This is a genomic window from Mesorhizobium sp. B2-5-4 (assembly GCF_006441095.1).
Taxonomy (GTDB): Bacteria; Pseudomonadota; Alphaproteobacteria; order Rhizobiales; family Rhizobiaceae; genus Mesorhizobium; species Mesorhizobium salmacidum.
Genome location: NZ_VFUR01000007.1, coordinates 224509 through 281137 on the forward strand (window position 1 = coordinate 224509; position 56629 = coordinate 281137).

Annotated in this window: 51 protein-coding genes and 1 pseudogene (1 of these 52 cut by a window edge); 27 read left to right on the forward strand and 25 right to left on the reverse strand. The window is 63.1% G+C overall.

Features of this window, described 5'->3' with window-relative positions; all coding sequences use genetic code 11:
• From FJ492_RS11650 to FJ492_RS11660, 3 genes are all read left to right on the forward strand, one after another.
• Positions 1–1371 carry the 3' portion of a PAS domain-containing sensor histidine kinase gene (locus FJ492_RS11650; protein WP_140746780.1) on the forward strand. It extends 381 nt beyond the left edge of the window, so 1371 of the gene's 1752 nt are visible here — the last part of the coding sequence; the start codon falls outside the window, past its left edge; its stop codon occupies positions 1369–1371.
• The gene (locus FJ492_RS11655) at positions 1346–2128 is read left to right on the forward strand and encodes a peptidoglycan-binding protein (protein WP_140506093.1); all 783 of its coding nucleotides are present in this window, start codon (positions 1346–1348) and stop codon (positions 2126–2128) included. The genes FJ492_RS11650 and FJ492_RS11655 overlap by 26 nt, the downstream gene beginning before the upstream one ends.
• Before the next feature lie 70 nt (positions 2129–2198).
• Positions 2199–2546, forward strand: coding sequence for a DUF1491 family protein (locus FJ492_RS11660; protein ID WP_140746777.1), 348 nt, complete (start codon positions 2199–2201; stop codon positions 2544–2546).
• Here FJ492_RS11660 and FJ492_RS11665 read toward each other — a convergent pair.
• The 6 genes from FJ492_RS11665 to FJ492_RS11695 all read right to left on the reverse strand — a co-directional run bounded on the left by FJ492_RS11665 (position 2524) and on the right by FJ492_RS11695 (position 10150).
• Positions 2524–3549: a hypothetical protein gene (locus FJ492_RS11665; RefSeq protein ID WP_140769931.1), complete on the reverse strand. Its 1026-nt coding sequence runs from the start codon at positions 3547–3549 to the stop codon at positions 2524–2526. The two genes, FJ492_RS11660 and FJ492_RS11665, sit on opposite strands and share 23 nt — an antisense overlap.
• Before the next feature lie 410 nt (positions 3550–3959).
• Positions 3960–4529, reverse strand: a complete 570-nt coding sequence (locus FJ492_RS11675; protein WP_027143955.1) for a DUF1254 domain-containing protein — start codon at positions 4527–4529, stop codon at positions 3960–3962.
• Entirely contained in the window at positions 4522–5106 is a 585-nt protein-coding gene (locus FJ492_RS11680) for a DUF1214 domain-containing protein (protein WP_140746772.1), read from the reverse strand. The genes FJ492_RS11675 and FJ492_RS11680 overlap by 8 nt, the downstream gene beginning before the upstream one ends.
• A gap of 111 nt (positions 5107–5217) precedes the next feature.
• Entirely contained in the window at positions 5218–7371 is a 2154-nt protein-coding gene (locus FJ492_RS11685) for a penicillin-binding protein 1A (protein ID WP_140506084.1), read from the reverse strand.
• A 221-nt stretch (positions 7372–7592) separates the two neighbouring features.
• Positions 7593–8525 carry a dimethylarginine dimethylaminohydrolase family protein gene (locus FJ492_RS11690; RefSeq protein ID WP_140506082.1) on the reverse strand — a complete coding sequence of 311 codons (933 nt, stop codon included), beginning with the start codon at positions 8523–8525 and terminating at the stop codon, positions 7593–7595.
• 23 nt (positions 8526–8548) lie between these two features.
• Positions 8549–10150 (reverse strand): amidohydrolase, encoded by a 1602-nt coding sequence (locus FJ492_RS11695; RefSeq protein WP_181166638.1) that lies wholly within the window; start codon positions 10148–10150, stop codon positions 8549–8551.
• 76 nt (positions 10151–10226) lie between these two features.
• On the opposite strand from FJ492_RS11695, the gene FJ492_RS11700 reads away from it, so the two are divergent.
• The 5 genes from FJ492_RS11700 to FJ492_RS11720 all read left to right on the forward strand — a co-directional run bounded on the left by FJ492_RS11700 (position 10227) and on the right by FJ492_RS11720 (position 15191).
• Positions 10227–11123: a LysR substrate-binding domain-containing protein gene (locus FJ492_RS11700; protein ID WP_140717055.1), complete on the forward strand. Its 897-nt coding sequence runs from the start codon at positions 10227–10229 to the stop codon at positions 11121–11123.
• A 122-nt stretch (positions 11124–11245) separates the two neighbouring features.
• Positions 11246–12340: an ABC transporter ATP-binding protein gene (locus FJ492_RS11705; RefSeq protein WP_140717057.1), complete on the forward strand. Its 1095-nt coding sequence runs from the start codon at positions 11246–11248 to the stop codon at positions 12338–12340.
• A 76-nt stretch (positions 12341–12416) separates the two neighbouring features.
• Positions 12417–13529 carry an ABC transporter substrate-binding protein gene (locus FJ492_RS11710; protein ID WP_140717178.1) on the forward strand — a complete coding sequence of 371 codons (1113 nt, stop codon included), beginning with the start codon at positions 12417–12419 and terminating at the stop codon, positions 13527–13529.
• Positions 13530–13551: 22 nt separating this feature from the next.
• Positions 13552–14385: an ABC transporter permease gene (locus FJ492_RS11715; protein WP_140769933.1), complete on the forward strand. Its 834-nt coding sequence runs from the start codon at positions 13552–13554 to the stop codon at positions 14383–14385.
• Positions 14385–15191: an ABC transporter permease gene (locus FJ492_RS11720; protein WP_140506075.1), complete on the forward strand. Its 807-nt coding sequence runs from the start codon at positions 14385–14387 to the stop codon at positions 15189–15191. The genes FJ492_RS11715 and FJ492_RS11720 overlap by 1 nt, the downstream gene beginning before the upstream one ends.
• On the opposite strand, the pseudogene FJ492_RS11725 reads toward FJ492_RS11720, so the two are convergent.
• Positions 15188–15975: pseudogene (locus FJ492_RS11725) on the reverse strand (fumarylacetoacetate hydrolase family protein). The gene FJ492_RS11720 and the pseudogene FJ492_RS11725 overlap by 4 nt on opposite strands.
• A gap of 308 nt (positions 15976–16283) precedes the next feature.
• Here FJ492_RS11725 and FJ492_RS11730 point away from each other — a divergent pair.
• The 10 genes from FJ492_RS11730 to FJ492_RS11775 all read left to right on the forward strand — a co-directional run bounded on the left by FJ492_RS11730 (position 16284) and on the right by FJ492_RS11775 (position 25838).
• Positions 16284–16691: a DUF3168 domain-containing protein gene (locus FJ492_RS11730; protein ID WP_027143935.1), complete on the forward strand. Its 408-nt coding sequence runs from the start codon at positions 16284–16286 to the stop codon at positions 16689–16691.
• A 170-nt stretch (positions 16692–16861) separates the two neighbouring features.
• On the forward strand, positions 16862–17161 hold the full coding sequence (locus FJ492_RS11735; RefSeq protein WP_027143934.1) for a hypothetical protein: 300 nt from the start codon (positions 16862–16864) through the stop codon (positions 17159–17161).
• An 86-nt stretch (positions 17162–17247) separates the two neighbouring features.
• Entirely contained in the window at positions 17248–17913 is a 666-nt protein-coding gene (locus tag FJ492_RS11740; RefSeq protein WP_140506070.1) for a response regulator transcription factor, read from the forward strand.
• Positions 17897–19330 (forward strand): ATP-binding protein, encoded by a 1434-nt coding sequence (locus tag FJ492_RS11745; protein WP_140769935.1) that lies wholly within the window; start codon positions 17897–17899, stop codon positions 19328–19330. The genes FJ492_RS11740 and FJ492_RS11745 overlap by 17 nt, the downstream gene beginning before the upstream one ends.
• A 184-nt stretch (positions 19331–19514) precedes the next feature.
• Positions 19515–19955: a hypothetical protein gene (locus FJ492_RS11750; protein WP_140506068.1), complete on the forward strand. Its 441-nt coding sequence runs from the start codon at positions 19515–19517 to the stop codon at positions 19953–19955.
• A gap of 124 nt (positions 19956–20079) precedes the next feature.
• A complete protein-coding gene (gene ccmI / locus FJ492_RS11755; protein ID WP_140769951.1) occupies positions 20080–21216 on the forward strand; it encodes a c-type cytochrome biogenesis protein CcmI in 1137 nt (378 codons plus the stop codon).
• An 8-nt stretch (positions 21217–21224) separates the two neighbouring features.
• The gene (gene ccmE / locus FJ492_RS11760) at positions 21225–21668 is read left to right on the forward strand and encodes a cytochrome c maturation protein CcmE (protein ID WP_140506064.1); all 444 of its coding nucleotides are present in this window, start codon (positions 21225–21227) and stop codon (positions 21666–21668) included.
• A gap of 32 nt (positions 21669–21700) precedes the next feature.
• Positions 21701–23686, forward strand: a complete 1986-nt coding sequence (locus FJ492_RS11765; RefSeq protein ID WP_140769953.1) for a heme lyase CcmF/NrfE family subunit — start codon at positions 21701–21703, stop codon at positions 23684–23686.
• Positions 23683–24150, forward strand: a complete 468-nt coding sequence (locus FJ492_RS11770; RefSeq protein WP_140506060.1) for a cytochrome c-type biogenesis protein — start codon at positions 23683–23685, stop codon at positions 24148–24150. The genes FJ492_RS11765 and FJ492_RS11770 overlap by 4 nt, the downstream gene beginning before the upstream one ends.
• Positions 24151–24281: 131 nt before the next feature.
• On the forward strand, positions 24282–25838 hold the full coding sequence (locus FJ492_RS11775) for a Do family serine endopeptidase (protein ID WP_140506059.1): 1557 nt from the start codon (positions 24282–24284) through the stop codon (positions 25836–25838).
• Between the two features lie 70 nt (positions 25839–25908).
• On the opposite strand, the gene FJ492_RS29470 is transcribed toward FJ492_RS11775, so the two are convergent.
• Positions 25909–26037, reverse strand: a complete 129-nt coding sequence (locus FJ492_RS29470; protein WP_281408163.1) for a hypothetical protein — start codon at positions 26035–26037, stop codon at positions 25909–25911.
• Positions 26038–26191: 154 nt separating this feature from the next.
• Between FJ492_RS29470 and FJ492_RS11780 the strand changes: the two genes are divergently transcribed.
• Genes FJ492_RS11780 through FJ492_RS11795 form a run of 4 tightly spaced genes read left to right on the forward strand, consistent with a single transcriptional unit; the run spans position 26192 to position 31835 of the window.
• A complete protein-coding gene (locus FJ492_RS11780) occupies positions 26192–26866 on the forward strand; it encodes a response regulator transcription factor (RefSeq protein WP_023771592.1) in 675 nt (224 codons plus the stop codon).
• An 8-nt stretch (positions 26867–26874) separates the two neighbouring features.
• Positions 26875–28356, forward strand: coding sequence for an ATP-binding protein (locus FJ492_RS11785; protein WP_140769955.1), 1482 nt, complete (start codon positions 26875–26877; stop codon positions 28354–28356).
• The gene (locus FJ492_RS11790) at positions 28356–31313 is read left to right on the forward strand and encodes a bifunctional [glutamine synthetase] adenylyltransferase/[glutamine synthetase]-adenylyl-L-tyrosine phosphorylase (RefSeq protein WP_140769957.1); all 2958 of its coding nucleotides are present in this window, start codon (positions 28356–28358) and stop codon (positions 31311–31313) included. Before FJ492_RS11785 ends, FJ492_RS11790 begins: the two co-directional genes overlap by 1 nt.
• 48 nt (positions 31314–31361) lie before the next feature.
• A complete protein-coding gene (locus tag FJ492_RS11795; protein WP_140746751.1) occupies positions 31362–31835 on the forward strand; it encodes a hypothetical protein in 474 nt (157 codons plus the stop codon).
• Positions 31836–31879: 44 nt separating this feature from the next.
• Here the strand turns inward: FJ492_RS11795 and FJ492_RS11800 are convergent, their stop codons facing one another.
• Both FJ492_RS11800 and pepN read right to left on the reverse strand, forming a co-directional pair.
• Positions 31880–34201 (reverse strand): PAS domain-containing sensor histidine kinase, encoded by a 2322-nt coding sequence (locus tag FJ492_RS11800; RefSeq protein WP_140769959.1) that lies wholly within the window; start codon positions 34199–34201, stop codon positions 31880–31882.
• A gap of 206 nt (positions 34202–34407) precedes the next feature.
• Positions 34408–37053, reverse strand: coding sequence for an aminopeptidase N (gene pepN / locus FJ492_RS11805; protein WP_140769961.1), 2646 nt, complete (start codon positions 37051–37053; stop codon positions 34408–34410).
• A 272-nt stretch (positions 37054–37325) separates the two neighbouring features.
• Here pepN and FJ492_RS11810 point away from each other — a divergent pair, with 272 nt between their 5' ends.
• Positions 37326–38291 carry a DMT family transporter gene (locus FJ492_RS11810; protein ID WP_140769962.1) on the forward strand — a complete coding sequence of 322 codons (966 nt, stop codon included), beginning with the start codon at positions 37326–37328 and terminating at the stop codon, positions 38289–38291.
• On the opposite strand, the gene FJ492_RS11815 is transcribed toward FJ492_RS11810, so the two are convergent.
• The 3 genes from FJ492_RS11815 to FJ492_RS11825 form a co-directional block, all read right to left on the reverse strand.
• Positions 38292–39104: a helix-turn-helix transcriptional regulator gene (locus tag FJ492_RS11815; RefSeq protein ID WP_140769964.1), complete on the reverse strand. Its 813-nt coding sequence runs from the start codon at positions 39102–39104 to the stop codon at positions 38292–38294. It abuts the gene before it with no gap.
• Positions 39105–39158: 54 nt separating this feature from the next.
• A complete protein-coding gene (locus tag FJ492_RS11820; RefSeq protein ID WP_140769966.1) occupies positions 39159–40031 on the reverse strand; it encodes a uracil-DNA glycosylase in 873 nt (290 codons plus the stop codon).
• Between the two features lie 88 nt (positions 40032–40119).
• Positions 40120–40764 carry a hypothetical protein gene (locus tag FJ492_RS11825; RefSeq protein WP_140717094.1) on the reverse strand — a complete coding sequence of 215 codons (645 nt, stop codon included), beginning with the start codon at positions 40762–40764 and terminating at the stop codon, positions 40120–40122.
• Between the two features lie 220 nt (positions 40765–40984).
• On the opposite strand from FJ492_RS11825, the gene FJ492_RS11830 reads away from it, so the two are divergent.
• Together FJ492_RS11830 and FJ492_RS11835 are read left to right on the forward strand one after the other, a co-directional pair.
• Positions 40985–42664 (forward strand): electron transfer flavoprotein-ubiquinone oxidoreductase, encoded by a 1680-nt coding sequence (locus tag FJ492_RS11830; RefSeq protein WP_140717096.1) that lies wholly within the window; start codon positions 40985–40987, stop codon positions 42662–42664.
• Between the two features lie 125 nt (positions 42665–42789).
• The gene (locus FJ492_RS11835; protein ID WP_348641909.1) at positions 42790–43365 is read left to right on the forward strand and encodes a DUF922 domain-containing protein; all 576 of its coding nucleotides are present in this window, start codon (positions 42790–42792) and stop codon (positions 43363–43365) included.
• 180 nt (positions 43366–43545) lie between these two features.
• On the opposite strand, the gene FJ492_RS11840 is transcribed toward FJ492_RS11835, so the two are convergent.
• The 5 genes from FJ492_RS11840 to FJ492_RS11855 all read right to left on the reverse strand — a co-directional run bounded on the left by FJ492_RS11840 (position 43546) and on the right by FJ492_RS11855 (position 47229).
• Positions 43546–44556 carry an endonuclease/exonuclease/phosphatase family protein gene (locus tag FJ492_RS11840; RefSeq protein WP_181166639.1) on the reverse strand — a complete coding sequence of 337 codons (1011 nt, stop codon included), beginning with the start codon at positions 44554–44556 and terminating at the stop codon, positions 43546–43548.
• 147 nt (positions 44557–44703) lie between these two features.
• Positions 44704–46164, reverse strand: a complete 1461-nt coding sequence (locus FJ492_RS11845; RefSeq protein ID WP_246672913.1) for an AMP nucleosidase — start codon at positions 46162–46164, stop codon at positions 44704–44706.
• A 118-nt stretch (positions 46165–46282) separates the two neighbouring features.
• On the reverse strand, positions 46283–46477 hold the full coding sequence (locus FJ492_RS11850) for a hypothetical protein (RefSeq protein WP_140717102.1): 195 nt from the start codon (positions 46475–46477) through the stop codon (positions 46283–46285).
• A 41-nt stretch (positions 46478–46518) separates the two neighbouring features.
• Positions 46519–46674 carry a hypothetical protein gene (locus tag FJ492_RS28740; protein WP_181165876.1) on the reverse strand — a complete coding sequence of 52 codons (156 nt, stop codon included), beginning with the start codon at positions 46672–46674 and terminating at the stop codon, positions 46519–46521.
• A 213-nt stretch (positions 46675–46887) separates the two neighbouring features.
• Entirely contained in the window at positions 46888–47229 is a 342-nt protein-coding gene (locus FJ492_RS11855) for a DUF2147 domain-containing protein (RefSeq protein WP_027143911.1), read from the reverse strand.
• A 438-nt stretch (positions 47230–47667) separates the two neighbouring features.
• Between FJ492_RS11855 and FJ492_RS11860 the strand changes: the two genes are divergently transcribed.
• Both FJ492_RS11860 and FJ492_RS11865 read left to right on the forward strand, forming a co-directional pair.
• On the forward strand, positions 47668–47934 hold the full coding sequence (locus tag FJ492_RS11860) for a sel1 repeat family protein (protein ID WP_006199745.1): 267 nt from the start codon (positions 47668–47670) through the stop codon (positions 47932–47934).
• Positions 47935–48367: 433 nt separating this feature from the next.
• Positions 48368–49489: a branched-chain amino acid ABC transporter substrate-binding protein gene (locus tag FJ492_RS11865; RefSeq protein WP_027143910.1), complete on the forward strand. Its 1122-nt coding sequence runs from the start codon at positions 48368–48370 to the stop codon at positions 49487–49489.
• 75 nt (positions 49490–49564) lie between these two features.
• Here FJ492_RS11865 and FJ492_RS11870 read toward each other — a convergent pair whose 3' ends face one another.
• The 7 genes from FJ492_RS11870 to FJ492_RS11900 all read right to left on the reverse strand — a co-directional run bounded on the left by FJ492_RS11870 (position 49565) and on the right by FJ492_RS11900 (position 56470).
• Positions 49565–51547 carry an acetyl/propionyl/methylcrotonyl-CoA carboxylase subunit alpha gene (locus tag FJ492_RS11870; protein WP_140769968.1) on the reverse strand — a complete coding sequence of 661 codons (1983 nt, stop codon included), beginning with the start codon at positions 51545–51547 and terminating at the stop codon, positions 49565–49567.
• Between the two features lie 49 nt (positions 51548–51596).
• Positions 51597–51893, reverse strand: coding sequence for a hypothetical protein (locus FJ492_RS11875; RefSeq protein ID WP_140506245.1), 297 nt, complete (start codon positions 51891–51893; stop codon positions 51597–51599).
• 198 nt (positions 51894–52091) lie between these two features.
• Entirely contained in the window at positions 52092–52622 is a 531-nt protein-coding gene (locus FJ492_RS11880) for an O-acetyl-ADP-ribose deacetylase (protein ID WP_140717110.1), read from the reverse strand.
• Between the two features lie 2 nt (positions 52623–52624).
• A complete protein-coding gene (locus FJ492_RS11885; protein WP_140717112.1) occupies positions 52625–54232 on the reverse strand; it encodes a carboxyl transferase domain-containing protein in 1608 nt (535 codons plus the stop codon).
• 1 nt (position 54233) lies between these two features.
• Positions 54234–55397: an isovaleryl-CoA dehydrogenase gene (locus tag FJ492_RS11890; RefSeq protein WP_140769970.1), complete on the reverse strand. Its 1164-nt coding sequence runs from the start codon at positions 55395–55397 to the stop codon at positions 54234–54236.
• 75 nt (positions 55398–55472) lie between these two features.
• Positions 55473–56120, reverse strand: a complete 648-nt coding sequence (locus tag FJ492_RS11895; RefSeq protein ID WP_140746729.1) for a TetR/AcrR family transcriptional regulator — start codon at positions 56118–56120, stop codon at positions 55473–55475.
• A 65-nt stretch (positions 56121–56185) separates the two neighbouring features.
• A complete protein-coding gene (locus FJ492_RS11900) occupies positions 56186–56470 on the reverse strand; it encodes an acylphosphatase (RefSeq protein WP_140769972.1) in 285 nt (94 codons plus the stop codon).
• Positions 56471–56629: the final 159 nt, after the last annotated feature.

The window sequence follows — 56629 nt, forward strand, 5'->3', positions numbered from 1 at the left end:
GTCATCGCCATCGCCCTTCAGTCCCTGTCGGCCACCTTCCTTCCATTCGCGGACGCGCACATCGCCGCCTGGCACTGGCTGGTGCCATTGGCGTGGGCGCTGACCCTCCTCCCGCGCATTTCGGCTTTTCGCGGCACCGCCGGCGCGGCCGCTACGCGCGATGCAGGTGACGGATTGGAAGACATCATCGACGCGGTGGTCTTTCGGGTCACCCGCCACGGCGAAGTCGTGGAGGCGTCCGCCAAGGCGCGTACGCTTCTGAAATTGCCACCTGAATTGTTGTCCGGAACGGGCCTCTTCGACCGCGTCCACCTGTCGGACCGTGTCTCCTATCTCAGCGCCCTGGCCGACATGCGTGACGGCGCACTGTCGCGCCGCCTCGAATTGCGCATCAGGCTGCCTCAGAGTGGCAACGGCGCCCACAACGGAAATGGTTTGGTGGCCGACAACTACCAGCCATTCGCGCTCGAACTGGTGCGCGGCGAGGAACAAAGCGACGTTTTCACGCTTGTCCTGCGCAAGAACGACGAGACCGCGCGGTTGCGCGAAGAACTGGCGCAAGCCAATGAGACGGCGGGGGCCGCCGAAGTGGCCAAGGGCCGCTTCCTCGCAGTGGTGAGCCATGAACTGCGTACACCCTTGAATGCCATCATCGGCTTCTCCGACATGCTGCTGCACGAGATGTTCGGCGCCTTCAAGGATCCGCGCCAGAAGGAATATGTCGGCCTCGTGCGGGATTCGGGCCAGCATCTGCTGGCAGTCGTGACATCCATACTCGACGTCTCGAGGATCGAATCGGGTGTCTACGCCACCGAGCCGGAGCCGTTCCGGTTCATGGAAGCCGTGGACATGTGCCAGTCGATGATGCGGCTGCAGGCGCAGGCCAAGAACATCGACCTGCAGACGCAGATCGCCCCTGACGCGGGCGATATCAATGCCGATCGCCGCGCGGTACAGCAGATGCTCATCAACCTCGTTTCCAACGCGATCAAGTTCACGCCCGACGGCGGCGATGTCGTCGTCGGTGCCAAGCGGATCGGCTCACGTCTGCATTTCTGGGTCAGGGACACCGGCATCGGCATCGCCGAGGAGGATTTCGCCAATCTCGGCAAACCCTTCATGCAGATCCAGAACGACTATACCCGCCGTTTCGAGGGTACGGGTCTTGGCCTTTCCCTGGTGAAGGGGCTGGTGGCCTTGCATGAAGGCACCATGTCGATCGAAAGCATGCCGGGCGAGGGCACCACGGTGACCATCAGCCTGCCGGTCAGCGGGCCGAAGGGACGCCCCGCCAACTCGACCGGAGTGCTGACGATGCCGGTGACGAGGGCGAAAGGGGACGGAAATGGCTCGCTCCGCAAAACAGGCTAAGGCGGTCAAACGCCGCAGCAACGCCTTGCAGGACGGCGCCATCGCCGTTGGCGGCATGATTTCGCGCAATCCCGTCCTGGTGGGAGGATCGACCGCATTCCTGGTGACGCTGTTCTACGTCTCGGCCAACGCGCTGTGGTATCAGCCTTTCCCGCACGCCGGGGCGTTTTTCGCCACGCGTCATTTCCAGGGCTTTCCGCACGCCGCCGCCGACGAGCCGGAGACGACAATCAACATTGTGCGGTCCAATGCCGCGCCCGCCCCGATTAAGGGCGATCCGGTGGTCGAGCAGGTGCAAGGCATATTGAAGGACCTCGATTTCTATTCCGGCACCGTCGACGGCATTTCCGGCCCCAACACGCGCAAGGCCATACAGGCCTATCAGCAGAAGGTCGGGCTGAACGCCTCGGGCGAGATCGATGCGCTGCTGCTGGATCAACTGGGTGCAACGCCGAAGACGGCCGCCGTGCCCAAGCCGCAGCCTCGTCCCGACATTGCACCGGCCGCTGTTCCCGTGTCCTTGCAGACGAATGAGGCACAGACGAATGCCGCTTTGCAGGGGCCTGATCCCCGCATCGTCAAGATCCAGGCTGGGCTCAAGGCCTTCGGCAATGACGACATGCAACTGGATGGCGTCGTCGGTGCACGCACGAAGGCGGCGATCAAGGAGTTCCAGACGCTGTTCGGGTTGCCGCAGACCGGCGAACCCGACGAGATCGTCTACGTCAAGATGCGCGAGATCGGCCTGACCAACTGACAGCCGAAACGACGGCTCGCCCTGCATCGGAAATTTCGATAGAGAGCCCGCATGTTGTCGGGAGTCTTCGATGCGCGTAACCGCTGATCTGTGGGTGTCGGCCCTGTTGCGCCGGGTTTTCGGCGCTGGCGGATTTGCCGCCGTGGTCAATCGCGGCGCGACAGAGGCCGGGGCTGTGTTCATCCTGGCGCGGGGCAGGATGGGTGAAACGGCTCTCTACGGGCCGGCGCCGCAGACAAGCTACGATTCGGCCAAGCCCGAAGACCGTTTTTTCAGCCTTCTGGCCGCCGGCGATGATGCGTCCGTGCTGGATGCGAGACTTGAGCGCGAGAAAAAATTCGATCCCGACATTTGGGTGGTCGAGATCGAGGCCGGGAATGTTCCCGTCGAGGAGCTTATTTCCGTGAAGAGACCCTGAGGCCGGGGGCGTCGGCTTCGTCGCTGTTGGAGGCCTTGCGGCTGTCGCCGTTTGTCGGCGAAGCATCGCGAGCTGCCCTGGACGGGGTTTTGGCTTTCCATCCCCGCACTTTGTCCAGGGCCGTATCGCGGTGCAGCAGGCGGTAACGGTCGAGATAGGTGCGGATGGCCTGCGGATGCGGGAACAGGCCGGGATAGACGGCAACCGTGATCAGGAATGCCCGGTCCTCGCTGAAATCGAGCGAACGCAGCGCCGCAAGCAGCGGCGCATAATTCTGGTTGGCGGTCAGCGATTGCGCGATCGAAAAATCAATGTCGAGGGCATCGGCAAGCGCGGTCTGGAAGAACGCGGCGTTTCCCGTCAATGCCGTCTCGCGCAGTCTGATATAGGTATCCGCACCTGGGAACGCATCGACCTTCGCCGCCAAGGCTTCGTCGCCGGTGTGCATCATGGAGCGCAGCCTGCGCCGCGCGTTCTCGGCGGCAACGCCGGGCGTCTGCTGAGTTTCCGCGCTGTCCGCCGTCGCTTGCGTCTTCACGGCAGGGCTTTGCGCCGGGGCTGCTTCCGGAACCCGCGTCCGCACCAGGGTCGGTCTTTCCAGCGCCCTGATCAGATCGGCGATGGTCGGGTTCAGGTCCTTGCGCCGCGCGATGGCGCGCGCATGCGGCAGCCCGTGCCGCCCAATCAGCGCGATCAGGTCGATATCGCTGACCGCGCGTGAGCGGATGAGCAGCGGAGCGGCAATGTCGACCGGTTCCTCGCAAAGGCGCCGCACCAGGGCCGCGGGTGCATATTCGCATTCGGAAAGGGCGGCAGCCACGTAGCGCCGCGATTCGACGGATACGCTGTCGAACAGCGGCAGCGTCAGATCTTCGAGCTGGCCGATCTCGCGGCGTGACGGTCGGGTCAGCGAGCAGAACGCCGACACGGCGGCGCGGAACAGCCTCTCAGCTTTTCCCGATTCCGTCCTTATCGCGATTTGCCTGAAGTCCGAAGATGACACGAAGGATACGCCTGACAACAGATACACACACTCGACATCGCGCCACCGGAACCATGTCGGTTTCGCGTTTGCCTCGGTCAGAACTCTCTGACCTGGGAACAAAGATCAAGTTAGCGGCGATCCGTTAGCGCTCCGTTAACCCTCTGCCGGCCTTAATGATATTTGGAGGCGTTGCGTTGTGCTCCGGGGAAACCGAGAGGAATGCGCGAACCATGGGCATGGTACTGTCTTTCGTGCCGCGTGCGGCACCGACCAATCGAGCAAAGCAAACCACCGAAATACCGGCGGCCGTAATCATATTTCCCGGCATCCGCTATGAGCGGTCCAGCACCGGCGAAGCGCGGCCCGCGGGGCCAGACAAGCCGGGATCGCCACGGCCGCCCGTGCCGCACCACTGAGCTGCTGAAGCCCTAGAAATCCTGCAGCTCGCAGGAACTCTGATCGAGAAAGCGCGACACGATCGGCTTCCAGCTCTCGTCCGGCACGAAGCTGCGGATGACGAAGATGCCTTCGTCGATGGGCGCTTCGACGAAAATCGCTCCCTGGAGGTCTTCAGGCAGGTCCTTGCGCACGTCGATCATCTGCGCCGGCGTCAGCACGACCGCATCCAGCTTGCCACCGGTCGCCGTGTGGTCGTTGAAGGAATAGATGTTGTGACCGCTGCGGTCATAGACCGACACCGACCAGAAGGGGACGTCGCCCGGCGCCTTGATCCGGACCATTCCTTCCTCGAGGTCGAAGCGGCAGGCCGTGGCATAGAACAGCGGGTCGACCGATTTCACCACCGGCGCGCCGCCGGCTTCGGCATCGAGCCGGTTCATCCTGTAGAGATCGGATGCCATGGAAAGACGCGACCAGGCGTCACGTTCGGAAAAATCCGGCACCAGAAGCAGGACGATAATGTGGACAATGCCGGCGCCGACGAGGCCGAGCAGGACAGCGTGCAGAAGCCTGCGCAGGGCGGCATGCAAACTACGCATCGCAGCCCGCCCTCACGATCCTGGGCAGCGAAACGTCGGACAGGCCGGTGCTGCTGGCGATCGGCGTGTCGTAGAAGGTCAGGACGAAATACATCTTCCCGGAACCGTCGGTCAGAAGCCAGTTGCCCGGCATCGGGTGATGGCCGACGGAGATGATCACGGAATTGTCCGGTTGGCGCAGCACCCCGTAGGACTGAAGTGCCGCAAGCCGGGATTTGCCTGTCTCGACGACGCCGAGCGATCGATCGGCGGCATAAAGCGTCCAGAATCGGGCTGTCGGAAATCCACCCTCGACCCTGTAGGCGCATTCCCGCTTGAGCTGGTCGCCGGCGGCGTCGTTTTCCGCCACGAAGGACAGGCCTTCGGCGCGGCCGAGCGCCAGCACCCCCTCGCGCGCCACGCGCGCCTTGGAATAGGGGTCCGCGGCCGGTGTGCCGATGTCGGGGAAGGCGGTCCACTGGCCGATCCTGATTGCGCCGACCCCGTCCTGGATCTTCAGCGCATACCAGACGCTGGCGCCGCCCCCGCCAATGGCTATGGCAAGCGAAATCAGCATCAGGAAGGCATTCTTGAGCATGAGAGGCCGGGTGCGCGAAGGATTGCAGTTCGGGAATATCGCGGCGCGGGGTCTTGTGGCAAGCCGGCGTGATGGATTTGCCTGCCGACCCGGCTCGCGCCGGGGCGGATGTCACAGGGCCGAAAGCGTTTCGGGTGGAGTGGGGGCGTCGAGTTTGGGCGCCGTCTGGAACAGCTGGCTCATGTCCCTCAGCGTCTGCGTGGTTCGGCTGGACAGCACCGGCGGCCGCTCGGCGGCGGTATCGGCCGCTGCCTGCTCCTCGGTCTTCTTCTGCGCCTCGGCGGCCTTGGCCGCGATCTCCTCGTCGACGAAGGGTTTGTCGATGCCGGGGATCGGCTTCAGGTCGATGTTCTGGTGCGCGTAGACCATCATCCGCTGCCACACCATCGCCGGCAGCGAGCCGCCGGTCATGTTCTTGGTCGGTGTGAAATCGTCATTGCCCAGCCACACTGCCGCCGTGTAGTTGCCGGTGAAGCCGACGAACCAGGCATCGCGGTAGGACTGCGTCGTGCCGGTCTTGCCGGCGACGACGATGTTGGGAATTTGCGCCCGCCGCGCCGTGCCCATCACCGGCACGGCCGTCAGCATGGTGTTCATGGATTTCAGGGCCTGCTCGGACAGCACGCGATGCGGCGGCGGCGCGTCCTTGGTCCAGTCGTAAACCACGTCGCCGGTACGCGTGACGAGCTGGGTGATGCCGTGCCGGGAGCCGACGAAGCCGTTCTGGGCGAACACGCTGTAGCCCGTCGCCTGGTCCATCACGGTCATGCCCGAGGTGCCGAGCACCATCGTCTTGTGCCCTTCGAGCGGCGATTCCACGCCAAACGATTCCGCCAATGCCTTGATCGGCGCGATGCCGAGATGGTCTTTGGCCAGCCGCACCGGCACGGTGTTGATCGACTTGGCCATCGCCATGATCAGGGTGATGTTGCCTGCCGATTCGCCGCTGTAATTATGCGGTGACCAGTTGCCCCAGCTGATCGGCCCGCCAGAAATGATCGAGTTCGGCGTGAAACCGTGTTCCATCGCCGTGGCGTAGACATAGGGCTTGAACGACGAGCCGGTCTGGCGCAGCGCTTTGGTGGCGCGGTTGAACTGGCTGGCGCCGTAGTCACGGCCGCCGACGATCGCTCGCACCGCACCATTGGTCTCTATGACCACCACGGCACCTTCGGTGACGTTGTATTCCTTGCCGAACTGGCGCAGGTGGAACTCGACGGATTCCTCCGCCGCTTTCTGGATGTTGGCGTCGAAGGTGGTGTGAGCGACCAGCGAGTGCTGGCCGGGCTTGGCGATCTTCTTGACCTCGTCGAAGGCCCAGTCGAGGAAATAGTCGGGACTTTTCTGTTCGCCGCGATCGACGACATCGGCCGGATGCAGTCTTGCCTGCAGCACCTGGCCTTCGGTCATGAAACCGGAATCGACAAGGTTGGACAGCACCACATTGGCGCGAGCGCGCGCCGCCGGCAGGTTGATGTGCGGCGCGTATTTGGTCGGCGCCTTGAACAGGCCGGCGAGCATCGCCGCCTCGGCAAGGTTCAGGTCCTTGACGCTCTTGCCGAAATAGAAATCCGCCGCCGCCTCGATGCCGAACGTGCCGCCGCCCATATAGGCGCGGTCGAGATAGAGCTGCAGGATTTCTTTCTTCGACAGATTGGCCTCCAGCCACAGCGACAGGAAGGCTTCCTTGATCTTGCGCTCGAACGTGCGCTCGTTGGTCAGGAACAGGTTCTTGGCCAGCTGCTGGGTGATGCTGGAGCCGCCCTGGACGACCGAGTTTGCCCGCACATTCTCGAAGATCGCGCGCGACAGGCCGAGCACGTCAATACCGTAATGATCGAAAAACCTGCGATCCTCGGTGGCGAGCACCGCCTTGATGACGTGGTCCGGCATCTCGTCGACCGGCACGGAATCGCGCTGGATGATGCCGCGCTGGCCGATCTCGTTGCCGTACCGGTCAAGGAAGGTGACGGCGAAGTCGCCCTGGGCACGCCAGTCACCGGTGGTGTCCTGGAAAGCGGGTATCGCCAGCGCCAGCATCACCACCATGCCGCCGGCGCCGAGTGTAAAACCTTCGCTCAAAAGTTCGATGAAGCCACGGCGCCAGCCCTTGAGACGGAAGCGCCGCGAGAAGATCGTCGCGGCCTCCCAGAACTGGCGCGCCTTGAACCCGATCTCATAGAGAGAGGAATCGAGCCACGCGTCCAGCGCCAGAAGGCGGGAGGCGATCGGACCTCTTCTCTTGCGTGGTTCAGGGTTGACCATTCAAAAACCCGGCTCGGCTCTGGCCCGACCTGAAAACCGCAAGCGGGCAATTTCAGGGCGGCGACCTGTTGGACTATTCATCCATTTTACCGACACCCACAAGGGCGGCGAGGACACAGCCGCAAGGTTTGTCGATGGAAGGCCAGGTAGCCGGCGGGCCGGTTCCTCGCCCGCCAGATTCTGCGACCGGCGAGCGAGGGGAGATTTGCTTCCCCGAGCTATCAGGCCGCTTCGCGCTTCAGCGCCTGCGCCATGCAATGGATTCCGCCGCCGGTCTTGGAGATTTCGCTCATGTCGACGGCCGCCACCTCAAAGCCGCGCGCCTTGAGTTTTTCGATCAGTGTCTTGCTGGATGTCGGCGCGATCACCCGGTCCTTGCCCAGCGACATGAAGTTGCAGCCTAGCGCCATCGTGTCCTGGAAGGGGACGTCGATGATCTCGTGACCCTTGCCCTTCAGCCAGTCGACGATGCCGGGCTCGGTGCAGGCGAGGCAGACGGCAGTGAGCTTTTCGGCGATCGGCACCACCATCAGGTCGATGTGGACGTAATATTCGTCGATGAATGCGATGCGCGTCTCCCAGCCTTCCTTCTCGAACCAGGCCTGCACCTGGCGGGCGCCTTCCTCCTGCGTGCGCGCGCCGCCGCAGCCGATCAGCACCACGCCGTCCTCGATGACGTTGAAGTCGCCGCCCTCGAAGGTGCCTGCGGTCACCATGTCGTAGATCGGGATGCCGAGCTTTTCATAGGTGCGGATGGCCGCGTAGTTTTCGCCGCGCCGCCACCAATTGGCCATGGCGGTGATGATCGCGCCATAAGGCGTCATGACGCTGGAATCACGGGAATAGACCTGCATCGGCAGTTCCGGCATCGGCTCGTGCCAATGGATGTTGACGCCGAAATGCTCGTAAGCCGCGACCAGATCCTTATGCTGCGCCTGCGCGATCTGGACGTTGCAGGGCGCCTCGCGCAGATGTTTTCGCGAGAGCGAGCTGGTCGACAGGTGACGCAGGAAATTCGGCGAGCCGAGCAGCACGTCGGTCAACACGTCGGTCTCGTTGGCGAAACCCCAAACGGTCAGCGGCTTGGTGCCGCCGGAGGGATTGCGGCGCTGCAGCGAAAACGGCTCGGCGATGATGCGGTCATGAACGGTCATGCGGTTCTCCTCGTTGCTTGTTCTCAAGAATTGGTCGGTCGCGCATTGTTTGGTATCCACCAGTCGCGCCCGCGCGGCGTGGTGACATATTCCGGCCAGCGGAAATTGATCGGCGGCTCGTAGTCGCAGAGCGGGGCGATCCAGTTGGAGCCGCCAACGCCGCCGCCGGTACGGGTGGTGAACTCGCTCATCGCCTCCTCGCGGGCGATTTTGTCCTCGAGCAGGCGCAGCGCCGCCAGCGCGACCGTCTTGGCAGCGCAGATGACCATCGGATCGATCGTCGCGGGAATGCCGCCCAGCGCATTCATCACCCATGCCGGAAAAGCGTGGCCGTTTGCCGAGCGGAGCGCTGGGCGAGCGACATAGAAGCGCGCGGTCGGCGCGTGCCAGCTCATGTCGGTGTAGTCGTCGGAAGTCGAATTCACCTGCGACGGCGGCAAGTCGCGGCGCAAGATCGCCTCGGCCTCTTGCGGCGAAATCAGCCGTTCCAGTTCGTCGATAAAGGGGTTTTCGGTCGTGGTGCCGCCGGCATTGACCTGGATTTCCCGCGCGATCGTCTTGGCGGCTTCGTCCCAGCGAGGTGGTCCGACAATTGACAGGGCTTCGTAGGCAATCCCGGCCATGGCGTGGTTGGCGAGCCCCGGCCGCGACTTCGACACCCAGTGCCGTTCGTAGCGGCAGCCGCTGATCGCGGCCGCGGCCGCGGCGTTGCGGTCGAGCACCGCCGTCACCTGCTCGGCCATACGAAGCGTCGGCACGCGGATCATGTACTGGATCTCGGCAAGGCCTGCCGGCAGATTGTCGGCCGTGGCCTGGCCAGCCGTCAGGATCGCCTCGCTGATCGACCAGCCGCCCTGGTGCGGGAGCATGGAATCGCGCAACGCCTTGGAGGTCATGAACATGGTCATCAGCGCATCGTTGGCGCCCGGTGCCCTGACCGCCGAATGCGCCTGCGGGATCGGTGCGCCGTCGCCTGCGCGAACCCAATTTTCGGGTTCGTCGCAGACGAAGCGATAGATCATCGCGTAGGCCGCACCGCAATGCGTGTCCCAGCGCGCGGTGTTGCAGAGCGGCAGCATATAGAAGGGATGGAAGGAGATCATGCCGGCAAGGCCGTCATAATAGCCTTTGGCGGCATGGATCGGCTTCGAGCCGCGTACCTTTTCGGCCGGTTCGCCGGTGAAGCGCAGCGTGCCTTGAATACCGTCGCGCTGCATGGCGGCCTTGGTCGCGAGCAGCCCGCCGAGACTTGCTATGCCAAGCCCCGAATGCGGATCGGTATGGCCGCCGGCCTCGTCGCCAAGGCCAGGCCGCGGCTGCCTCACCGTCACGGCGTCCTGGCAGTTGCCGGGCACTGCGTCATATTCGGCATACATGCCGACGGTCGGTCCGGCGCCGTTTGTCCAGTGGGCGCAGAAGGCGGTCGGCATGCCGCCCGAGCCTTCCTCGACCGAAAATCCCTCGCGCTTGAGCCGATCGACATACCAGGCGGCCGATTGGTACTCGCGCCACGCGGTCTCGCCGAAATCGAAGATGGTGCGTGTCCAGGCCGACAGCAGGGGCTGGATGCCGTCGAGGCAGGCAAGCGCGGTCTCTTGCGCCGATGTCGTCACCGGTTTGTCCATGCTCTAAAAGAAAGCAGTGAAGCGGCTCGCCAAAAAGTGATATGTTTTCCCGGTTCGTGCAAATTCGGTTCACCTCTTGAGAATTCCATCCACACAGGCGCTGCGCGCCCTCGACAGTTTCGCCAGGCATGGCAGCGTCTGGCGCGCAGCCGACGAACTGCACCTGACCCGCAGCGCGGTAAGCCATCAGCTGCGGCTGCTAGAACGCGACCTTGGCTTCGATCTGCTGGAACGCATCGGCAAGGGCGTGGCGCTCACCCCGCGTGGCCAGCGCTATGCCAGCGACGTGCGCAAGGCGCTGACAGTGCTGGGCGATGCGGTCACGCGCGATGCCGGCACTGGCGTCGGCGGCTCGTTCGCCGTCTCTTGTACGCCAGGCTTCGCCTCGCTGTTCTTGTGCACCCATATCGGCGAGTTCCGGCAGATGTATCCCGATGTGGCGCTGCGCATCCTGACGCCCAGGCGGCTCGACGACGTCAGCAATGCCGATGCCGACGCCTTCATCGCGTTTGGCGTCGGCAACTGGCCGAACCGCATGGCCGAACTGTTGTGCGAAATCTCGTTCACGCCGCTTTGCAGCCCGACGCTGCTCAACAAGGTCGGCGGCTTTTCCCGGCCGGCGGACGTGCTGCGCGCCAATCTGCTCCATCTCGACGACACCGAGGACTGGGCACGCTGGCTGGCGCTGTCCAAGGTCGAAAACCCGGACACCGAAGGCGGTATCTTCTTTTCCGACATGAACCTCGTCTTCTCCGCGGCGATCGCCGGCCAGGGGATTGCCATGGGTGACGAACTGACCAGCCGCCGCGCGCTGAGCGAAGGCCGTCTGGTCAGGCCGTTCGACATCGCGATCAAGTCGCCGCGCTCCTATTTCCTGGTCTCCGAGCACGCCAAGGCCTCGCACCCGGTCCTGGAAGCGTTCGCGGGATGGCTGAGGTCGACGCTCTCCGAGAACCGCATTCAGCCTCATTGAGGGGCAGGGTGGCGTCGGCCCGCCATAGATGAATGAAATTTGCCGATCAGGCGAAAACTATTCGGTTGCGGTGAGCTTCGGCCCTGCCTACGATTTGGCTTAACGGTAAGGATAGAGGCAGGATGCAGCAACCCGGCCGGGCCGCAGAGATCAAGGCAATCGGGATCGGCAAGAGCTTCGGCTCGTTCCGTGCGCTGGACAATCTGACGCTCGATATTGGTCGCGGCGAGTTCCTGACGCTGCTTGGCCCTTCCGGATCCGGCAAGACCACCTTCCTGATGATCCTGGCCGGCTTCGTGCAGCCGACCGAGGGCAGGCTTTTCAGCGACGGCGCCGACATCACCGACCGCCCGGCCGAGCAGCGTGCCGCCGGCATGGTGTTCCAGGGCTATGCATTGTTCCCGCATATGAGCGTCGAGGCCAACATCGCCTTCCCGCTCAAGGTCCGCAAGAAATCGGCCACCGAGATCAAGAAGCGCGTCGGTGAGATGATCGAGCGCGTCGGTCTGATCGGGCACGAGAAGAAATTGCCGTCGCAACTTTCCGGCGGCCAGCAGCAGCGCGTCGCACTTGCCCGCGCGCTGGTGTTCGAGCCGGGCGTGCTTTTGCTCGACGAGCCGTTTTCAGCGCTGGACAAGAGCCTGCGCGGCCAGATGCAGGCCGAGATGAAGCGCCTGCACCAGGAGACCGGCACCACCTTCGTCTTCGTCACCCACGACCAGAGCGAGGCCTTGGCGCTGTCGTCTCGCGTCGCCATCTTCAACCATGGCAAACTGCTGCAGGTCGGGGCGCCGGACGAGGTCTACGATCGGCCGGCCAATCGCTTCGTCGCCGAATTTCTGGGCGAGATCAACATGCTGCCGCTGAAAGGCGTGCGCAGCGCCGATGACGGGGCCACCGGCCTTTGCGAGGACCGCGCCGTCAGCCTGCGCGGCAATTCGGCGACTGTCGGTGCCAACGCCATCCTGGCAATCCGGCCCGAACACATGTCGATAGCGCGCGAGGCCGCCGCCGGAGAGAACGGCATTGCCGCGACGGCGATCGCCTCGACCTATCTGGGGGCGGCAACCAAGCTCGACCTCACCACCCGCCAGGGTGCCAAAGTAACCGTCTCGGTGCCCAACGAGGTCGCGGCGGCTGCTCTCAGCAAGGGCAATTCCGTCTGGCTGACATGGCCGGCGGAAAAGGGTTTCCTCCTTCCGGACGGAGGACAATGAGCGCCAGTGGGGCCTGATCCGCCGCACCGGCTTCCGTAATTAAAATCAACAAAAACAAAGGGGAACTGACATGAACATGAACGACACCAAAAAACAGGCCATCGAAACGCTGTCCGAAAGGACGAGACGCGGCGAGATTTCGCGCCGCCAGTTCACACAGTTGGCGGCGCTCGTGCTCGCTGGCACGCCAATGCTGCTGCGTTCGAGCGGCGCATTCGCCGCTGCGAAGGAACTTGTGCTGGTCAACTGGGGCGGCGACGCCATCACGGCCTATGACGCGGCCTATGGCCAGGCTTTCACCAAGGAAACCGGCATCACCGTCAAGATGGACGGCTCGGGCCCGACCGAAGGCGCGATCGCCGCGCAGTTTAAAAGCGGCGCCCCGACCTGGGACCTGGTCGACGTCGACCCGTTCTCGGCCATTACGCTCGGCGCGCAAGGCATGCTCGAGCCGATCGACTACAACATCGTCGACAAGAAGAAGATGCGGCCGGGCTTCGGCTGGGACTATGCCGCCTCGACCTATTTCTTCTCCTATGTCATCGCCTACGATTCCGAGAAATACGGCAAGGATGCACCGACCGGCATGGCCGATTTCTTCGATGTGAAGAAATTCCCGGGCAAGCGTTCCCTCTACAAATGGGGCGTCTCGAGCTGGGAAGCGGCCCTTCTGGCCGACGGTATCGCGCCGGCTTCGCTCTATCCGCTCGACTTGAAGCGGGCGCACGACAAGATATCAGCCTTCAAGGAAAACGTCGTCGCCTATTGGGGCGGCGGCGCCGAGAGCCAGAGCGTGCTGCTCAATGGCGAAGCCTCGATGGCGATCGTCTGGTCGACGCGCGCCTCGTTGATCGAGCAGGATTCCGGCGGCAAGATCAAGTTCATCTGGGACCAGGGCCTGATCTCGCCCGGCGCGCTGGCCGTGCTCAAGAACAACCCCGGCGGCAAGGATGCTGCGATGAAGTTCATCGCCAGCGCACAGGATCCGGAAAAGCAGTTGGTGATGTTCGACAAGCTCGGCCAGGGTCCGGCCAATCCGGCGGCCGATTCGCTGATCCCTGCCGACAAGAGGCGCATCAACCCCGTCGATCCCGAGAACATGAAGAAGCAGATCGCACTCGACATGGATTGGTACGCGAAGAACTACGGTGCGGCACTCGACGAATACACCAAGATCATCTCCGCCTGATCGGCGGCGATGCTGAACTGACATGAGAGGCGTTCTCTCCGACAGGATGGGCGCGGCGCTGTTGATGGCGCCGCTGCTCCTGTTTCTCAGCCTTGCCTATGCCTGGCCGTTTCTCGGCGTGGTGAAGTGGAGCTTCACCTTGCCGACGCCCGGGCTTGGCCAATACAAGGCGTTGCTCACCGACGATCTGGTGCAGTCGGTGTTCATCCGCACGCTGCGCATCGCCGCCATTGTCACAGTTGTGTCAGTCGCCGCCGCCTATGCCATCACGGGGGTCTGGGTGCGCGGCAGCCCGGCGCAGCGCCTCGTCGCCGAATTCTGTATCCTGGTGCCGTTCTGGATCTCGGTGCTGACGCGAGCCTTCGGCTGGGTGGCGCTGCTGTCCAATCGCGGCCTGATCAACACCTGGCTGCAGTCGATCGGTTTCATCTCCGAACCGCTGACTTTGGTGCGCAACGAGTTCGGCGTCATTGTCGGTATGACCCATTTCCTCATTCCGTTCGCCGTCTTTCCGCTGGCTTCGGCCATGCGCAGCCTGGACGACCGTGTGCTGCTGGCAGCGCGCGGCCTCGGCTCCAGCCGCATGCGCACCTTCTGGACGGTGTTCGTGCCGATGACGCGCTCCGGTATTATCGGCTCCGCGATGATCGTGTTCGTCTTCTCGCTCGGCTTCTTCGTAACGCCGGCGATTCTCGGTGGCGGCCGCAGCGTCATGATCGCCGAGCTGATCTATCTCAGGATATTCCAGAGCCCGGACTGGGGGCTGGGAGCTGCGATCAGCGTAGTGCTGGTGCTGTTCGTCGGCGCGCTGATGGCGCTCTTGTTCCGTTATGTCAGACCGAAGCAGCTTATCTGATGCCGACTTATCGCCCCGGTCCTGTCTCGCTGGTTATCGCCGCCCTGGTGGCGCTGTTCCTGCTTATGCCGCTGCTCGCCGTCATTCCGGTATCGCTGACGCCTAGCCGCATGCTGGCGATGCCGACGGGTGAATTGTCGCTGCGCCATTATCGGTCGTTGATTGAGGATCCGCGCTGGCTCCAGTCGATTCTGCTTTCGATCCGCATCGGCATTGTCAGCAGCGCCATTTCAACTGTACTGGCGCTTTGTTTCAGCCTTGGTGTATGGATGTTCCAGCCGCGCTTTACGGCAGCCCTGGTCGGCTTTGTGCTTTTGCCGATGGTGGTGCCACCCGTGGTTTCGGCGATCACGCTCTACTTCCTGCTCACCTCGATCTCCGGCGTCAGTTCCTTCTTCGGCTACGACACCTGGCTCGGCGTTGCCATGGCGCATTCGGTGATGACGGTGCCGTTCGCGACCGTGCTGATCCTGGTCTCGCTCAGCCAGCTCGACCGCCGCATCGACCTTGCCGCGCGCGGCCTTGGCGCAAGCGTGGGGGAACGCGCCACGCGCATCATCATGCCTAACATCAAGTTCGGCATCGTCACCGCGGCACTGCTCTCCTTCGTGCTCTCCTGGGAAGAGATCGGCGTCACCCTGTTCATCACCTCGGTCAATGCCATCACGCTGCCGCGCCTGATGTGGATGGGCCTGCGCGACAACATCGACCCGGCGATCGCGGCGCTTTCGGTGATTTTGATCATCATCACGGTGCTGGTTCTGGCGGTGAGGAGCCTCGCGGTCAGGCAGCGCGGCGAGCATTAGACAAACCGCACCGAGACTTTGCCAAACCTGCCCAGATCGCCGATCACTTCGTCACCGGCCTCGACGCTATCGGCGTCAAGCAAGTGCCGGTGATCACCACCTGGCCCGGCTGAAGCGCTATACCGAGACCCGACAGCTCATTGACCAGCCATGTGAGCGCAATACGGGGATCGCCGAGGACAGCCGCGCCGGTTCCGTCGTGCCGCGACTTGCCCGAAACAAGACCGGTCACCGGGTACTCCGCGAGATTCACGTCGCGCCATTCGTCTTGCGTGGGCTGGCCGATGACAAAGAGATTGGCGCAGGCATTGTCCGCTATCAGCTGCGGCGCGCCGACGGCGCAGAAATCGTCATAGCGTGAATCCGGTATTTCGATTGCCGGGTGCAAGGTCGCCACGGCATCCATCACTTCAGCGATTTCATAAGGTGCCGGGCGAGGTGGGACCTGGCGGCCGAATCGGAAAGCGAATTCGACCTCGGCGACCCGCATCTTGCTTGTCGCCAGCGAGACGGTGCCGCCAACCTCGACCGCTTTCTCTGCCAGCAGGCGCCCGGCCATAGGGCCGTCGACATTGATATGCCTTTGACCGGCAAGGCTGGTTGCCGCGATCTTCCAGCCGAAAAGCGGGGCCGCCGAACGATCCATGACATGGGCCTGGATGGCATAGCCTTCGGCCCGCGTCTTCGGCCGCAGCTCCTCAGGTATGGTGGCGAGATGGGTGCCCTTGTCCCAATGACTTACCAGCAGATGCGACGCGGCCCTGGCCTTTTCTGGATCGAGCATGGTCAACTCCCGAAAATCGGGAACATGCCCTCTGTCCGGCCACGCCTGCAAGGAACATTCCATCGTAGGCACCAGCCTATATATGGCAAGACCACGTGACCACGCTCATGATTCATTTGCGAGGCTCTACCGCGCCGGCTGACGAGATTGTCGGCAAGTCGTATTTTCGAGATCATAGGCGTTCATCATTCCGATGACGAATCGCCATCGTCTTTGCGTGGCGAACCGCTATATCTGCGAAGGGATGCGGACACGGACAGGCTTTGGGAAAGCATTGCCAGTCGCGCAACGGCTTGAGGAAATGGACGATGACCGCGCCCGGTGATTTGCAGCAGGCCCTGTTCCTCAGGTTGAAAAGCGATGCTTCGCTGTCGGCGCTGCTGGGCGGCGCCGGACTGCTCGAGCGGCCAACCGACAACGTCGCCTTTCCCTATGTGACTTCAGGACAGACCTCGGCCTTCGACTGGCATACTGGCGCTGAGAACAACGATGACCAACTGATCACGCTGCATGTCTGGTCGAAGGCCCATGGTGAAGCCGAAACGCTTGCCATCATGGCTGCCATCGAAGCACGCCTTGCCGACGCGGTGCTGGTGATCGGCCCGCGTGGCCAGACGCGGCTGTCGCTGGAATTCAGCGAGGCGCGTTATGATGAGGAACTGCTTGTCCATCATGGTCTGCTGCGATTCCGAGCGCTGACGCAGGAAAACGCCTGACGCGCTTTCAATCTCACCGAAACGGAGTCTAAACTGGTTTTCGCGGGTTTCACTGGTGGGGCGGTGAAATCCAGATTGTCTGTCTCGCGTTGCAGGGGTGTGGCGAGCATGGTTTCAGGGCCGTTCACCGTTCATTTCACGTTCAGCACCGACGCGTTAGAACGCCGGTCATGAAAACGCTTCGCTCCCATTTCCGAACCGCGACCCTGGCGCTTGGTGCCGCCGGGCTGTTTGCGTCGCAGGCAATGGCGATACCGGTGATCGCGCCCGACCAGCCCAGCCCGATCGTCCTGGCCGCATCCGACTGCTATGCGATCGGTCAGCAGGTGGCCCAGCAGAATGGCGGAACACTAGCCAAGGCCTCGGCGTCGACGCGTGGCGGCCAGCCGGTCTGCGTCATCGTCGTGCTCGTGCCCGGCAAGGACGGGCAGCGTCCGCGCCGCTCCGAAATCGTCGTTCCACAGAACTGACGCAGTCTTCCCTTCCTACAGGGCTCCGTTTCCCAGGCCGGCGGAATCGGCCTATATCTGAAACCTCAACAGGCATTGGTCCCCGCATGCGCGTACTCGTTGTCGAGGATGACAAGGATCTCAACCGCCAGATTTCGGATGCGCTGATCGATGCCGGCTATGTCGTCGACCGTGCCTTCGACGGCGAGGAAGGCCATTTCCTCGGCGACACAGAGCCTTACGATGCCGTCGTCCTCGACATCGGCCTGCCGCAGATGGACGGCATCAGCGTGGTCGAGCGCTGGCGTCGCGGCGGCCGCAAGATGCCGGTGCTGATCCTGACCGCGCGTGACCGCTGGAGCGACAAGGTGTCCGGCATCGATGCCGGTGCCGACGACTACGTCACCAAGCCGTTCCACATCGAGGAGGTGCTGGCGCGGGTCAGGGCCCTGATCCGCCGCGCCGCCGGCCACGCCTCGTCGGAACTGACCTGCGGGCCGCTGCGTCTCGACACCAAGGCTTCGAAGGCCGATGTCGCCGGCATGCCGCTGAAATTGACCTCGCACGAATTCCGGCTGCTTGCCTATCTGATGCACCACATGGGCGAGGTCGTTTCGCGCACCGAACTGGTCGAGCATCTCTATGACCAGGATTTCGATCGCGACTCCAATACCATCGAGGTCTTTGTCGGGCGGCTGCGCAAGAAGATGGGCATAGACATGATCGAAACCGTGCGCGGCATGGGCTACCGCATGCGTGAGCCGGAGGCGTAAGGCGGAACCGCTCCATACCAACCGGACTCTGGGCAGACGGCTTTCGCTGCGCGCTTGGCCGCGCTCGCTGACGTTCCGCGTTATCGCCTTCTCCACTGTGTGGGCGATCCTGACCCTGGTCGTCATCTTCACCCTGATCACCACGCTCTACCGCCAGGCCAGCGAGCGAGGCTTCGATAGCCTGCTGTCAGCGCATTTGTTCAACCTGATCGGCTCCATCGGCATTTCCGACAGCGGTGCGCTGACCGGTTCCCCCGATCTTGGCGACCTCCGTTTCTCGGAACCGAATTCGGGCTGGTACTGGTCCGTCGAGCCCGCCTCGGAAGGCGTGCATGGCGATCTTCATTCTTCGTCCATGACCCGGACCATCCCGTCGCCCGACGTGGCGGATGTTCCCTTCAACGCCAATTTCCAGCGCAGCTATGCCGCGCAAGGCATTAATGGCGAGGAACTGGTCGTGTTCGAGAGCGAATTCGTTCTCGATGCGAAGAACCGCGCCGCGCGCTTCCGCGTCATGGGCAACAAGACCGAGCTGGAGCAGGAAATAGGAACCTTCCAGCGCCGTTTGCTGACCTATCTCAGCCTGTTCGGCATTGGCATGATCGCCATCAACGCCATCGCCATCCTGCTCGGGCTGCAGCCGCTGCGCAGGGTCCGGAACGCACTTGCCATGGTGCGCGAGGGCACCGCGCAGAGGCTCGACGGCCGCTTCCCGGCCGAGATCGAACCATTAGCCAACGAAACCAACGCGTTGATTGAAAACAACAAACGCATTGTCGAGCGATCGCGGACCCAGGTCGGCAATCTCGCCCATTCGCTGAAGACACCGCTTGCCGTTCTGCTCAACGAGGGCCGGGCGCTTGGCGGCGCCAAGGGACAGTTGATCGCCGAGCAGGCCGCGTCCATGCAAAAGCAGATCGACCATTATTTGCAGCGCGCCCGCGTCGCGGCGCAGCGCGACAGCGTCGTCTACCGCACGCCGGTGGCACCGCTGGTGCAGCGCATGGTGCGCGTTTTGCAGAAGCTCAACCCGCAGACCAGTCTGTCGCTGTCGTTGCCCGCGGCCGAGCTCATCTTTGCCGGCGAACGCGAGGACCTCGAGGAACTGCTTGGCAACCTTCTCGAAAATGCGATGAAGTGGGCAAAGAGCGCGGTGTCGGTTACGGTTGCGCCCTTGGCCAGCAGCGATGACAGCCTGTTCGAGATCAGCATCGACGACGACGGCCCTGGCATTCCCGAAGACAAGGCGCGCGAAGCCATGAAGCGTGGACGCCGCCTGGACGAGACAAAGCCTGGAACGGGTCTGGGCCTCGCCATCGTCGCCGACCTCGTCAACGAATATGGAGGCGGGCTGGTGCTGGAACGGTCCGGCATGGGTGGATTAAAGGCAGTGGTGCGATTGCGGAGCCTTCAGTGACGATTCCCCAGGCCAATCGACACCGACGGGCGGCCCATGCTATGGCGGCATATCGATTGACCTCGGACTGGCCGGCGGCGGCCAAATTTCCGGCAAATATCAACACTATGGCCACGCCCACTTCTCAGATGATGCTCCCCGCGCATCCATGGCAGGCTCCAACTCAGGAATACCGGTTGTTGGCATGAAGATTCGCGTCGCGCTTGTTTCCGCCTTGCTGGCCGTATCGGGCTGCACCACCTTGAGCGGCAAGGGCCCGACCGTGCCGGCGACACCGGCCTCGACGCCTCCGGCCAGCGGCAAGGTTGTCACCAAGTCCATCATTTCCGCCATGGGCGGTGGTCTCATTGGCGGGTCGATCGGCAATGGCCTGAACGATACCGAAAAGCGCAGCGCGCTCGAGGCCGAATACAAGGCGCTTGAATATACGACGAGCGGCCAGAAGGTGGCGTGGAAGGGCGATCAGGCGTCGCGCCATGGCGAGGTGGTTCCAGCCCAGCCTTACCGCGTTGGTTCGCAGGATTGCCGCCAGTACACGCAGACGGTATTCACCGGCAGCGCCAGTGTCACGGCGCACGGAACGGCCTGCCGCAATGCCGACGGCAGTTGGACGCCATTGACCTAGCCAACCGGGTCCGGTTGCGATCCGGCCAGTTGATGTCGATCAAGGACATTCGGCGTGCCTGCCGTCAAAGCGTCGCAGGATGCCTGTGTTGGCAGGGCAGGGCTCTGCCGTTATTGGAAGAACCATGCTGTTCTGGGTCATAGCCGCAATTCTCACGCTGGGCGCCAGCCTGGCGGTGCTTTTGCCGCTGGCCGGGGCCTCCAAGGGCGCGCCATCGAGCGGCGATCACGATCTGGAAGTCTATCGCGACCAATTGGCCGAACTCGACCGCGACGCCGCACGTGGCCTGATCGGGCCCGCTGAAGCGGCCGAGGCGCGCGCCGAGATCGCCCGCCGCATCCTTCGCCTGGGCAATGCTGATCCGGCCGGCGAGACGTCCGGCAGGTCGGCATCGGTCACGGCACGACTTGTTGCGACCGTCGCCGTGCTGGCGGTGCCGTTGGTCAGTTGGGGGCTCTACAGCCAGATCGGCTCGCCTGACCTGCCGTCGCAGCCGCTCAGCGACCGGCTGGCCAAGAACCCCGCCGACAGTTCGGTCGATGAGCTGGTAGCGCGCGCCGAAGCCCATCTTGCTGCCAATCCTTCCGATGGGAGAGGCTGGGACGTGCTGGCGCCGGTCTATCTGCGCATGCAGCGCTTTGCCGACGCCGCGGCGGCCTACCGCAACGCCATACGCCTCGACGGCGACAGCGCCATCCGCCAGGCCGGCCTCGGCGAGGCGATCGCCGGTGCCGCGGGCGGTATTGTTTCGGCCGATGCCCAGGATGCCTTCGAGGCGGCCTTGAAGCTTGACCCGGCCAATGCGAAAGCCAGCTTCTATCTGGCCATGGCGTTGGCGCAGGAGGGCCGCGGCAAGGAAGCGGCCGCGGCCTGGCAGGCGATGCTTGGTACGCTGCCGCCGGATTCGCCATGGCGCGGCGCAGTCGAACAGGCATTGGCCAAATCCGGCGGCCCCGAAGTCGCTCCCGGCGCGACCGCGAAAGGCCCTGATGCCGCCGGTGTCGATGCGGCATCCATGTCGCCGCAGGACAGGGAGGCCATGATCAACACCATGGTCGCCGGCCTCGACGACAAACTTCGTCAAAATCCGCGCGACCCGGAAGGATGGATGCGGCTGGTTCGTTCCTATGTCGTGCTGGGCAAGACCGATCAGGCACGCGATGCGCTGGGCCGCGCCATTGCGGTCTTTGGGGCCGACAGTGACGAAGCCAGGAAATTCACCGCCTTTGCCGCCTCGCTCGGCTTGACGGCGACGGAGTAGAACTTGACATGACGCGCAAGCAGAAACGATTGTCGGTGATTGTGGGCGGCTTGGCTTTCCTCGCCGCCGCCACCGGCCTGACCTTCTACGCGCTTGGCCAGAAGGCGTCCTATTTCTACATGCCGGCCGATCTGACCTCGGCCAGTGTGCAGCCCGGCCAGCGCATCAGGCTCGGCGGTTTGGTCGAAAAAGGCACTATCCAGCGTGGCCAGGGCGCGACGGTTGCCTTTTCGGTCACCGATACCCACAAATCGGTCAAGGTTACCTATACCGGCATCCTGCCCGATCTTTTCCGCGAAGAGCAGGGTGTCATCACCGAGGGCACCTTCGGCACCGACGGTGTCTTTGTCGCCGACAGCGTGTTGGCCAAGCATGATGAGCGCTACATGCCCAAGGAAGTTGCCGACGGGCTGAAGGCCAAGGGTGTCTGGCAGGAGAGCAAGAGTGAGTAACTCTGGCGGGAGAGCAAGGGTGAGTAGCGGGAATGGTTGAAACCGGACATTTCGCCCTGGTTCTGGCGTTCGCGCTTTCGCTGGTGCAGACCGTCGTGCCGCTGTTTGGCGCGCGGCTGAATAACCAGCGCCTGATGGCAGTCGGCGGTCCGGTCGCGGTGACCGGTTTTGCCCTGACGGCGCTGTCCTTCGCCGCACTTGCGAGCGCTTATGCAAGCTCCGATTTCTCGCTGGCGACCGTCTGGGAGAACTCGCATTCGCTGCAGCCGCTGATCTACAAGATCACCGGAACCTGGGGCAACCATGAGGGCTCGATGCTGCTCTGGGTGCTGATCCTGACCTTCTTCGGCGCGCTTGTCGCCGCTTTCGGCTCCAACCTGCCGGCGACGCTGCGTGCCAACGTCCTTGCGGTGCAGGGCGCCATTGGCGCTACCTTTTTCCTGTTCATCCTGGCGACGTCCAATCCTTTCATCCGGCTCAATCCGGCGCCCATCGAAGGCCGTGATCTCAACCCGATCCTGCAGGATCTTGGCCTCGCCATTCATCCGCCGCTGCTTTATCTCGGCTATGTCGGCTTCTCGATCTGCTTTTCCTTCTCGGTCGCGGCCCTCATCGAGGGGCGCATCGATGCCTCCTGGGCGCGCTGGGTGCGGCCATGGACGCTGGTCGCCTGGATGTTTCTGACCGGCGGCATCGCGATGGGATCGTACTGGGCCTATTACGAGCTCGGCTGGGGCGGTTTCTGGTTCTGGGATCCGGTCGAAAACGCTTCCTTCATGCCGTGGCTGGCGGGCACCGCGCTGCTGCATTCGGCCATCGTCATGGAAAAGCGCTCAGCGTTGAAGATCTGGACGCTGCTGCTTGCCATTTTGACCTTCTCGCTGTCGCTGCTTGGCACCTTCCTGGTGCGTTCGGGCGTCCTGACTTCCGTCCACGCCTTTGCCACCGATCCTACGCGCGGCGTCTTCATCCTGTGCATCCTGACGTTGTTCATCGGCGGCTCGCTGGCACTGTTTGCGCTGCGCGCCTCGAAATTGATGGCAGGCGGCCTGTTCCATCCGATTTCGCGCGAAGGGGCGCTCGTCGTCAACAATCTGTTCCTGACCACGGCGACCGCCACCGTGCTGGTCGGCACGCTCTATCCGTTGGCGGTCGAGGCTTTTTCGGCCGACAAGATTTCGGTCGGAGCGCCGTTCTTTAACCTCACCTTCGCCCCGCTCATGGTGCCGCTGCTGGTGATGGTTCCCTTTGGGCCGCTGCTGGCCTGGAAACGCGGCGATGTCTTTGGCGTCGCGCAGCGTCTGATGGTGGCATTTGCGGCCGCCCTTCTGGCAACACTGGTCACGGCCTTGTTCATCGACGGCGCTTCGGTGCTTGCCGCGCTTGGCGTCGGCCTTGCCGTCTGGCTGATCCTTGGCGCGCTGACCGACCTCGCCGTCAAGGCGGGGTTAGGCAATGCCGCCGCGCCGATCATGGTCAGGCGCCTGGTTGGTTTGCCGCGCTCGGTCTTCGGGACCGCTTTCGCGCATCTTGGCCTCGGCCTGACCGTGCTCGGCATCGTCGGCACGCTCTGCTTCGGCACGGAGAAGATACTGTCCATGCATGCCGGTGAAATCGTCGAAATCTCCGGCCGCACGGTGCGTTTCGTCGGGCTCTACCCCGCGCAGGGACCGAACTACAGCGAGGATCGCGGCCGCTTCGAGCTGATCGGCGTCAGCGGCAGCCCAATCGGCGAAATCAGCTCCGCCAAGCGTTTCTATCCCGTGCGACAGATGACGACGACGGAGTCCGGCATCAAGACCATCGGCCTCTCCCAGCTCTACCTTTCGCTCGGCGACGAGGGCAAGGACGGCTCGGTCGTGGTGCGTCTGTGGTGGAAGCCGCTGGTGACGCTGATCTGGGGCGGCGGCCTGGTGATGATGGCGGGTGCGGCCATGTCGCTGATGGACAGACGCCTGCGTGTCGGCGCGCCATCGCGCCGTCGCAAGCAGGCGGTGGCGCCGGCGGTCCTGCCATGAGGGCGAGGTTTTCACTGACATCGATTGTCCTGCTGCTGGCGTTGCTCTTCGTCGGCACGGCGCTGGCGGTGAAGCCCGACGAGATGCTGGCCGACACGGCACTCGAGGCGCGGGCGCGGGCACTGTCGGAAGGCTTGCGCTGCATGGTCTGCCAGAATCAGTCGATCGACGAATCCGACGCCGACCTTGCTCGCGACCTGCGTATCCTGGTGCGACAACGCCTTGTTGCCGGCGATACCGACCAGCAGGTGATGGATTATGTGGTTTCCCGCTACGGCGAGTTCGTGCTGCTGAAGCCGCGTTTCGACCTGCGCAACGCGTTGCTGTGGGGCACGCCGGTTCTGTTGCTGCTGGTGGGAGGCGTATTTATCGCTCTAAGCGCGCGATCGCACCGGACGCTGGCGACGAAATCCCTGTCAGCCGACGAGCAGGCGGCATTGGACGCGATCCTGCACCGCGACTGACAGCCCAGTCGCGCGCTAACATTACCAAAGTTTCATGTGCCGGAAATGGCGTCGTAATGTGCGCCGCTCTAATTCTCGTTTCTTGAGGATGCCGATCAAGGCGCGTCCGTTTGAAAGAGGATAAGAGATCCATGAATATTGCCCCCAATTCATATTCCCTCACCCGCAAGCGTCTTCTGGCTGCCGTCGCGTCCGTCGCTGTCGCCGGCGCGATCGGATTTGGCGCGCTGACCAGTGGAACCAGCCCCGTTCTGGCTGACGCCGTGCGTGTCGAGGCTCCGCAGGTCCCGAGCTTCGCCGATGTCGTTGAGCGCGTTTCGCCAGCCGTGGTCAGTGTCAAGGTCAAGGCCAAGCTGCAACCGACAGCCGATGACGGTTCCGACGATCAGGGCGGTTTCGACAATCTTCCCAACAATCCGCAGCTGCGCCGCTTCTTCAAGGAATTCCGTGGCTTTGGTGACCAGGACCAGGGTGGTCAGAACGACGAAGGTCACCGCCGCTTCGGCCACCGCGACCGCAACAACGATCAGCCGCGCCCGGTGGCGCAGGGCTCCGGCTTCTTCATTTCCGAAGACGGTTATCTCGTCACCAACAACCACGTCGTCGAAGAAGGCACCGCCTTCACCGTGGTGACCAATGACGGCAAGGAACTCGACGCCAAGCTGGTCGGCACCGATCCGCGCACCGATCTCGCCGTGCTCAAGGTCGATGGCGGCGGCAAATTCACCTATGTCGACTTCGCCGACGATTCCAAGGTTCGCGTCGGCGACTGGGTCGTGGCTGTCGGCAACCCGTTCGGCCTCGGCGGCACCGTTACCGCCGGCATCGTTTCGGCGCGCGGCCGCGATATCGGCGCCGGCCCCTATGACGATTTCCTCCAGATCGATGCCTCGGTCAACCGCGGCAATTCGGGCGGCCCGACCTTCAATCTCAACGGCCAGGTGGTCGGCATCAACACCGCCATCTTCTCGCCCTCGGGCGGCAGCGTCGGCATCGCCTTCGACATTCCTGCCTCGACCGCCAAGCAGGTCGTCGGAGACCTGATGAAGAATGGCGCGGTCCAGCGCGGCTGGCTCGGTGTCGAAATCCAGCCGGTCACCTCCGACATCGCCGAATCGCTCGGTCTGAAGTCCAACAATGGCGCCCTTGTTTCGAGCGCCCAGGATGATGGCCCCGGCAAGAAGGCCGGCATTACCGCAGGTGATGTCATCACCCAGGTCGATGGCAAGGACGTTGCCTCGCCGAAGGAACTCGCCCGCCTGATCGGCGCCTATTCGCCGGGCAAGTCGGTTGACGTCACCGTGTGGCGTGACGGCAAGGGCCAGACGGTCAAGGTCGATCTCGGCAAGCTGCCCGCCAGCGACAAGCAGGCGTCGGGCGACCAGCAGCAGCAACCCGCCGCTCCGGCAAAGCCGGACACGCTGGCCGATCTCGGCCTCACCGTCACCAAGTCCGAAAACGGCAAGGGTCTGGTGGTGACCGACGTCGACCCAGACAGCGCCGCCGCCGATCGCGGCATCCAGCCGGGCGACGTCATCACCGCGGTCAACTCGGCGGAGGTCAACGGCACCGAAGACGTCACCAAGGCCATGGCCGATGCGGTCAAATCCGGACGCAAGTCGGTGCTGATGCAGATCTCCCGCGACGACAACAACCGCTTCGTCGCGCTGCCGGTGGCCAAGGGCTGAGACGACTTTTCCAATGCGGCGGTTTCAACACCCCCGAGTCGCCGCATGGGAAAGCAAGAAGGAGAGCCCGTTAGTCAGTCATCGCGCTCTTCTTCAGCGGCAGCGGGCTTCCCATCGCCTGCTGCCGCGCCCGTATATGACTGCCCATCACGCCCTCGTGCCCGAAGCCGATTGGTTCGGTGGTTGCGGGTACCGACATGACCGGGAACCGGCATGTCCGGCGTAACGACGCCACGGAACAAAGGTTTTATCGCGCGCGCTCTCGATCCTCTTGATCGCGATGTGCTTTGGCAAAGGCTAAAATGCAGATGCCTGCTACTCAACCTTCCAGCGAAATCGCGTATAACGGCCCTATGAAGATTCTCGTCATAGAAGACGATCGCGAGGCTGCGGATTATCTGCAGAAAGCCTTCACGGAAGCGGGTCATACCGCGCATGTCGCGGGTGACGGCGAGACCGGCTTCGCGCTTGCCGATGCGGGTGATTATGACGTGATGGTCATCGATCGGATGATGCCGCGCCGCGACGGCCTATCGGTCATTGCCGCTCTCCGCTCCAGGGGCAACACGACGCCGGTGCTCATCCTGTCGGCGCTGGGCGAGGTCGATGACCGGGTCACCGGCCTACGCGCCGGCGGCGACGACTATCTCACCAAGCCCTATGCCTTTTCCGAACTTCTGGCGCGCGTCGAGGTGCTGAACCGACGCGCCAGCGCCAAGGAGGCCGAGACCGTCTACCGGGTTGGCGACCTTGAACTCGACAGGTTGTCGCATTCTGTCCGCCGGGCGGCGCGCGAGATCACGCTGCAGCCACGCGAATTCCGTCTGCTCGAATATCTTATGCGCCATGCCGGCCAGGTGGTGACGCGCACCATGCTGCTCGAAAATGTCTGGGATTATCATTTCGATCCGCAGACCAATGTCATCGATGTCCACGTCTCGCGGCTGCGCGGCAAGATCGAAAAGGGTTTCGACAAGCCCATCCTGCACACGGTTCGCGGCGCCGGCTACATGCTGAAGGGCGGCTAGGCGGCAGCATGGCGCTTTCCGTGCCCGCCATCATGAAGACGACGGCCGCACGGCTTTCGGCGCTGTATCTCCTGCTCTTCGCACTCTGCGCGGTGCTGCTCGTCCTCTACATGACTTCGCTCTCGGCGCGCATGTTGACCGCGCAGACGCAGGAGACCATCAACGACGAAGTGCTCGGCCTTGCCCGCGCCTATCAGCGCGGAGGCCTGCCGGTATTGGTCCGCGTGGTAGAGGCCCGCTCGCGCCAGCCCGGCGCCAACCTCTATCTGATCGCCGATGCCAACGGCCAGATCCTGACAGGCAATGTGCAGAGTCTTGAACCTGGTGTGATCGACACCGAGGGCTGGACGACCGAGCCGTTCTCCTACAAGCGTTTCGGCGAGGGTGAGCTTGATCGTCTGCGCAGCGGAACGTCGGACCAGGCGACGCCTCCTTCAACTGGCGATAATGCGCCGCCGCAGGCCGAAGGCGAAAAGGGTCACAACGCCATTGCCCTGGTGCTGCGGCTGCCGAACCAGATGATCATGCTGGTCGGCCGCGATCTCGGCGAACCGGAGCGGTTCCGTGCCGTCATACGCCGTTCGCTGGTGCTGGCGCTCGGCATGATGGGGGTGGGCGGCATCCTGATCTGGTTCTTTGTTGGTCGCGCGGCATTGAAGCGTATCGACGGGGTTTCCGAGGCAAGCCGGCGCATTATGGGCGGTGATCTCAGCGGCCGGTTGCCGGTGACCGGCGCCGGTGACGAGTTCGACCGGCTATCGGAAAACCTCAATGTCATGCTGGCCAGGATCTCCACGCTCAACGAAGGCCTGAAGCAGGTATCCGACAACATCGCGCATGATCTGAAGACGCCGCTGACCCGGCTGCGCAACCGGGCCGAAGCGACGCTTTCCGGCAAGCAGAAAACATCGGACTATCGGCAGGCGCTGGAAGGCACCATAGCCGAGTCCGACCAGCTGATAAAAACCTTCAACGCCATCCTGATGATCTCCCGGCTGGAGGCTGGGTATTCTTCCGAGCACACTAGCCGCGTCGATTTGGCGGCGGCCGTGCGTGACGTGGTCGAACTCTACGAGCCCGTGGCCGAGGAGGCTGGCGTTGCGCTGGACGCCGAGGTGAACGATGCTTTTGTCGTTGACGGCAACCGCGAACTGATCGGCCAGGCGCTTTCCAACATCGTCGACAATGCGATCAAGTACTCAACCGATTCCACATCCAAGCCGGCGGTCCGTGTGGCGCTCGAACGCACGCATGGCGAGATCAGGCTTTCCGTCGCCGACAACGGCCAGGGCATTCCCGACGAAGCCGATCGCGCCCGGGCGACCGAACGGTTCGTACGGCTGGAGAAGAGCCGTTCGCAGCCCGGTTCCGGCCTTGGCCTCAGTCTTGCCAAGGCGGTCATGACATTCCACTACGGCCGGCTTGACCTGTTGCCTGGCAATCCGGGACTATCCGTGGTCATGAGTTTCCCCGCGCGGGAGGATCACTAATGGCTGCCATTGCCAAGCGGAGCAAGACAGACTGGTTGGTGAGCCTGGAAACCCCGCTTGCTCCGCTCGACGAGGGCCGGGCACGGCAGGAGCTGTCCGAAATCGCGGACGCAGCGCGCGAAGAAGGGTTGACGCGGGCGGCCAAATTCCTGGCCGGCAAGGGGACGGCGCAGGATTTCCTGGCCGCCGTCTTTGACCTTTCGCCGTTCCTGCGCGATACGGCGCGCCGCCGGCCGCAAATCCTGGACGGCCTCTTCGACTTGCCGGTCGAGACCCGCCTGAAGGCGATCACCGCCGCGATCGACCAGGCGCCGCTGGCGGAAATGGTCTCGGAATCCGGCCTGATGATGGAGCTGCGCCGGCATAAGGCCGAGGCGCATTTCCTGATCGCACTCGCCGATCTTTCGGGCGAGGCTGAAACCTCGCTGACTGTAAGGCGGTTGAGCGATCTCGCCGACGCCTGCACCCGTGCGGCCGTCGATTTCCTGCTGCGTGACGCGCATGGCCAGGGCAAGCTCAAACTGCCCGACCTCAGTCCGTCGCATCAATCGGGCTGGATCCTGCTCGGCATGGGCAAGCTCGGCGCGCATGAGCTGAATTTCTCCTCCGATATCGACCTCGTCGTGTTCTTCGATCCGGAAGCGCCCGCCGTGGTCGATCCACTCGACGCCACCGATCTGTTTTCACGCCTGACGCGGCGGCTGGTACGCATCCTGCAGGATCGCACCGAGCACGGCTATGTCTTCCGCACCGATCTGCGGCTGCGTCCGGATCCCGGCTCGACGCCGCTCGCGATCCCCGTTGAAGCAGCGCTACGCTACTACGAAGCGCGCGGCCAGAACTGGGAACGCGCCGCGATGATCAAGGCGCGCCCGGTGGCCGGCGATCTCGCCGCTGGCGATGCCTTTCTCAAGGAACTCCAGCCCTATATCTGGCGCAAATACATGGACTACGCGGCTATTGCCGACGTCCATTCGATCAAGCGCCAGATTCATGCCCATAAGGGGCATGGCGAGATCGCCGTGAAGGGGCACAATGTCAAGCTTGGGCGCGGCGGCATCCGCGAGATCGAGTTCTTCGTTCAGACCCAGCAGCTCATCGCCGGCGGCCGCTTCCCGGAGCTGCGCGGCCGCGAAACCGTGCCGATGCTCGGTCAGCTCGCGGCTCGGGGCTGGATCACATCAGATGCGCGTGACGCGCTCGCCCGCCAGTACTGGTTCCTGCGTCGCGTCGAACACGCTATCCAGATGGTGGCCGACGAGCAGACGCACACGCTGCCGGAAGACGATGAAGGGCTGGAGCGCATCGCCCGCATGCTGGGCTTTGCCGACGCGGTCGTGTTTGCCGGGGCGTTCCGTGCCTCGCTGCAGCAGGTCGAGCGCCACTATGCCGCGCTGTTCGAAACAGCACCCGAGCTTTCGGCCGGCATCGGCAACCTGGTCTTCACCGGTGACGTCGACGACCCGGACACGCTGCGGACCTTGCACGGCCTCGGTTTTCAGAGGCCAAGCGATATCTGCCGCGTCATCCGCGGCTGGCATTTCGGGCGCTATCGTGTCACCCGGTCGGCGGAGGCTCGCGAGCGGCTGACGGAACTGACACCGGCACTGCTCAAGGCCTTTGGCCAGACGCGCCGGGCCGATGAGGCGCTGGTCCGTTTCGACGAATTCCTCGCCGGCCTGCCGGCCGGCATTCAGTTGTTCTCTTTGTTGCAGTCGAACCCCGCATTGCTCAGGCTGATGGCGACGATCATGGGCGCAGCACCCCGGCTGGCGGCAATCATCACCCGCCGGCCGCATGTCTTCGACGGCTTGCTCGACCCGGCATTGCTGACCGAGCTTCCCGACCGCGTCTATCTCTCGGCGCGACTGTCGGCCTTCCTCGAAGGCGACAGGGCCTATGAGGACGTGCTCGACCGGCTGCGCATATTTGCTTCCGAGCAGAAATTCCTGATCGGTGTGAGGCTGCTCGCGGGTTCGATCGATCCGGCCCGCGCCGGCCGCGCTTTCTCCGATCTGGCGGACCTGACCATCGCGGCTGCGTTGCAAGCGGTGACCGCAGAATTCGCGGTGCGCCACGGCACGATCGCCGGTGGCGTGGTTTCGCTGCTCGGCATGGGCAAGCTCGGCAGCCGCGAATTGACCGCCGGATCGGATGTCGATCTTATTCTGCTTTACGACCACGATGCGGATGCCGAGGACTCCGACGGTGAAAAACCGCTGGCGCCTTCGCATTACTACACCCGCATGACGCAGCGGCTGATATCGGCTGTATCGGCGCCGACGGCGGAAGGGGTGCTCTACGAGCTCGACCTGCGTTTGCGGCCGTCCGGCAATAAGGGACCGGTCGCCACCCACATCGATGCCTTCAAGAAATACCAGCGCCAGGAGGCTTGGACCTGGGAGCACATGGCCCTGTCGCGGGCGCGGCCGATTGCTGGTGACCCCAGCCTGTGCGGCGAGGTCGAGGCGGAAGTTGTCGCGTTGCTCAGCCAGCCGCGCGATGCGGCGAAGGTGAGGGCGGAGGCGTCGGACATGCGTGCCATGATCGAGCAGGAGAAGGCGCCACGCGACCTCTGGGACATCAAGCTGATCCCGGGTGGTCTGATCGATCTCGAATTCATCGCCCAGGTGGCTGTCATCACCGCGCAGGTCGAGGCCGGGCCGCGCGCCACCGGTACGGCCGAGATACTGTCTCGCCTGACGCCACATTTCGCCAATGCCGTGATCAGGCAGGACCTTGGCGATGCTTACGCCCTCTATCTGGCGCTGACCCAGATGACGCGGCTGTGCCTTACCGGACCTTTCGAACGTGACGACGTTCCGCCGGGGCTTTCGGATCTGCTTCTGGCGGTCACCGACCTGCCGGATTTCGGTGTGCTGGAGGCACACCTCAAGGAGACGTCGCAAAAGGTCAGGAAGGATTTCGACCTTTTGCTTCGTGCCGGGGCTTCGTGATCAACGAGCTCGGCCGCATCGGGGGTGACGATGCAACAGGAGAAAACCATGAGAAAGACAACCAAGCTCGCAATTGCCTTCATCGCCCTGGCCGGAGCTGTCGGCGGCGGCGCCTATGCCGAGAATGTCGACAGCGCAACCATGCGTGAGCGCACCATGATGCGGCTCGACAAGGCGATGAAGGACAATAACGGCACTATCACCTTCGACCAGTTCTCCGATGTCATGGACGCGCGGCTCAAGAAGCTCGTGGCTGACAATGGCGGCAAACTGACTGTCGCTCAACTCGCCGACGCACTGGAGAAGGCGCGCTTCGAACGTATGGCAAGGCGCATCATCGCCCATTACGACAGCAAGGGCGACGGCACGCTGACATCAGATGACATCAGCGGCCGCGAAAAGAAGCTTTTCGCGATACTCGACAAGAACAATGACGGAAAGATCGAGAACCGCGAGCTGCCGAAGAGCGGGCGCTTTGGCCGTCATCGTCAAGGAGGCGACGACGAAAACGGCATGCAGTGAGGCTGGCTGACGCAGGCTCCGGGCCGTCAGCCGGAGCCTGCCGCTCAGGCCGCGGCTTTGACCGCAGGCGGAGCCTTCTTCACCGGAATGCGCACTGACACGATCGTGCCGACGCCTTCGGTGGAACGGATCTTCAGTGCGCCGCCTTGCAACTCGGCCAGCGAGCGGGAAATGGCAAGGCCAAGTCCGGAGCCGGCATGGTTCTTGGAAAACTGGTTCTGCACCTGCTCGAAGGGGCGCCCGAGCTTGCCGAGCGCTTCCTTCGGGATACCGCAGCCATTGTCCTCGATCGTCAGCACCAGCGCGCCTGACGTGTTGCGGGCCCTGACCGATATGTGGCCGCCTTGGCCGGTGAATTTCACCGCGTTGGACAGGAGGTTGATGACGATCTGCTTGATCGCCCGGCGATCGGCGAACAGCGTCAGCGCGTCGGCGATACGCGTTTCCACGGTGATCGCCTTCTGCGCCGCCTGCAGCGACACGACACGCACGGTTTCGCTGATCAGCGGACCGAGATCGATCTGTTCCTGGTCCAGCGAGAACTGGCCGGCCTCGATCTTGGACATATCGAGAATGTCATTGATGACGCCGAGCAGGTATTTGCCGCTGCTGTTGATGTCGGTGGCGTACTCCTCGTAGCGCTCCGACCCCAGCGGGCCGAACAGCCTTTGTTCCATCAGTTCGGAGAAGCCAATGATGGCATTGAGCGGCGTGCGCAGTTCATGCGACATGTTGGCCAGGAATTCGGATTTGGCCCGGTTCGCCGCTTCGGCGCGCTCGGTTTCCTTCATGTATTTGCGGTTGAGGTCGACCAGTTCGCGCGACCGTTCCTCTTCGGCCCGCCGTGCGAGGCTGAGATCATGGATCGTCGCCATCAGCCGGCGCTCGCTGTCGACCAGCTTTTCCTGATGCAGCTTGATCTGGGTGATGTCGGACCCGACCGAGACGATGCCACCGTCCCTGGTCCTGAGTTCGTTGACCTGCAGCCAGCGGCCGTCGGACAGCTGCCGCTCGAACGTGGCGCCGCCCTGCGGGCCATTGGTGTTGGCAAGCCGGCGCTCCGAAGCAAAGGCCAGCATCCGCTCTTCCAGCGACACGCGCGTCACACCTGGCATCACGTCGCGATCCGAGAGCCCGTTGTCCTGCTGGTATTTGGAATTGCACATGATCAGGTTCTGAGCCGAATCCCACAACACGAAGGATTCATTGATATTTTCGATCGCGGTCCTGAGGCGAAGATCGGCCGCTTCGGAGCGCAGCGCCAGATGCCGTTGCTCGGTGACGTCGACCGCGATGCCGATCAGCTGGATCTCCGGCGCTTCCGGATCCATGACTTGGGCCCGGGCGCGCATCCACACCCACTGGCCATCGGCATGCCGCATCCGGAACACCTGGTCGATGTGATCGATCTCGCGTGCGACGATCCTGTTGGCGAGCTCGAACAGGTCGCCGTCCTCGGGATGAATGATCTCGTCGACCTCGCCGAACGACAGCATCGTCTCGCAGGGTTCGTAGCCGAGCATGTCGTACATCGAGCGCGACCAGTACATCTTGCCGCGCACCATGTCCCAGTCCCACAGGCCGCAGCGGCCGCGAACCAGCGCCATGTCGACACGCTGATGCGCTTCGAGATAGATGCGGTCGGCAGCCTGCGCGCGCGCCGCCTGTCCGAAATAGGCATACAGGATGATGATCAGCACGCCGGCCGTCAGCACGAACAGGGTGACGTTGAGCGAGACGGTCTTGCGCCACGTGTCGAAGACCGCTTCCTGCGGCACCAGAGCCGCGGCGGCTCCCTTCCTGTCCTTGGACAGGCTGACCGCCGCGTACCAGTCCTCACCGCCGATGTTGACCTCCATGACACCGGCGCGATCGCCGAACATGAACAGGGGTTGGCCGCCCTGGACGAGGCCGTCGAGCGAATGGCCTTGCCAGGGCACAGAACGTGGTGTCACCGCGGTGATCTTGAAGGCACTGTCGGTGATGACGAGCACATGGCTGCGGCCCATCGCGCCTTGGCGGCTGGTGGTCTCCAGCAGGTCCTGGGTGGCGCCCGGCAGCGTGTCCGATGTCGTGGCGAGCGAGCTGGCGAGCTGCGCGGCGCCCAGCGTCAGGATCGCCTTGGCATCGCGCTCGATGTCGTCGCGCTCGTTCATGAGCGAGAGCACGCGCAACGCCGCGATGACGAGGAGGAAGATGACGATGAGGGCTGGTATCGACCGGCGCAAAAGCGGTTCAGCCGCCAGAAGACGCTTGTAGGCTGGTTCGGCGATGAGCCGCGTATTCCCGGCAAGGCCGTCGCTGCGCGTCTCGCGACGCGCAAAAGCTATCCCTCCGGGCGCGCCCCACGCGTCCGCCTTCGCCATAAATGGCACTCCCCGATTTCCAGTATGCCACATTTCTATGTGCTGGTGATCCGGCAACACCGCACTTCCGAATCGCCATTAAAGAATCAAAGGTGATTCGCCTTGTCCAGTGCTCCGGCGAAAAAAGATTAAAAATCGACTAAAATACCGGACTTTGGCGGTGAGGCGGCTTGGCCTTCTCTCGTACCGGACAAGGCAGGGGACGCCTATGCCAGTGTGCGCTCGACAATGTCGCGCAGGTCCGCCGACAGGTTTTCGGTATTGGCGATCGAAACCAGCGCTTCCCTGGCCTTGGCTTGCCGGCCCGGTTCGAGAGAACGCCAGGACCTGAGCGCCGTCGCCAGCCTAGCCGCCACTTGCGGGTTGCGCTTTTCGACCTCGAGCACCGTCTGCGCTAAGAAACGGTAACCTTCGCCGTCGGGGCGATGGAAGCCGGTCTGGTTGGCGCTTGAGAATGTGCCGATCAGCGAGCGCACCCGGTTCGGGTTGCCCATCGAAAACCCCGGATGAGCGGTCAGGGACCGAACCGTGTCGACAGCCTGCGGCCCCGGCACGCTGGCCTGGATCTGGAACCATTTGTCCATGACCAGCGGGTCGGATGCATATGTCTTTTCGAAAGCCGCCAGCGCCTTTTTCGCCTCTGGCGATCCGTGGTGACGATGCGCGAGAACGGCCAATGCGGCCGCGCGGTCGGTCATGTTGGTCGCGCACTGGAAATGCCCGGCCACCAATGCCGCCCCGCCAGGCAGCAGCGAGAGATAATCCAACAGAATGTTGCGCAAGGCGCGTCGTCCCGCGCTCGCCGCGTCGGGGCTGAAGGCGTTCTTGTCTGCAAGGCTGTCGTAGAGGCCGGAAAATGCCTCGCCATTGGCCGTGCCGATCGCCAGCGCAAGCGCGTGGCGGGCGGTATGGATGGCGTCGGGATCGATGTTCTTACCGATGTCACGCGCGATGTCGGCGTCGCCAGGCAGCGCCAGGGCAAGGGCCCGATAGGCCGGCTCCAGTGTCTCGTCGCTGGCGATGCTGCCGGCAAGCTCGGTCAGCCGTGGGGCGAAGTCCGGCTGCTTGCCGCCGAGGATCTGGCGGAAGGCAGCGATCAGCGCATCGGTGAGCAGCGTGTTGAAGGCCTGCCAGCGCGAGAAGGCGTCGCTGTCATGGCGGGCGAGGAAGAACTGGTCGGCAGCCTTCTGCTCGACCGATAGCGTCACCGGTGCCGAAAAGCCGCGGTTGAGTGACACCGCCGGTCGTTCGGCAACGCCAGAAAAACGCACCGTGTGGCGGCGCTTGCGGATATGGATGACGCCGTCCTCGACGCTGGCGCCCTCGACGCCGCTATATCGAACCGGCTTGCCGCCGGCGCCGATCAGGCCGAAGGCGAGCGGGATATGCATCAGCCGCTTGCGGCTTTCCGACGGTGTCGGCGGCACCGACTGCTCGATCTCGAGCGTGAATTCCTGTGCGGCCGGATTGTGCGTCGAACTCACCGTCAGGTTGGGTGTACCAGCCTGGTGATACCAGAGCGCGAATTGCGAAAGGTCGCGGCCGGACGCCTCCTCGAACACTTTGATGAAGTCCTCGATGGTCGCGGCTTCGCCGTCGTGGCGTTCGAAATAGAGGTCCATGCCGGCGCGAAAGACCTCGGCCCCGAGAATGGTGCGGATCATGCGCACCACTTCGGAGCCCTTTTCGTAGACCGTCGCCGTATAGAAATTGTTGATCTCGCGGTAGCGGCGCGGCCGCACCGGGTGCGCCAGCGGTCCCTGGTCCTCGGGAAACTGGTGGGCACGCAGCGTGCGCACTTCGGCGATGCGCTTGACCGCGCGCGAGCGCTGGTCGGCGGAGAATTCATGATCGCGGAAGACCGTCAGCCCTTCCTTCAGGCAAAGCTGGAACCAGTCGCGGCAAGTGATTCTATTGCCTGTCCAATTGTGGAAATACTCATGCGCGATGATCGCCTCTATATTGGCGAAATCGGCGTCGGTCGCCGTCTCCTGGTCGGCCAGCACGTATTTGTCGTTGAAGATGTTGAGGCCCTTGTTCTCCATCGCGCCCATGTTGAAGTCAGACACGGCGACGATGTTGAAGACGTCGAGGTCGTACTCGCGGCCAAACGCCTCCTCGTCCCATCGCATGGACCGCTTCAGCGCGTCCATCGCGTAGCCGGCGAGCGCCTCCTTGCCGGGCTCGACATAGATACCGAGCTCGACTTTGCGCCCGGACATGGTCATGAAACTGTCGGCGACCTGCCCGAGATTCCCGGCCACCAGCGCGAACAGGTAGGACGGCTTGGGGAAGGGGTCGTGCCAGCTGGCGTAGTGCCAGCCATCGGCGAGATCGCCGTTTTCGACCGGATTGCCGTTGGACAGGAGCAGCGGCGCCTCGTCGCGCCGCGCCTCGATCCGCACCGTGTAGACGGACAGGATATCGGGGCGGTCGAGGAAGTAGGTGATGCGGCGAAAGCCCTCCGCCTCGCACTGCGTACAGTAGACGTTATTCGAACGGTAAAGGCCCATAAGAGCCTCATTGCTGGCCGGCGCCAGTTCGGTTTCGATCCGCAGTTGGAAACGACTTGCGGCCGGCGGCTTGAGCAGGGTCAGTTGGTCCGGGCTCGCCAGCAGATCAGCCGGTCTCACCGTCTTGCCGTCGATCTCGACGCGCTTGAGCGTCAACCCATCGCCGTCGAGCACCAGCGGAGCCGATTTCGATATCCCCTCGCGGCGCTCTACGGTCAGTATCGCGGTGACGACGGTGGCCTGTGGCGAAAGACGGAAGTCAAGGTTGGTTTCCGGAATGAGGTAGTCGCTGGGGCGATAGTCCTCGAGTTTGAAGACCTGGCCTGTGTCGGTGCGCATTCCCTGGCTTTTCCTGTCTTTTCCGGGGACCGGACATGTTTTGGCTGGTCCAAAAAATTCAAAGTCCGCGCTCTTTACACGAAACACACCCTCGACAAAACTGCGGCAGAGCCTAATTCAGGCCTTCCTTTCATCATAGCGAGGGCAGTCATGACCGCCGTCACACCGAAATTCGGGATGGGCGCTTTCGTTCGGCGCCCCGATAATTTCCCGTTCTGCCATTTCGAGACCCGCAAGGTGCCCTCGGCGGCGGGCAGAGACGCATTGCCAAAGTGACATCCGGGGCGGAGGCGCAACCAGAAACCACCGGCGGCCACGGTACGCTCAGGGGCATCGTGCTGAAGATCGTCTCCGTGGCGGTTTTTGTCGGCATGCAAACCTGTATCAAGGCGGCGGGCGACGTGCCTGCCGGGCAGATCGTCTTCTTCCGTTCCTTCTTCGCCATCTTCCCGATCATTGCCTTCCTGGCATTGAAAGGACATCTGGCCACGGCGTTCGTCACGAAACGTCCCTTCAACCACGTCGCGCGTGGCGTCGTCGGCGTCGGTGCCATGGGGCTCGGCTTTTTCGCGCTCACCAGGTTGCCGTTGCCGGAGGCGATCACCCTGAACTATGCACAGCCGCTGCTGGTCGTGGTGTTCTCCTCGGTGTTCCTTGGCGAGACGATCCGTGTTTATCGCTGGACTGCCGTCGCGATCGGCCTCATCGGCGTGCTCATCATTTCCTGGCCGGAACTGACGCTGCTCAATTCGGATCAAGGGCTGGACGACCAGGAGGTCCTGGGCGTCATGGCCGCGCTGGCGGCCGCGGCAATCTCGGCTGTCGCCATGTTGCTCGTGCGCAATCTCGTGCAGACAGAGAAGACGGCCACCATCGTGCTGTGGTTCTCGTCAACGGCGAGCGTGCTCTCGCTGCTGACGCTGCCCTTCGGCTGGCAATCGCTGACGCCGGCGCAAGCAGCACTGCTCATCATGGCTGGCTTTTGTGGCGGCCTCGGCCAGATTCTGATGACCGCGGCCTATCGCCATGCCGAAGCCTCGGTCGTGGCGCCTTTCGAATACACTTCGATGATCCTTGGCGTCGTCGTCGGCTATTTCGTTTTCGGCGACGTGACCTCGTCCGGCACGCTGGTCGGTGGTGTGATCGTGGTGGCCGCCGGCATCTTCATCATCTGGCGCGAACGGCAACTGGGTCTGGAGCGCACCCGCACCCGCAAGGCGGCCCTGCCGCAGGGATGATCACGACCGTTCCGTCCGCTCTTTCGCCAACCGCACCAACACCGCTCTTGTCTGTTCGTCGGCCGGGAAGAACGACTCGATCGCCAGTTCAGAAAGCGTCACATCCAGCGGTGTGCCGAACACGGTAATGGTGCTGATGAAGGAAAGCACCATGTCGCCATGGGCAAGCCTGAGCGGGTGCACGATGGCATTCGGCTCGATCGGCGCCGGCCGGCTGCTCTTCAGGCCGGAGGGGTAGCCGCGAAGCTCTTGCTCCAATGCGATCAGCTCCGGGTCGCTGGCGGCATCGTTCTGTTGCTTCAGCCGTTCGAGCAGGTGGATGCGCCATTCCTGGAGATTCACGATACGCGGCGCGACACCACCTGGGTGCAGGCTGAGCCGCAGCACATTGACGGGTGGCTGGAGCAATGAGGGCTCGGAAACATCGGCCAGGAATGGCCCGATTGCCGCGTTGGCCTTAACCAGGTTCCAATGCCGGTCCACCGCCAATGCCGGAAACGGCTCATGCCCCTTGAGCACCATCTCGACCGCCGCCATTGCCGGCGCCAGCGTCCTATCGGTGAGCGGCCGTTCGCTGAAGCTCGGCGCGAAGCCCGCGGCCAGCAGCAATTGATTGCGTTGCCGCAGTGGGATCGCAAGCTGCTCGGCCAGATGCAGCACCATGTCGCGCGAGGGTGCGGCGCGACCGCTTTCGACGAAAGAGAGATGCCGCTGCGAAATTTCGGCTTCCATGGCGAGGTCGAGCTGGCTCATGCGGCGCCGCGTGCGCCATTCGCGGATGAGACTGCCGGCGGAGGTTTGAGGCGTTGTCATGGGAGGATGGTTAAGCCTCGGGCCAAAGCATTTCAATTACCTGCGAGGTCATCGCTAGGAGAGCGCCCGCAGCTTCGCCTTCACCTCGAGAAAATCCCGCCACGCGAGCTTCTTGTGTGCGGGCGTCCGCAAGAGATAGGCCGGGTGCAATGTCGGCATGGCCGGAATAGCAATGCCGGACGCCGTGGTGTGGACGCGCCAGTTGCCGCGCAGCCGCAGGATTCCTTCCGAGGTGTTGAGCAAGGTCTTGGCCGACGGACCGCCGAGATTGATCAGCACCTTGGGACTGACCAGCTCGATCTGACGCTCGATGAACGGTCGGCAGATCTCGGTCTCGTGCGGCGTCGGCGTGCGGTTGCCAGGCGGCCGCCAGGGAATGACATTGGCGATGTAGACCGAGCCTCGGTCGAGCCCGATCGCGGCCAGCATGCGGTCGAGCAGGCGGCCCGAGCGGCCGACGAAGGGCAATCCTTCAATGTCCTCGTCGCGGCCGGGGGCTTCACCGACCAGCATGACAGCGGCTTGCGGGTTGCCGTCGGCGAATACCAGGTTCTTGGCGGTGGCCTTGAGATTGCAGCCCTCGAAAGCGGCCATGTGCTGGCGCAGCTCGTCCAGGGATGCCGCCGCGTTCGCCAGTTGGCGCGCCAGCGCCGCCTGCGCCTCGTCGGGCACGGCCGAGGTCGACGGGCGCGGGGCCGGAGCATCCGGCACGGCGCGCCCATCGAGCCGCGGCGGAGCCGCGGGCGGCTGCTCTGGTGCGCTGCTTTCGCGTGGCGTCGCCGTCGGCATGCGCTGCGCCGGCTTCGGCGCGGCCTCCGCGAACCGGTTTACCGGCGCATCCTCCAAAGCCTCGTCAACACCCGCGCTGGCATAGAAGGCGAGCAGATCGGCGAAATCGACCGGATGGTTGGGAGAGGCGGCAGTCATGGCCGCACCATCGTCCGGGCGGCGCCAATTTGCAACCTCGGGAAGGCCGTGGCGGCAGCCAATCCCGCTGCCAAGGAGACGTCGCGGTCTAGCCAGTGGGTATGCGTGGATCCTGCACGAGATAGAAGGTCCATCGCGGCGTGTAGTCGGTCATCAGGAATTCGAAGCGGGCGATCTTCAGCGGATCGACCTTGCCGTTCTTGAACAGCAGCCGATCATAGGGTTCGAACTCGCGATCGAAATCGGCGAAATTGCTCGACCAGATATTGTCAGGTGTCTTGTTGCGCTGGTCGAACGAAAGCCCGTCTCCGAACACGCTTGGCTGGTCCAGTATTTCCTGCAGCTCGAACTGGAATTCAATCCAGCCCTGGCCGCTGTTGTTGAGCACGTCTATGCGCATATACATGATGCCGTTGGCGAACTCCCCCGCCTTGCCGAATGTCTGGATCGGCTTTGTGGTGCGGATGGTCAGCGTCACAGGTGTCGCCGAATTCAGCTCTTCGGTGATAACAAGCGGATCGTCCTTGGTTCCGATGCCGGAGGCCCCGGTGATGCGGAAACCGCCAAGCTCGTCGGAGAATGAGTACGCGCCTGTCGACCAGACCTTCACTTCATCGGCGACGGCATGATCCGGCGCCAAAGCCAGAAGGGCCAAAGTAATCGCCCGGCAGGCCCGGCCGGGCGTTGATGGAAAGCGCGTCGAAGAGAAGCCGCCTGGCCCGGGAATGCGCATGGCGGGAAGTATGGCCGATAAGCAAGCCGTCGAACAATAAAAAACGCAAGTTTGGCGGGTCGCGCCGCGCGGAAGCGGCTTGCCTGCCGCGGAATGCGCGACTTTTTGGCCAAATCCGCATTGTCACGTATGCGCCGGTTTCCTGTCGCCAAATGATGCGCTATGCAGCGCAAGAGCCAGCAAGATACGCCAACGGCGGCAAGCCAGTGCGGAGGGGTTGATGAGCGATATCGAACGCGAAAGCATGGAATTCGACGTGGTCATCGTCGGTGCCGGACCGGCCGGCCTTGCCGCGGCCATCCGCCTCAAGCAGGTCAATCCCGAGCTCTCGGTCGTCGTGCTGGAAAAGGGCGGCGAGGTCGGCGCCCATATCCTATCGGGTGCCGTCGTCGATCCGATCGGCATCGACCGGCTGTTGCCCGGCTGGCGCGAGGAGGATGGTCATCCCTTCAAGACGCCGGTCACGGCGGACCATTTCCTGGTGCTCGGCCCCGCCGGCTCGTTCCGCCTACCCAACATCCTCATGCCGCCGCTGATGAACAACCACGGCAACTATATCGTCTCGCTGGGGAACGTCTGCCGTTGGCTGGCCGGCAAGGCCGAGGCGCTTGGCGTCGAGATCTATCCAGGCTTTGCCGCGACCGGCCTGCTCTACAATGAAGAAGGTGCCGTCACCGGCGTCGTTACCGGAGACATGGGCGTCGAGAAGGATGGCACGCACGGTCCGGGCTTCGCGCCGGGCATGGCGCTGATGGGCAGGTATGTGCTGATCGGCGAGGGCGCGCGCGGTTCGCTCGCCAAGCAGTTGATCGCCAGATACAAACTCTCCGATGGCCGCGAGCCGGGCAAATACGGCATCGGCCTCAAGGAACTCTGGCAGGTCAAGCCGGAGAACCATCGGCCCGGTCTGGTGCAGCATTCCTTCGGCTGGCCGCTCGACATGAAGACCGGCGGCGGTTCGTTCCTCTATCATCTGGAGGACAACCAGGTGGCTGTCGGCTTCGTCCTCCACCTCAACTACAAGAACCCTTATCTGTCGCCCTTCGAGGAATTCCAGCGCTTCAAGACCCATCCGGCGATCGCAGGCACATTCGAGGGCGCCAAGCGCCTGGGCTACGGTGCGCGCGCCATAACGGAAGGTGGTTGGCAGTCGGTGCCGAAACTGTCGTTCCCGGGCGGCGCGCTGATCGGATGCGCGGCGGGCTTCGTCAATGTGCCGCGCATCAAGGGTTCCCATAATGCCGTGCTGTCCGGCATGCTGGCGGCCGATCATGTCGCCGAGGCGATCGGCGCCGGCCGTGCCAATGACGAGCTTTCCGCCTACGAAGAAGCCTGGCGCGCGACCGACATCGGCAAGGACCTGAAGAAGGTGCGCAACGTCAAGCCGCTATGGTCGCGCTTCGGCACTGTCATAGGCGTCAGCCTCGGCGGCCTCGATATGTGGCTGAACACGCTGTTCGGCGTCTCGCCCTTCGGCACGCTGAAGCATGGCAAGGCCGACTATGCCACGCTCGAGCCTGCCGCCCAGCACAAGAAGATCGCTTATCCGAAGCCGGATGGCGTGCTCACCTTCGACCGTCTCTCCTCGGTGTTCCTGTCCAATACCAATCACGAGGAAAACGAGCCGGTGCACCTCATCGTCGGCGACATGGCGCTGCAGCAACGGTCCGAGCACGATGTCTTTGCCGGACCTTCCACGCGCTATTGTCCGGCGGGCGTCTATGAGTGGGTGGACAAGGATGGCAACGCCGCCGCCGATCCGCAAGCCAAGGACGTGCGCTTCGTCATCAATGCGCAGAACTGCGTCCACTGCAAGACCTGCGACATCAAGGACCCGAACCAGAACATCAACTGGGTGCCGCCGCAGGGCGGTGAAGGACCGGTCTACCAGGGTATGTGAGCGGCGGCGGACCTCGTCTGTCGCCGCAGGGGCGGCCGTTTCAACCAAGCCCGTTGAAGCGCCGCTCGGAGTATGGTCTCATGGCTTCCGGAGAGGAGGCGGACATGCGCCCGAGGAATCTGACTATGATCGCCGCAGCCGGCATGCTGGTCTGCGCATCGGCTGCTTCGGCCGACACAAAGCTCACCGTGCATATCCGCAGCTATGACGTTGCCGGCAGGACCGGCGCCGCCCTTGTCGAGGCGATGGACCGATTGGGGCCCAAGCACGGCTATATGGCGCGCGCCATCGCCGAAACCGGCTACACCACGCACTGGGATCTCGATGTCGCCCGTCAGGATGGGACCTGTCGCCTGCGCCAGGCCAACGGGACGCTCGACGTGACCTACACTTTCCCACGGCGGCTCTCGCCAACAGATCCAGGCCTGCGCAAGCGCTGGGACCGGTTCATGGCCGGCGTGCGCAAGCATGAGCATACGCACGGCCGCATTGCGGCGCGGATGATGCGGGCCACCGAAACCGCGCTTGTCGGGCTGAAGCGTCCCGACAACTGGTTCTGTGCGGGCACGCACGTCGAAGCGAGGCGGCGGATCAACGCCATCTATGCCGAATACGAAGCCAGGCAGAATGCGTTCGATGCGCGCGAGCATCGTGATGGCGGCCATGTCGAGCACCTGGTCGACGCGCTGACCAGACCTTGAAGGCGTCGTTGGCGTCTAGAGCAAAGTGCGTGGCGGTTTTCCCGGGCAAAGCGCGCAGCGCTTTCCTTGGGAAGTGCGTCGAAATGTCGAAATAAAGAGTTAGAGCGGTTCGGTGATTCTAACAACACTGAACCGCGCTTGCCCATTCGCGATGGTGCCCCGTCTTGGGACGGCGAAGCATCAGCCGCGCGGCTTACCTTGGAGATCGTGTGCCGCGAGCGCGCTCTCGTGCTCGTCATGCGGTTGCTTGTCGCCCGTGCGGACGGAGAACTCGACCAGCACCGGCAGATGGTCGGAGCCGGTATCCTCCAGCCGCGTCGAAGACAGGATGGTCAGCCCGCCCTTGCTGAACACCTGGTCGATCGGCAGGCCTGCATAGCGGCGCAGGAAATCGGGCAGTGTCCGGTGAATCCAGGTCGGGCCGGCTGAAGGCATGAGTGTCAGCCCGCCGAGAGCCGCGACCCGCCGCACCGCGGCACTCCAAGGCACGGCGTTGCAATCCCCGGCCAGGATCGCTGTCTCGCCGAGCTCGGCCAGTGGCTGCGCCAGTTCGCCAATCTGCCAGTATTGCTCCTTCGGCCAGGGCCAGGTCAAATGGATCGCGGCGACATCGACATCGCTCCCGCCAAAGTCGATGGTGGCGGTCGCCATCGCGCCGCGCGGCTCGCAACGCGGCGCGGTGTCGGCGACAAACGGCCGGCGCGACAGCAGCGCAACGCCGAACATGCGGTTCGGGTAAGGGCAGAGGATCCGGTAGGGATAGGCGCTGGCGATGTAGCCAAGCTCGGTCGTCCACATCGCCGACACCTCGTCGAGCGTGATCACGTCCGGATTGGTGCGGCCGATCAGTGAGAGCACTTTCTTCGGCGTTGGATTGTTGAAGCGAAGGTTCATCTGCAGCAGGCTGTAGACGATCTGGTCGGCGGGCTTGGCAACCGCCGGCTGCGGCCACAGCCTTGGCAATGCGCTTGCTGTCGTGACCAGGCAGGCGACCGCGAAGAGCAGTGCCGCGGCCGCTTGCAGCCGGTAGGAACTTGCAAGCAGCGGCAGCGCCAAAAGCGCCATCAGCACGCTGAGGTGAATGCGAAAATGCGAGAAGGAATCGAAAGCGGGGTGCAACGCGCCGAAAAACCCTGCCAACAAAGCGGCCGACAATGCCGTCATCGCCAGGAATGCCAGCCCAGCCATCATGTTCAAGCGCGCGCCTGTTGTCATTGAGGTCTTGTCTGCGAGGTCGTGTCCGCTGAATGCCGCCTGTCGATCAGTTCGATTTGCTTATCGGCCAAATTGCGGCCGAGCAAGACGACGAATTGCCTCGCCGAGCCTTCAAGCGACCGCCTACTGGAATGCTGTCTCCGAAAAGCTCCGGAGCTTGCGCGAATGCAGCCGCTCCATCGGCATCTCGGCCAGCTTTTCCATCGCCCTGATGCCGATGGTCAGGTGTTGCGCCACCTGGCGTTTGTAGAACTCTGTCGCCATGCCAGGCAATTTCAACTCGCCATGCAGCGGCTTGTCGGAAACGCACAGCAGCGTGCCGTAGGGGACGCGGAAGCGGAAGCCATTGGCGGCGATCGTCGCCGATTCCATATCGAGGGCGATAGCGCGCGACTGCGACAGGCGCTGCACCGGTCCGCGCTGGTCGCGCAGTTCCCAGTTTCGGTTGTCGATGGTGGCGACGGTGCCCGTGCGCATGATGCGCTTCAGATCATAACCCGACAGGCCGGTGACCTCGGCTACTGCTTCCTGTAGCGCAACCTGGATCTCGGCCAACGGCGGGATCGGCACCCACACCGGCAGATCGTCGTCCAGCACGTGGTCTTCGCGCACATAGGCATGCGCGAGCACATAATCGCCCAGCGCCTGGGTGTTGCGCAGCCCGGCGCAGTGACCAAGCATCACCCAGGCATGTGGCCGAAGCACGGCGATATGGTCGGTAATGGTCTTGGCGTTGGAAGGACCCACGCCAATATTGACCATGGTGATGCCACCATGGTTCGGCTTCTTCAGATGGTAGGCCGGCATCTGCGGCAGGCGCTGTGGCGCTACGCCTTCACTGGGAGCGCTCTGCCCGGACCGGGTGATAACGTTGCCAGGTTCGACAAATTCCGTGTAGCCTTCACCACCGTTTTCCATCAGGTCGCGGGCGCGGGCGACGAACTCGTCGATATAGAACTGATAGTTGGTGAACAGCACGAAATTCTGGAAATGCTGCGGGCTGGTTGCAGTGTAGTGCGTCATGCGGTGCAGTGAATAGTCGATGCGCTGCGCCGTGAACGGCGCCAGCGGCCGGGGCTCGCCGAAGGCGACCTCGAACGTACCGTTGGCGATCTGATCGTCGGTGCCGTCGAGATCCGGCACGTCGAACAGGTCGCGGATCGGCCGCTTGATACGTTCGGCATCAGCGCCGTCGACATAGGTGCCTTCCAGGAAAGCGAAATGCAGCGGGATCGGCGTGGTCGATTCCGAGACGGTCACCGACACGCCGTGATTGCGCATGATCAGCCGAAGCTGCTCGATGAGGTAGGTCTCGAACAGGTCCGGCTGGGTAACCGTGGTGGCGAAATGACCGGGCGTCGGCATGTGGCCATAGGCCTGGCGAGAGTCGACCTGGGTGAACGAACTCGTGGTGACGCCAATCTCGGGGTAGAAGGCCCGGTAGCGCTTGCTGCTGTCGCCGCCGGCGGCAAGGGCCGCGAAGGAATCGCGCAGGAACTTGGTGTTGCGGTCGTAGAGCACCTGCAGCGCGGCAACGGCCTTTTCGGCGTTGTCGAAGCTCTGCCGGCCAAAAGGCTCGGGCATGACGACAGATTCGATGGCTTGGGGATAGATTCGCTTTTCCATGGCCCAATATAGAGACTTGGGCGGCCGGTTGGGAGGGGTGTCGCCGCCGAAGGCGCCCAAAGCGCCCCTTTTTTCTTCAACCCCGCTGCAGGCTGACCAGCAGAACGAACCCGACGCCAGACTTTCTGAGCGCCGGCGCCTCGATCGTCGAGCCGGCATCGGCGCGCATCATCGGTACCGCCAGGACCGGGGCGGCCAGAACCATCAGGATAAGCGCCGCCCGCGGCAGGAGCCGGAGGGTCTTGAGAGTGTTGGCGGCGATGCGGTTCATGATGTCTGCGCTTTTCTTTTCGAGGTCCGGGCTATTTGGTTTCAGTGGCGAAGGTTGGTCGGGCAGGCGAGATGGCAGAGCCTGGAGGCTTCGTCCCAGGAGCGGGGGGAACGGCCCGCTTCGGCGACGAGAATGGCGAAGAACATTCCAAACAGGCTCATCAGCAGGCAGACGATGGTGAAGCGGCGAGCAAGCATTGGGTCTGTGTCTCCTTCAACACGCATGAGAATGCCCTGACGCCGCTGAACCGGCTCTGATGCCGGCGTTCATCTGCGGTTCAAATTGATTGACGCGACGTTGGCTGGGTCGCCGCCGGCCCCGGACGGCGATCGGGTGCGACAGTCAGCGCATCAGTAAAACGAAAACGGGGCCCGCCGGGCCCCGTTTTGAGATCACTGGGAAATGGTCGATCAGAGCTTGTGCCAAGTCTGGCTCTTGCAGATCAGTCCGCCGAGCACGCAGCCGCTCATCTTGAGCGAGGCGCCCGATAATGTCGCCTTGCCCGAATAGGTCTTGTCGTTTGCCGGGTCGGTGATGTTGCCGGTATATTTGTTGTCGCCGGCCGCCTTGAGCGAGCCGATGGTCTTGCCGGCATATTTGCCGGACTTGAGCGTGATGGAAAATGAACCGCCGCCTGAAATGGCCGCCGTGTCGCCTGCCTGCGTTTTCCAGTTGCCCTCTATCGGATCGGCCCACGCCGCGCCGCTCAGGATTAAAGTGGCCGCCAGGGCCAGGCTCACTTTTCGAAACATGTCTTCCTCCCTCTGGATAGCCGGCCGGATGCTCCGCCTCGCCGGTCTGCCGCTTACGCAAACGTAAGCTAATCCAGCTTCCGTCAAAACAAAAGCGGTGCCGCTACGGAAGACTTTGGCATTTTGAAAGCGCCTAAATTCGCTCTGTCGGCGCGGAAATGAAAACGATCGGCTCGTCGCGTTTGTTTCCCGTGGTTAGCGGAGTGTTGATTGCGGCCGTGAAAATTTTCGTCAAATTTGGCGAAAACCAGCCGAATTGCTGGCCCCGTATCGTTAACGAATTTCTGTGTTTACCTCTTGTTTTAGCTTTGTTTTCCTCAAATTAAGCACGCCATTTAACGACGGATTCAAGCCTGCGCGGCATTCTCGAAAGCATCGAAAGAGCGGCCCGGACAAGACAAACGGAGGCAGCTCTCGGGAGCCAGACAGGGGACTAAAATGGCACGTTTTGAAATGCTTGAAGCAGGCTTCGGCGCCATGGGGGCAACTGCCCAGGCCGACATTCTTTTCGAACTGGGCATGATGTATGCGACCGGCCGCGATTGCGAGACCGACGTCGTTGCCGCCCACAAATGGTTCAACATCGCCGCCATCAAGGGTTCGGTCCGCGCCGCCGAGCTGCGCTCGGAACTCTCGGCGGCCATGTCGAAGGTCGAGATCGCCAAGGCGCTGCGCGAAGCCCGCGAATGGATGACCATGCACTGAGTTCCGCCAGACGGGAACGCTCCGGCCAAGACCGCTGAAAAGACGGTCGGGCCAACAGGGATAGGCTGCGCAGACAGCCAGGCCACAGGCCAACAACAAAAAGGATGCGGCAGGCCGACAGGTCCAAGCCGCCCGACGAACCATGATCCCGAAAGTGGAATCGGGGCCTCGGCAAGATCATGGCCAACAGGAAGACAGGGTAGGTGGGTTGGGTTCACAGCGCGGGGGCGCCGGGGAAACGGCCTGACAGGCAAAAAAGCCACGACCAGCCGGAACAAGGCTGGCGTGGCTTTTTTGCTTGAATGAGGCCTGGCAGGCCCAATCGAGTGGCGCCAATGCGCCTAGACAGGTCCGATGAAGGATGAAATTGTCCCGCCTCTCTGGAAGAAGCGCGGCCGGAGCGGCCGCGCGTGAGTGGAGGAGTTCTATTGTCATGAAAAAAATGAGTATTTTGAGCGCGGCCATTTTCGGCCTGATGATGAGTGCGCCGGTCGCATTCGCCGACGACATCACCGTCTCGGTGGTCGGCCCGATGACCGGACAACTCGCGACCATCGGCGATCAGTTCAAGCAGGGCGCACAGGCCGCCGCCGATGCCATCAACGCCGCGGGCGGCGTCAACGGCTCGATGATCAAGCTCGACATCGAGGACGACCAGTGCGATCCAAAGCAGGCCGTGTCGGTCGCCAACCGCATCGTTGCCAACGGCGTCAAGTTCATCGACGGTCATGCCTGCTCCGGTTCGAGCATCCCGGCCTCGGCGGTCTACGCAGAAGCCGGTGCGCTGATGATGAGCCCGGCGTCCTCGAACCCGGTGCTGACCGATGCTGCGGCAAAGGCCGGCTGGCCGACGATCATGCGTCTTTATACGCGTGACGACGCGCAGGGGGCCTTCATCGGCCCTTGGATCGCCAAGAAGTATGCCGGAAAGAAAGTCGTCATCCTGCACGACAAGAGCGCCTACGGTCAGGGCGTGGCTGACGCTGTCAGGGCAACCATGAATACTGGTGGCCTCAAGGAAGTCTACTATGACGCCATCAACCCCGGCGAGAAGGACTATTCGGCGCTTGTCACCAAGCTGAAGGATCTCAAGGCCGATGTCGTTTATTTCGGCGGCTACCATCCTGAGGCCGGGCTGATCCTGCGTCAGTCGGCGGAGCAAAACCTAAAGTTCCAGCTGATCATGCCGGATTCGATCGCCTCGCCGGAGTTCTGGCAGGTTGCCGGCCCGGCCGGCGAGGGCACCATGTTCGTGTTCCCGTCGGATCCGCAGGCAAAGCCGGAAGCCAAGGCGGCCGTCGAGAAGATCAAGGCGGGCGGCTTCGTGCCGGAAGGCTTCACGCTGTTCTCCTACGCCGTGGTCCAGGCTTTCGCCGAAGGCATCAAGCGTGCCGGCGGCGACGATCCGGCCAAGGTTGCCGAAGCGTTGAAGAACGGCACGCCGATCAGCACCGTTGTCGGCGACGTCACCTTCGACGAGAAGGGCGACCTCAAGAATGCCAGCTACGACATCAACCAGTGGCACGACGGCAAGTACGCGCCGATCGCGCAGTAACCGCTCTGACAGCCCAGGAAATGGCCGGGTTCGTCCCGGCCATTTCTGTTTGCGGCCCGCGATGCGCTCCTGCTATCAACTGGTGGCTGAGTTCGACGCGCTCTGTTCCTCGACGAACCGCACCAGCACCGTCCCGTCAGTGACCTGCGCCCCTTCCCCGGCGATCTCGGCGATCACGCCATCATGCGGGGCGGCGATGGTATGCTCCATCTTCATCGCTTCGAGGATCAGCAGAATTTGCCCCTTGATCACAGCGTCGCCTTTCGCCACGCGCACAAGCTTGACGAGACCCGGCATCGGCGCGCGCAGGCTGCCGGAGGCGGCAGCTGCTTCATCGCTCCTGGCCAGGGGATCCGGCACGGTGAAAGCATATCCGGCAGCGCCTTCGAACACCGTGATGTGGGCGGGCCAGCGGGCGAGGCGGGGAACGGCGCGAAGATCATGCGAATTGGTGCTATCGTAAGGCGCATCGAGCGCCACCCGAAAGCGTCCGTCCGGCCGCATTGAAACCTTTGCCTGAATTTGCTCGTCGCCGAACTTCAGCCGCATGCGCCGCACCACGCCGTGGAAATGCGCATAGCCGGCAAGCGACGACCACGGGTCGTCCGACGACGGCAATGCTCCGGCACCCGAGGCCGCCAGGACGGCAGCCGAGATGATTTCGCCGGTCGGGGGCGCGACCGCCGTCAGCGCTTCCTGGTGTCGGCCGATCAGGCCGGTATCGACGTCGCCTGCTGCAAAATCCGGATCGGCCGTAAGAGCGGCAAGAAAAGCGGTGTTGACGGTGGAGCCGGCAATCTCGGTTTGCGCGAGCGCTGTGCGGAGCGCTTCCAGCGCCGCCTGTCTGTCCCCGGCATGGACGACCAGCTTCGCGATCATGGGGTCGTAATAGGGCGAAATCGCATCGCCAGCCCGCACGCCAGTCTCAATGCGCATCGCGGCTCCTTCTGGGGCAACGCCCGGGAATTTCAGGTGGTGCAGCGTGCCCGTCGCCGGCAGAAAGCCCTTGGCCGCGTCCTCGGCATAGATGCGCGCCTCGAAAGCATGGCCAGAAAGCGCGATCTCGCTTTGTGTCTTCGGCAGTTTTTCGCCGCTGGCGACCCGCAACTGCCACTCGACCAGATCGGTGCCGGTGACCATCTCGGTGACTGGATGCTCGACCTGCAGGCGGGTGTTCATTTCCATGAACCAGAAGCGGTCGGCCTTGAGGCCTTGCGAGGCGTCGACGATGAACTCGATGGTGCCGGCGCCGGAATAGTTGATTGCCTTGGCGGCCTTCACCGCCGCTTCCGTCATCGCCTTGCGCAAAGCCGGTGTCATGCCGGGGGCGGGGGCCTCCTCGATCACCTTCTGGTGGCGGCGTTGCGCCGAGCAGTCGCGTTCGTAGAAATGCACCGCGTCGCCGAAATTGTCGCCGAACACCTGCACTTCGATATGCCGTGGCTTGTCGACATATTTTTCGACCAGCACACGGTCGTCGCCGAAGGCGGCCTTGGCCTCGCGCCGGGCGCTGGACAGCGCCTCGGAAAAGTCATCGGGATGCTCGACGCGCCGCATGCCCTTGCCGCCGCCGCCGGCACGCGCCTTGATCAGCACGGGATAGCCGATCTCGCGGGCCTTTGAGGCCAGCAGCACGATTTCCTGCGCCTCGCCATGATAACCCGGAACGACCGGAACGCCGGCCTTCTCCATCAGCCGCTTGGCGGCGTCCTTCAGCCCCATGGCGCGGATCGAGGCCGCCGACGGGCCGATGAAAATGAGACCGGCAGTCACCACCTGGTCGACGAAATCGGGGTTTTCCGACAGGAATCCGTAACCGGGATGGATGGCCTGCGCGCCCGTTGCAAGAGCCGCCGCAACGATCCTGTCACCGCGCAGATAACTCTCGCCGACGGGCGAGGGGCCGATATGGACCGCCTCGTCGGCCATCTCGACATGCAGGGATCTCGCATCGGCATCCGAATAGACTGCGACGGTGTGCACGCCGAGCTTGCGCGCTGTGCGGATGACACGGCAAGCGATCTCGCCCCGATTGGCGATCAGGATTTTCGTGAACATGGAGCCTCCCGGATTAGGGTCGGGCGGCGCCATTCCGGCAGGCGCCTGCTTATTTGGACGCGGCGATCTCGCAGGCGCCGCCGTTTGTCACCTTGTAGTGGTCGCGCGTGGCCAGGCAGGATTTCATGGCCAGTTCCTCTGCCATCTCTTGCGACGGCGCGTTCAGTCGCGCGCCGCAGAGAATGTGGAGAGAAACCACCCTGGAGTACGGCGTGGTGGCATAGGCGGAATGGCCGGTGGCCGCGACATAGGCCTGGTAGGCCCTGGTGCATGGTGACTCCGGATCGCCATTCAAAGTCGGCGGGAAACGCTTGTCCCCCCCGCTTCCCGCCAGCGAGCCGGCCACGCTCGCGCCATGTGCCGCGGTTGGCAGTAATGCTGAAAGTATTAGAGTAGACACATTCCGTTAGTATTTCAGTTTCATTTGTACCCCATCCCTGTTTAAAAGTGCAAGATGAGAAATTACGAATATTATACAACGCGGCCAGATCTGCAGGGGAGGCTCTTGTTTTGGTGAACGCATGAGCGGCGTGGCTTATAAAGTTCATTCTTCACCCAATGTTGCAAGAATACGTCGGTATAATTCCGTCATGGCTTCGTCGAAGCAGCAGAAAACGACGGTTTCGGGAAGTGCGTTCTGCTTGATGAAGTCATTGACCTCAGTAGCGGCGACATTGGTCGCTTCGTCTTTCGGATAGTGGTACACACCGGTCGAAATGGCCGGGAATGCCACCGAGCGGCAGTCATTGGCGACTGCTAGTTCAAGCGAACGCCGGTAACAGGAGGCCAGCAATTCGGCTTCGCCCTTGCCGCCGCCCTGCCAGACGGGCCCGACAGTATGGATGATGTGTCGAGCCGGCAGTTTATAACCCTTGGTGATCTTGGCATCGCCGGTCTTGCAGCCATTGAGCATGCGACATTCGAATTCGAGCTCCGGCCCAGCGGCGCGGTGAATGGCTCCATCGACCCCGCCGCCACCGAGCAGCGAGGAGTTGGCAGCATTAACGATGGCATCGACCGCCAGCTTGGTGATGTCGCCGGTGTGAACGCTGATCCGGTCGCCCATAGCGCTCATCATCACATCCTGAACACGCCGAAGCGTGTCTCCTCGATCTCGGCGTTGAGCGCGGCCGACAGGCTGAGCGCCAGCACCTCGCGTGTCCTGGCCGGATCGATGATGCCGTCATCCCAGAGCCTTGCCGAGGAATAGAGCGGATGGCCTTCATGCTCGTATTTCATCAGGATCGGCTTCTTGAATTTCGCCTCCTCCTCGGCGCTCCATTCCCCGCCCTTGCGCTCGATGCCCTCGCGCTTGACCATGGCGAGTACGGCTGCCGCCTGCTCGCCGCCCATCACCGAGATGCGGGCGTTGGGCCACATCCACAGGAAGCGAGGTGAGTAGGCGCGGCCGCACATGCCGTAATTGCCGGCCCCGAACGAACCGCCGATGATGACGGTCACCTTGGGCACCCTGGCGGTCGCCACCGCCATCACCAGCTTGGCGCCGTCCTTGGCGATGCCGCCCGCCTCGTATTTCCTGCCGACCATGAAGCCGGTGATGTTCTGCAGGAAAACCAGCGGGATCTTGCGCTGGCAGCACAATTCGATGAAGTGCGCGCCTTTCAGCGCGCTCTCGGAAAACAGCACGCCATTGTTGGCGATGATGCCGACCGGCATGCCGTGGAGATGGGCAAAGCCGGTGATCAGCGTCGTGCCGTAGTTCTGCTTGAATTCATCGAATTCGGAGCCGTCGACAACGCGCGCGATCACTTCGCGCACGTCATAGGGCTGGCGCAGATCGGTCGGGACGATGCCGTAGAGTTCATCTGCCGGGTGAAGCGGCGGATGAGCTTTCTGTAAGCTCAGGCTTACAGCCTTGTTCCGATTCAGGTTCTTGATGATGCGCCGGCAGATGGCAAGCGCGTGTTCGTCGTCCAGCGCGTAGTGATCGGCGACACCGGACAGCTTGGTGTGAACATCCGCGCCACCCAATTCTTCGGCGCTGACGTCCTCGCCGGTGGCCGCCTTTACCAGCGGCGGTCCGCCGAGGAAGATGGTCGCCTGGTTGCGCACCATGATCGTCTCGTCCGACATCGCCGGCACATAGGCGCCGCCAGCCGTGCAGGAACCCATGACGCAGGCGATCTGCGGGATGCCGGCAGCCGACATGTTGGCCTGGTTGTAGAAGATGCGGCCGAAATGCTCGCGGTCGGGAAAGACCTCGTCCTGGTTTGGCAGATTGGCGCCGCCGCTGTCGACCAGATAGACGCAAGGCAGATTGTTCTGAAGCGCGATCTCCTGCGCGCGCAGATGCTTTTTCACCGTCAGCGGATAATAGGTGCCTCCCTTCACTGTGGCGTCGTTGACGACGACCATCACCTCGGTACCCTCGACGCGGCCGATGCCGGCGATCAGGCCGGCCGACGAGATCTCCTCGCCATACATGGACCACGCCGCGAACTGGCCGATCTCGAGGAAGGGCGAGCCGGTGTCCAGCAATTGCGCCAGACGTTCGCGCGGCAGCAGCTTGCCACGACCGACGTGGCGTTCGCGCGCCTCGTCCGAGCCGCCGCGCTCGACGGCCGCGGCCTTTTCAGCGATGTCGGCAACCAGCGCCCGCATGCGCTCGGCATTGGCGCGGAAGGTTTCGGAGGAGGGCGAAATCTGGGTCTGGAGGACAGCCACGCTACACCCCCTCCGCCATGATCTCGCGGCCGATCAGCCAGCGGCGGATTTCGCTGGTGCCGGCGCCGATCTCGTACAGCTTGGCGTCGCGCAAAAGCCGGCCGGTCGGATAGTCGTTGATATAGCCGTTTCCACCAAGCAGTTGAATGGCGTCGAGCGCCATCTGCGTCGCTCTCTCGGCGGCAAACAGCACGCAGCCGGCGGCATCCTTGCGGGTGGTCTGGCCGCGGTCGCAAGCGGCTGCGACGGCGTAGACGTAAGCGCGCGCGGCATTCAGCGCCGTATACATATCGGCAAGCTTGCCTTGTACCAGTTGGAATTCCCCAATCGGCTGGCCGAACTGCTTGCGCTCGTGAACATAGGGGATCGCCACGTCGAGGCACGCCGCCATCAAGCCGATCGGGCCGCCGGCAAGCACGGTGCGTTCATAGTCAAGGCCAGACATCAGCACCTCGACGCCGCGTCCTTCCTCGTGCAGCACATTGTCGAACGGCACCTCGACATCCGAGAAAACCAGTTCGCCGGTGTTGGATCCCCGCATGCCGAGCTTGTCGAGTTTCTGCGCCACCGAAAATCCCGGCATCGCCTTTTCGACGATGAAGGCGGTGATGCCGCGCGATTCCCTTTCCGGGTCGGTCTTGGCGTAGACAACCAGCGTTTCGGCGTCCGGGCCGTTGGTGATCCACATCTTAGTGCCGTTGAGCACATAGCCGTCATTGCGCTTTTCGGCGCGCAATTTGAGCGAAACCACGTCGGAGCCGGCGCCGGGCTCCGACATGGCGAGCGCGCCGACGTGCTCGCCCGAACATAGCGGCGGCAGGTATTTTTCCTTCTGTGCCGGCGTTGCCCAGCGGTTGATCTGGTTGACGCAGAGATTGGAGTGGGCGCCATAGGAGAGGCCGACCGATGCCGAGGCCCGCGAGATTTCCTCGACCGCGATCACATGGGCTAGATAGCCCATGCCGCTGCCGCCGAAATCGGGATCGGCGGTAATGCCGAGCAGGCCGAGCGCGCCGAGTTCTCGCCACAGATGCGCCGGGAATTCGTTCTCCCGGTCGATGTCGGCGGCGATCGGCGCGATCCTGTCCTGCGCGAAACGCCGGACCAGGTCGCGCAGGGCCTCGACGTCCTCGTCATGCCCGAAGCTGAGCGTGTTCGTGTACATGCCATTCCTCCTGCAGCATGACCCCCCGAAAATCGACTTCGTCTTTCGGCAAGGATCATGCGCGAAATTAAAGTGCTACAGCATACTTTGCGCATCCGAAGGGACGCGCGGCGCTGTAGTATCGGTAGCCATCCTCGCGCCGACTAGGCGCATTGTCATCGAAAGGTATGTCTCCGTTACCTCGGCGATGGACAATCGCTCGCCCGGCCGGAACCAAACGATGACGCCGGTCATCATCTGGATCAGCGCCATGGCCGTCAGGCCGGTGTCCTCGATGCTGAAAATACCAGCCTCGGCGCCATCGCGCAGGATCGAACGCAGTTCCTTTTCGTAGGCCGTGCGCATGCGCAGGATCTGTGTCAGCCTGTCGGGCGACAGGCTGCGCAATTCCATGTTCGATACATGCGTGGCGTGGCGGCGCCCGATATGAAAGGCGATGTGGTTGCGCACATAGGCGGCAAGCTGCCGAGCCGGATCCGCGCCGGCCGGCCTGGAGTGCTCCCACGCTTCGCGAAGCCCTTGCATATGGTCGCGCATCAGCGTGAACAGCAGGTCTTCCTTGGTCGGGAAATAGCGGTAGAGCGCGGCTGCCTGCACGCCGACCTCGGCGGCCAATTGGCGCATCGACATCGCTTCATAGCCATAGCGCGCAATCAGGTTGACCGCCGCCTCGCGGACTGCCGCTTCGGTTCGCTCGCCGTCTGATCCTGTGGTGCGTGCCATCATCGCCTCGTTGACGGCAGATAATAAAACGAACGTTCAATTAATTCAAGGGAGGAGAAATCCGTCTACGTCATGATCTTGAAATCTCCAGGCGTGGTCCAGGTCTCCAGCTCGTCCAGCTCGATCCGCGAGACAGCAGCGCCGGGCGGGCCTTGCCGAAGCCGTTCGATCATGGCCGCGACAGCCGCGTCGGCGCCGGTAAGCCATGCCGTAACCGAGCCGTCTCTTTCGTTGCGCACCCAGCCCAGCAGCTCGAGCCTTGTCGCTTCGCCTCGCGCCCAGATCCTGTAGCCGACGCCTTGGACCTTGCCATATATGCGCGCCTGCACTGCCCTTTTCCGGTCTTTCATGGCTCGCTCCCTTGCATAGAGTGTGGCGCAGCGCCGAACGAAGGCAACTGGCTTGAGGTCTATTCAATCGAGAACCTGGATTCTTTGCGGAAAATGGATGACTCGATCTAGTAAATGATTGACTAAGTCAATTTGATAGCGATCGTCTCTATGGCCTGG

Excerpts from the sequence above, each read along its gene's own strand:
- FJ492_RS11655 (WP_140506093.1), top strand. The coding sequence starts at position 1,346 with ATGGCTCGCTCCGCAAAACAGGCTAAGGCGGTCAAACGCCGCAGCAAC.
- FJ492_RS11660 (WP_140746777.1), top strand. The coding sequence starts at position 2,199 with ATGCGCGTAACCGCTGATCTGTGGGTGTCGGCCCTGTTGCGCCGGGTT.
- FJ492_RS11675 (WP_027143955.1), bottom strand. The coding sequence starts at position 4,529 with ATGCGTAGTTTGCATGCCGCCCTGCGCAGGCTTCTGCACGCTGTCCTG.
- FJ492_RS11680 (WP_140746772.1), bottom strand. The coding sequence starts at position 5,106 with ATGCTCAAGAATGCCTTCCTGATGCTGATTTCGCTTGCCATAGCCATT.
- FJ492_RS11685 (WP_140506084.1), bottom strand. The coding sequence starts at position 7,371 with ATGGTCAACCCTGAACCACGCAAGAGAAGAGGTCCGATCGCCTCCCGC.
- FJ492_RS11690 (WP_140506082.1), bottom strand. The coding sequence starts at position 8,525 with ATGACCGTTCATGACCGCATCATCGCCGAGCCGTTTTCGCTGCAGCGC.
- FJ492_RS11695 (WP_181166638.1), bottom strand. The coding sequence starts at position 10,150 with ATGGACAAACCGGTGACGACATCGGCGCAAGAGACCGCGCTTGCCTGC.
- FJ492_RS11705 (WP_140717057.1), top strand. The coding sequence starts at position 11,246 with ATGCAGCAACCCGGCCGGGCCGCAGAGATCAAGGCAATCGGGATCGGC.
- FJ492_RS11710 (WP_140717178.1), top strand. The coding sequence starts at position 12,417 with ATGAACGACACCAAAAAACAGGCCATCGAAACGCTGTCCGAAAGGACG.
- FJ492_RS11715 (WP_140769933.1), top strand. The coding sequence starts at position 13,552 with ATGAGAGGCGTTCTCTCCGACAGGATGGGCGCGGCGCTGTTGATGGCG.
- FJ492_RS11720 (WP_140506075.1), top strand. The coding sequence starts at position 14,385 with ATGCCGACTTATCGCCCCGGTCCTGTCTCGCTGGTTATCGCCGCCCTG.
- FJ492_RS11730 (WP_027143935.1), top strand. The coding sequence starts at position 16,284 with ATGACCGCGCCCGGTGATTTGCAGCAGGCCCTGTTCCTCAGGTTGAAA.
- FJ492_RS11735 (WP_027143934.1), top strand. The coding sequence starts at position 16,862 with ATGAAAACGCTTCGCTCCCATTTCCGAACCGCGACCCTGGCGCTTGGT.
- FJ492_RS11740 (WP_140506070.1), top strand. The coding sequence starts at position 17,248 with ATGCGCGTACTCGTTGTCGAGGATGACAAGGATCTCAACCGCCAGATT.
- FJ492_RS11750 (WP_140506068.1), top strand. The coding sequence starts at position 19,515 with ATGAAGATTCGCGTCGCGCTTGTTTCCGCCTTGCTGGCCGTATCGGGC.
- ccmI (WP_140769951.1), top strand. The coding sequence starts at position 20,080 with ATGCTGTTCTGGGTCATAGCCGCAATTCTCACGCTGGGCGCCAGCCTG.
- ccmE (WP_140506064.1), top strand. The coding sequence starts at position 21,225 with ATGACGCGCAAGCAGAAACGATTGTCGGTGATTGTGGGCGGCTTGGCT.
- FJ492_RS11765 (WP_140769953.1), top strand. The coding sequence starts at position 21,701 with ATGGTTGAAACCGGACATTTCGCCCTGGTTCTGGCGTTCGCGCTTTCG.
- FJ492_RS11770 (WP_140506060.1), top strand. The coding sequence starts at position 23,683 with ATGAGGGCGAGGTTTTCACTGACATCGATTGTCCTGCTGCTGGCGTTG.
- FJ492_RS11775 (WP_140506059.1), top strand. The coding sequence starts at position 24,282 with ATGAATATTGCCCCCAATTCATATTCCCTCACCCGCAAGCGTCTTCTG.
- FJ492_RS29470 (WP_281408163.1), bottom strand. The coding sequence starts at position 26,037 with ATGTCGGTACCCGCAACCACCGAACCAATCGGCTTCGGGCACGAGGGC.
- FJ492_RS11780 (WP_023771592.1), top strand. The coding sequence starts at position 26,192 with ATGAAGATTCTCGTCATAGAAGACGATCGCGAGGCTGCGGATTATCTG.
- FJ492_RS11785 (WP_140769955.1), top strand. The coding sequence starts at position 26,875 with ATGGCGCTTTCCGTGCCCGCCATCATGAAGACGACGGCCGCACGGCTT.
- FJ492_RS11790 (WP_140769957.1), top strand. The coding sequence starts at position 28,356 with ATGGCTGCCATTGCCAAGCGGAGCAAGACAGACTGGTTGGTGAGCCTG.
- FJ492_RS11795 (WP_140746751.1), top strand. The coding sequence starts at position 31,362 with ATGAGAAAGACAACCAAGCTCGCAATTGCCTTCATCGCCCTGGCCGGA.
- FJ492_RS11800 (WP_140769959.1), bottom strand. The coding sequence starts at position 34,201 with ATGGCGAAGGCGGACGCGTGGGGCGCGCCCGGAGGGATAGCTTTTGCG.
- pepN (WP_140769961.1), bottom strand. The coding sequence starts at position 37,053 with ATGCGCACCGACACAGGCCAGGTCTTCAAACTCGAGGACTATCGCCCC.
- FJ492_RS11815 (WP_140769964.1), bottom strand. The coding sequence starts at position 39,104 with ATGACAACGCCTCAAACCTCCGCCGGCAGTCTCATCCGCGAATGGCGC.
- FJ492_RS11820 (WP_140769966.1), bottom strand. The coding sequence starts at position 40,031 with ATGACTGCCGCCTCTCCCAACCATCCGGTCGATTTCGCCGATCTGCTC.
- FJ492_RS11825 (WP_140717094.1), bottom strand. The coding sequence starts at position 40,764 with ATGCGCATTCCCGGGCCAGGCGGCTTCTCTTCGACGCGCTTTCCATCA.
- FJ492_RS11830 (WP_140717096.1), top strand. The coding sequence starts at position 40,985 with ATGAGCGATATCGAACGCGAAAGCATGGAATTCGACGTGGTCATCGTC.
- FJ492_RS11835 (WP_348641909.1), top strand. The coding sequence starts at position 42,790 with ATGATCGCCGCAGCCGGCATGCTGGTCTGCGCATCGGCTGCTTCGGCC.
- FJ492_RS11840 (WP_181166639.1), bottom strand. The coding sequence starts at position 44,556 with ATGATGGCTGGGCTGGCATTCCTGGCGATGACGGCATTGTCGGCCGCT.
- FJ492_RS11845 (WP_246672913.1), bottom strand. The coding sequence starts at position 46,164 with ATGCCCGAGCCTTTTGGCCGGCAGAGCTTCGACAACGCCGAAAAGGCC.
- FJ492_RS11850 (WP_140717102.1), bottom strand. The coding sequence starts at position 46,477 with ATGAACCGCATCGCCGCCAACACTCTCAAGACCCTCCGGCTCCTGCCG.
- FJ492_RS28740 (WP_181165876.1), bottom strand. The coding sequence starts at position 46,674 with ATGCTTGCTCGCCGCTTCACCATCGTCTGCCTGCTGATGAGCCTGTTT.
- FJ492_RS11855 (WP_027143911.1), bottom strand. The coding sequence starts at position 47,229 with ATGTTTCGAAAAGTGAGCCTGGCCCTGGCGGCCACTTTAATCCTGAGC.
- FJ492_RS11860 (WP_006199745.1), top strand. The coding sequence starts at position 47,668 with ATGGCACGTTTTGAAATGCTTGAAGCAGGCTTCGGCGCCATGGGGGCA.
- FJ492_RS11865 (WP_027143910.1), top strand. The coding sequence starts at position 48,368 with ATGAAAAAAATGAGTATTTTGAGCGCGGCCATTTTCGGCCTGATGATG.
- FJ492_RS11870 (WP_140769968.1), bottom strand. The coding sequence starts at position 51,547 with ATGTTCACGAAAATCCTGATCGCCAATCGGGGCGAGATCGCTTGCCGT.
- FJ492_RS11880 (WP_140717110.1), bottom strand. The coding sequence starts at position 52,622 with ATGAGCGCTATGGGCGACCGGATCAGCGTTCACACCGGCGACATCACC.
- FJ492_RS11890 (WP_140769970.1), bottom strand. The coding sequence starts at position 55,397 with ATGTACACGAACACGCTCAGCTTCGGGCATGACGAGGACGTCGAGGCC.
- FJ492_RS11895 (WP_140746729.1), bottom strand. The coding sequence starts at position 56,120 with ATGGCACGCACCACAGGATCAGACGGCGAGCGAACCGAAGCGGCAGTC.
- FJ492_RS11900 (WP_140769972.1), bottom strand. The coding sequence starts at position 56,470 with ATGAAAGACCGGAAAAGGGCAGTGCAGGCGCGCATATATGGCAAGGTC.